Consider the following 57,231-nt stretch of genomic DNA (forward strand, 5'->3'; position numbering starts at 1 on the left):
GCTCACTCTCCGACCGCACCCGCTTGTAATGGTTGTACACCGCCACCGACAACGCCTTCTTGGCCTGATCCTGACCGATCACATACGAGTCCAGGAACTCATAGATCTCCCGAGGCTTGGGAAGGGAGTCCCAAGTGAGCTCGGTGGCGTCAGCGAGTTCCTCTTCGATGATCTCGTTGCACAGATCGATGCACTCATCGCAGATGTACACGCCGGGGCCGGCGATGAGCTTCTTCACCTGCTTCTGGCTCTTACCGCAGAACGAGCATTTCAACAGGTCCCCGCCGTCGCCGATGCGTGCCACCCAGCCACTCCTCAAAACTAAGGCCGCCCCGTCGGTACCGCTCGTGTGCGGGGGCCGCTCGCGAACCTTCCGCGGCCGCCCGTGGTCACGGACGAGGCGATCTGTGTGTCGCTCTCCGTCAGACTAAGCGAAAAACCGGACCGGCTTCGCCACCAGGCTCCCCCGGGCGGGTCAGAAATCGGTCCGGTTCATGCTCGGGTCATGCCGGGGCCCCCACCGCGGCACCCCTTCGTACGGGAGTGCCCGGGTCCCCGACCCCTTCGCGCCCCTACTTCAAGGAAGCCTTGCGGTAGGGCAGCACGAAATCGATGATGCCGTACTCCTTGGCCTCCTCGGCCGTGAGGATCTTGTCCCGCTCGATGTCCTGGGAGACCTGCTCCAGCGAACGCCCGGTGTGGCGGGCCAGGGTGGTCTCCAACTGCGTACGGATACGGGTGATCTCGTTCGCCTGGATCTCGATGTCACTGGCCTGACCGTGCATACCCTCGGTCGCGGGCTGGTGGATCACGATACGGGAGTTGGGCAGCGCACCGCGCTTACCCTTGGTCCCGCCCGCGAGAAGGATCGCCGCGGCCGAGGCGGCCTGTCCGATGCACACCGTCTGGATGTCGGGACGGACGAACTGCATCGTGTCGTAGATCGCCATCAGGGAGGTGAACGAACCTCCCGGCGAGTTGATGTACATCTGGATGTCCCGCTCGGAGTCGAGTTGCTCCAGGGTGATGAGCTGGGCCATCAGGTCGTTGGCCGACGTGTCGTCGATCTGCACGCCGACGAAGATGATCCGCTCCTCGAAGAGCTTGTTGTACGGATTCATCTCCTTGACGCCATAGGACGTCCGCTCCACGTAGGAGGGCAGGATGTAGCGGCTCTGTGGAGCCATCGAGGCCGCGCCGCCGATGAGACTGGGGTTGAACTCGGTCATTTCACGCCTTCCACGCACTACGCCGTTCCTGGGACCAGGTCCGACGGGTCAACTCTGGCTCCGGCCCTGGGCCACGTCGAGGGTTCCCTCCAGGACCTCGTCGATGAAGCCGTACTCCTTGGCCTCCTGGGCGGTGAACCAGCGGTCGCGGTCGGCGTCCTTCTCGATCTGTTCGACCGCCTGGCCCGTGTGCTCGGAGATCTTCTCGATGAACATCTTCTTCACGTAGAGCAGTTGGTCCGCCAGAATACGAATGTCGGAGGCGGTGCCCCCGATACCACCGGACGGCTGGTGCATCATGACGCGGGTGTGCGGCAGCGCGTAGCGCTTGCCGGGGGCACCTGCGCACAGGAGCATCTGACCCATCGAGGCGGCCATGCCGATTCCCACGGTGCGCACGTCATTGGGGATGTACTGCATGACGTCGTAGATCGCCATACCCGCCGTCACGGACCCGCCGGGCGAGTTGATGTACATGGTGATGTCGCGCTGGCGGTCCTCGGCGGACAGCAACAGCAGCTCACCGACCAGGCGGTTGGCGATTTCGTCATCGACCTGCTGGCCGAGGAAAACGATTCGCTGACGCAACAGGCGCTGAGGCGTCTGCTCAAGCAAAGGGGAAAACAGCGGTTCCGACGAACGGGCGTCGAATCGCGAGGACTCTTCAAAGGTTGGCGGCACTCTCGTCACCTGCTCCGGAATCGAAACGGTTGCGATACTGCGACACTAACGCCGCTCGGCACTGCGCTCGTCCGGATCCCGTCCCTGTTCGCTTTGAGCGCAGGGTGACACGATCTCCGGACTGGACGTTCTTCCGCCGGCGAACACGAAGGGTCCCGCCCTACCTCGGCGGGTCGGGCGGGACCCTTGATCTCCGGGCACCGGACCTACTTGGTCTCCTCGGAGGCGGACTCGTCGGTGGCCTTCTCCTCGGCCTTGTCCTCGGCGCTCTCGCCGGCCTCGGTGTCCTCCTCCATGACCTCGAGGGTCTCTTCGGCGGCGACCGCGGCGGCGGCCTTGGCGGCCTTCTCCTCGGCACTCTCCTGCTCGATGACGTTGCCGTCCTCGTCGGTGATCCTGGCCTCGGACAGGACCAGGTCCATGGCCTTACCGCGAACGACCTCGGTGAAGGCGACACGGATCTGGTTGGACTCGACCAGGTGCTGGGCGAGCTGGTCGGGGCTCACGCCCATGCGCTGGGCCTGCTCGAACACGTACTGGCTGAGCTCGCCCTGGTCGGCGCTCAGGTCCTCCTGGATGGCCAGCTGGTCGAGGATGAACCCGGCCTTGACCGCGGAGCGGGCCCCGGTGGTCAGCTCCTCCTCGAACTCCTCCTCGGTCTTCTCCTGGGACTCGAGGTAGGCCTCCTTCGTGAGGCCGCTCTGGGCGAGCTGCTGCTCCAGGCTCTGGCGACGGCGGCTGATCTCCTCGTCGACCACCGCGTCGGGCAGCGGAATGTCGATGGAGTCGATCAGCTTCTCCAGGGCCTTGTCCCGGGCGGAGGAGATCTGCTGGATGCGACGGACCTCGACCATGCGCTTGCGCACGTCCTCGCGCAGTTCGTCGATGGTGTCGAACTCCGAGGCCAGCTGGGCGAACTCGTCGTCCAGCTCGGGCAGCTCCTTGACCTTCACGCTGTGCACGGTGACGGTGACGTCCGCCTCCTTGCCCTCGTGCTCACCGCCGACGAGGGTGGTGGAGAAGGTGGCCTCGCCACCGGCCTCCATACCGCGCAGGGTCTCGTCGAGGCCCTCCAGCATGGCGTTGGTACCGACCTCGTAGGAGTAGCCGCTGACCGCGACGTCCTCGAGCTTCTCACCGTCGATGGAGGCGGCCAGGTCGATGGACAGGTGGTCGCCGTCCTCGACGGGGCGGTCCACACCGGTGAGGGTGGAAAAACGCTCGCGCAGGATGTTGATCTGCTCGTCGACCTGCTCGTCACCGACCTCCGCGTTGTCGACGGTGACCTCGATGCCCTTGTAGTCCTCGACCTCGAACTTGGGGCGGACGTCGACCTCGGCGGTGAAGGCGAACTCCTCGTTGTCCTCCAGCTTGGTGACCTCCACCTCGGGCTGGCCGAGCGCGAAGATCTCCTCCTTCTGGATGGCTTCGTTGTAGAGCTCCGGAACGGCGTGGTTGACCGCTTCGCTGATCACCGCTCCACGGCCGACGTAGCGGTCGATCAGCCGCGCCGGTGCCTTGCCCGGGCGGAAGCCCTTGATCCGGACCTGCTTGGCGAGCGACTTGTAGGTCACGTCGAAAGCGTGATCGAGCTCCTCGAAAGGCACCTCGATGGTCAGCTTGACCCGGGTGGGGCTCAGCTCCTCGACATCGGTCTTCACGGGGCGGTACTCCTAGGTTTGCCGGCTGGTGTCCGCGTCGGCCCGCAGGCGCACCACACACAACGGCGAAATGCACGCACACCCCGCAGGTCTTGACGACCGTATCCAGCCGGGGTGCCCTGCGACGGGCTGGGACTTACAGTTTCCTGCTGATCGCACCAAGTCTAGGGCAGATACACAGGGGGCCACGGCGTGCGGCCGAAGCCGCTGCCACGGTGGTTTTCGTCGGGGTGGCGGGATTCGAACCCGCGGCCTCATGCTCCCAAAGCATGCGCGCTAACCAAGCTGCGCCACACCCCGTGGGCCGAGCCAAGGATCGCATCTTCGAGTCGAGTGTGCGAACACGGCTCCGGAGACTGTACTCTTGTCTCCGTCGGCTCCACGAGTCTAGAGGACTTCCGAAGTCTCTGGTGCCATGCGGGCGTAGTTCAATGGTAGAACCCCAGCCTTCCAAGCTGGTTGTGCGAGTTCGATTCTCGTCGCCCGCTCCACCCGGGGTGGACCGTGCACGTGAGTGCGTGGTCCACCCCGTCGTTTCCGTCGAGGGCAGGCTCTCCTTGCTCACACGGAAGACGGCCGCACCCCGGAGGAAGGGCGCTCCGGCCGAGTGAGTTCCCCCACATTCTCGGAGCCGGGGACCCCGCAGGGGGAGAACACCGTTCGGTTCCGCGGTCCCCGAGGCGGAATACCGCCTCGGGCCGGGTACGTTGACCATGCGGGCGGGCCCGTCGGCATGACGCGGACACGGGCGCCCTCGGGTCTTGCGGAACGGGGACTGATGACGGACACGGACGCGGCACACGAGCCGGAAACCGCTTTGCGCCTTCTCTGGTTCGAGCAGCCCGACGATCTGGTGCGGCCGGCCGTGGTCACGGGAGCCTTCGACGTCCTGCACGTCGGACACGTCCGTTTCCTCCGCGCCATCGCCGATCGTGGCCTCCCCCTCGTGGTGGGCATCGAGTCCGACGCGCGCGTGCACGCCTGGAAAGGCCCCGGTCGCCCGGTCAACCCCGCGGAGGAACGCGCCGAGACCGTCGCCGCACTGGCCTGCGTCACCGGCTCGTTCATCATCGAGGGACCCCCGGAGGTCGTCGACTGGACGGCCTACGCCGAGGTCCTTCGCCCCCTGGCCCCCGCCGCCCTGGCCTACACCGCCGGAGACCGCCACACCCAGGCCAAGATCCGCGGTGCCGACGCGCTCGACGCCCAGGCCTGGGAGCTCCCCTTCACCCCGGGTCGTTCCACCACCGCCGCGCTGGGCCGACTGGCCCACGCGCTGTAGCCCCCACCGCACCCCGCTCCACGCCCGGGGTGCCGGGAAGCCCCACGGGCGCACGGGTGTTGACATGCGTGTGCCGGCACGCGACGGTGCGCGTCGGCGGCGCATGGCGAACAGGCGAGCGGAACGAGGCTGTCCATGGCAATGATGTCCGGCAGGCCCTCCTACAGGGCCCTGGTCAACGACGGGAGCGCGAAGGGGCAGTCACTACCGCCCGGTATCACCCGCCGGATCGTCTCCTACGCCCGTCCGCACTGGCGGGCGATCCTGTGCTTCCTGCTGGTGACCGCGTTCGGTGCCGCGATCGTCATCGCCAACCCCCTGTTGCTCAGAGCCATCATCGACCACGGCATTCTGCGGGGGGACACCTCCCTGGTGGTGTGGCTGGCCCTCATCGCCGGTGGGCTGGCGGTGGTGGAGGGCGCTCTGACGCTCCTGGGCCGGTGGCTCTCCTCCCGGATCGGGGAGGGGGTCATCTACCAACTGCGCACAGAGGTCTTCACCCACGTACAGCGGATGCCCGTGGCCTTCTTCACGCGCACCCAGACGGGTTCGCTGATCAGCCGGTTGAACACCGACGTGGTGGGGGCGCAGCGGGCCATCACCTCCGTTCTCCAGTCGGTGGTGTCCAACCTGATCAGCGCGACCGCGGTGATCGTGACGATGCTCGCCCTGTCCTGGCAGGTGACGCTGATCGCGCTGGCGTTGGTCCCGCTGTTCGTGGTGCCCGCCAAGGTGATCGGGCGGCGGCTGGCGCACATCTCCCGAGCCGCGATGGACACCAACGCGGACATGAGCTCGCTGATGACCGAGCGCTTCAACGTCGGCGGCGCGATGCTGGTCAAGCTGTACGGGCGTCCCGAGGAGGAGTCGGCGGGCTTCGCGCGGCGCGCCGGAAGAGTGCGCGACCTGGGCGTGCGCCAGGCGGTGTTCGGCTCGCTGCTGTTCAGCATGTTGGGTCTGATCACGGCACTGGCCATGGCGATGGTCTACGGGGTCGGCGGTGTCCTGGCGATCGACGGTGCGTTCGAGGTCGGCACACTGGTGGCGTTGACCACCCTGCTGACCCGTCTGTACGGGCCGGTGACGACCCTGTCCAACGTGCATGTGGAGATCATGACCGCCCTGGTCTCCTTCGACCGGGTCTTCGAGGTGCTGGACCTGGAACCGGGCATCCAAGAGGGTCCGGACGCCGAGGACCTGCCGGCGGGGCCGTTGGGTGTGGAGTTCGACAACGTGTCGTTCCGCTACCCGGACGCGAAGGAGGCGTCGGTGGCCTCCCTGGAGCTGACGCCGCAGGCGGAGGTGGAGGCGGACACCCAGGTGCTGAGCGGAGTCTCGTTCCGCGCCGAGCCGGGGACCATGGTCGCCCTGGTGGGACCGTCGGGCGCGGGCAAGACCACGCTGACCCACCTGGTCTCGCGGCTGTACGACCCCACCGAGGGCGTGGTGCGCCTGGGCGGGACGGATCTGCGCCGGACGACCTTGGACTCCCTGCGGGAGACGGTGGGCGTGGTCACCCAGGACGCCCAGTTGTTCCACGACACGGTGGGCGCGAACCTGCGCTACGCCCGTCCGGAGGCGACCGACGCCGAACTGGAGGAGGCACTGCGGATGGCCCGGCTGGGGCCGCTCCTGGAGCAGTTGCCCAACGGCCTGGACACGATGGTCGGTGACCGGGGCTACCGGTTGTCCGGCGGTGAGAAGCAGAGGCTGGCGATCGCACGGCTCCTGTTGAAGGCGCCCTCGGTGGTGGTGCTGGACGAGGCGACCGCGCATCTGGACTCCGAGTCGGAGGCGGCCGTCCAGGAAGCCCTCGCCGTGGCGCTCCAGGGACGGACCTCCCTGGTGATCGCCCATCGGCTGGCGACCGTACGGGAGGCCGACCAGATCCTGGTCCTGGAGGACGGTCGGATCCTGGAGCGTGGCACGCACGACGAACTGTTGGGCCAGGGCGGCCTGTACACGGCTCTGTACCGGACCCAGTTCGCCTCTCAGGGCCGCTAGGCGTTCTCCCCCACCACATCCCCCCTCAGCGGTCCTGCCGTGACCGAGCAGGGTCTCCCACGGCGGCCCTCACGTGGCCTCAGGGGCCGAGGGAAGGGTGTCCTCCCCCCGGGGCGGGCGGGTGATCACCACGGGCCGCCAGGTCTCGGGAAGCCCCTCCTCCCCGGTCGTGGCGCTCCACCCCGCCGCCCACACGATCGGCAGCCCGGCGGCGAAGAGGGGGTTGGGATGGTCCATGAGCTGGAGGCGTACCTGGGGTTCGGTGCACGCACCCGAGTTCCCGCAGCGGGCCACCACCTGACCGGCGCGCACCCGGTCCCCCCGCCGGACCGTCAGGGAGCCCCGCCTCAGATGGCCCAGAAGCACGTGGCCACCGCCCACGTCGATCACCACGTGGTTGCCGAACACCCCCGCCGGACCGCGGAGTTCCCGTAGGGCGTTCTCCACCACGGAGCCGAACAACCACGGCCAGGAGTTGCGGCTGCGGTGGTCGCGCCGGCGATCGTGCGCGGTGACCACGATCCCGTCCGCGGGGGCGTGGACGGGCAGCCCGAAGGCCGGGAAGTCCTCCGGCGGACGGCTCAGGGGACGCCAGCCGATATCGGGACGGGCGCCCTGCCGGGGCTCGGCCACCAGGCCGAGTGCGTAGGTCTGGCCGTGCGCGTGGGTGCCCTGGCTGGGCACGTTGTCCACGGGACTGGTGAGTGCCGTCCACCTACCCCGCACCGGAGGTTCCAGCACCCGCGGTCGACGTCGTACGGTGCCAAGACGCAGGTACACCGCGAGCGCCACCCCGAGGAGCACACCGCCCACCCACCACGACAGGCCGAGGTGACCGGCGAGAAGGGCGAGCGTGGCCGTCCACATCAGCGGCATGCGGATCCTGGCCAGAAGGATCGGCAAGCGGGGGTCGACGGCCGTCGTAGAAGGGGTGGCGGCGGGTACCGGCTCATCGGGTGCGGGGGAGGCGGACCGGCGGGAACGGGCGGATGAGGGCATCCTCCCATTCTGTCCCCCTCCCTCAGTGGCGGGGGCGGCCCGCCACCGGTCCCGGTGGTCGGGGCGCCCACCCGCTCATCGGTGGGCGCCCCGACCGCTCGGACACGGGTCCCTACTCCCGGTTCTTCCGAGCACGCTTGCGCAGGTACTCGGTCGCGGCTCCGGCTCCTCGGTCGATCTTGTCGTCGTGGGCGCCCCCGGTGGCCTTCTTGGCCGCTTGGGCCGCCTTGGCGACCAGACCTCGTCCCTTGTCGGCGTTGTCGTCGACGGTCTTCTTCAGCCGTTTGAACGCATCTCCGGTACCGGACATGGAAGCCTCCCTGGATCCGTCCTGCTTCTGTCGCGATACCCGCTCCCGCAGCCGTTCATGCGGGAAGGAGCATGGGGAAAAGGGTCATGAAGGGGCGCCCACCAGGTCAAACACCCAGGATCAGGCGGGCGATGGAGAAGTAGATGAGCAGCCCGGTGGCGTCCACGAGCGTGGCCACCATGGGCGAGGACACCACCGCCGGGTCCACTCTCAGCTTGCGGGCCAACAGGGGCATGGAGGAGCCGATGATCGCCGCCCACGTGCACACCGCGATCACCGAGCAGGCCACCACCAGGGCGATGGTCGGCCCCACCAGCAGTGAACCGATGACCATGGCCAGACCGGCGAGCATGAGGCCCAGCAGGAGCCCGACCCGGGCCTCCTTCCAGATGACCGAAGGCAGGTCGCGTACCCGCACCTCTCCGACGGCCAGGGCGCGCACGATCGCGGTGGCCGACTGCGCTCCGACGTTGCCCCCGGTACCGATGAGCATCGGCACGAACACCGCCAGGGCCGTGACCTCTTCCAGGGTCGCCTCGAAGACCTGCATCACGTTGACCGTCAGCGTCGCCGCCACGATGAGCAGCATCAACCACACCGAGCGCGCCCCCACCAGACGCAGCACCCCGACGGACACGTAGTGATCGCTGAGCGGGCTGGCGCCCGACTGGCGGGCCATGTCCTCGGAGTCCGCGGCCTCGATGACCTCCAAGGCGTCGTCGAAGGTCAACAACCCGAGAAAACGCTCCTCGGAGTCCACCACCGGCAGGGAGACGAGGTTGGCCTCCTGCATCAGTCGGGCGGCGCCCTCGACCTGCTCGGTGGCGCGCGCGCGTGGAGCGAACACGTCCACGATGTCCTTGAGCAACCGGTCGTCATCGCTGACCACCAGGTCGCGCAGGCTCACCGTGCCGACCATGCGGCGGCCGTCGCTGACCACCGGAAGGGTGTAGATCGTCTCGGCGACGGCTCCTTTGGCGCGCACGACCTCCAGGGCGCGGCCCACCGTCAGGTCGCGGTGCAGGATGACCGTCTCGGGGGTCATGTACCTGCCGACGGAGTCCTCGGGGTAGCCCAGGAGGGCGGCGGTCATCTTGCGTTCGGAGGGGCTGAGACCCGCCAGCGCGCGGGTGGCGATCTTGGCGGGCGCCTCACCGATGAGACGGGCCCGGTCGTCGGGTTCCATCTCCTCCAGGAGTTCGTGGAAGGCGGTGTCGCGCAGACTCAGCAGGATGCTCTGCTGCTGGCTGGGATCGAGCTCTTCGAAGACCTCGAGTTCACGGTCCTTGTCCAAGAGGCGAAAGGGCACGATCGCTTCACGGCCGGTCATACGGGAGAGTTCGCCGGCGATCTCGTGAGGCCGATGCTCGGCCAACCAGAGCCTGATACCGGTCAGGTCGTTGGTCCCGACCAGGTCGATCAGTTCTTCAGCGCGCTCGCTTTCTGACATGCGAAGCACCCCCTCGCGTTCTCCTCCGCCCGTCGGGAGGCACCCACGGACGGCACCAGTTCTCGGCACAAGCGGTGGGCCGGAGATTCAGGCCCCGCTCCGGTCCCGCCGTCACTGGTGTGGTGGACCGTGTGGAGTCTGCGCCCGGGGCGGTGCAGGGCGTGTTCGGCGTTCCGGACGTGTACGGCTGATCGCTGTACGCGGGACGGGGAGCACACCGACCCTACCCCCAGGGGCGCCCCGGCACCGCATCGACGGACCACCGTCGTGAGGCGGTCCCCCACCCGTGCGGTGCGGAGTTCACGGCCCGGCTACGGGAGCGGCCCCGGAAGGGGGGAGAAGAACGCCTGGTCAACACCTCGAAGACGGCCTCGCGGGGTCAGTCACGCCACAGGACGACCAGGGCGCAGTCGTCGTTCTTGTCCTTGCTGAGAGTGTCCACTATCTCCCCGGCCCCGGTGTCGAAGCCGCGGGGCACGAGCCGTTCCGCGGTGCCCAACAGACGGTCGATCCCGGCGTCGAGGTCCTCCCCCGGGGTCTCGATGAGACCGTCGGTGCAGAGCATGATGGCGTCGCCGGGACGGAGCTTGCCCTCCACCGAGGTGTAGGTCATCTCGGGGATGACCCCCAGGACCACGCCTTTGGCCTCCGTGGTGCTCCACACACCGCTTCCGCTGTCGTAGTGCAGTGCGGGCGGGTGCCCGGCGGAGGCGATCTGGTACCGACCCGTGTCCAGGTCCACGCTCAGGTGCACGGCGGTCACGAAGCCCTCACCACCGCTGTTGCGCATGAGGTAGTCGTTGCAGTGGGCGAGGAAGTCGCGTGCGGGAACGGCCCCGATGAGTCCGCTGAACGCACCGGAGAGCAACAGGGCACGGGTCCCCGCGTCCACTCCTTTGCCCGAGACGTCCACGACGGCCACGTCCAGTTGGTCACCCCGACGGGTGGAGACGACGAAATCGCCTCCGAAGGAGGACCCGCCCGCCTGGCGCAGCACCGCGGCGCGCCCCCAGCCCTCGGGGAGCCGGGGCATCCTGCCCTGACGGCGAAGACGATCGCGCAGGTCCAGCAGCATCATCTCGCCGCTGAGCCCTTGCACCCCCAGCCGCTCGCGCACCCCTGACAACAGATAGGACAGGACCGCCGTGACGCCGATGGTGACCAGCAGACCGGGACCCACCTGCCCGAAGTCGAGCATGAAGGCGACGAAGAGCAGAACCGCCCCGACCACGGCCAGCAGGAAGGCCAGACTCTTGCGCTTGAGGAGCAGGCCGCCCGCCAGGACGGTGAGAATCGTGCTACTGGGGGGAAACCAGCCGGGAGGCCCCCACACGGCACCGACGCCGACACCGACGGCCAGGACGACGAGGGTGATGAGGACGAGCCGGTAGCGGAAGAGCACCTTGCGCCGGAGCACCGCGACGAGCCGCTGCGCGAAGGAGCGCAGCAGCCGGGTGGTCTTGGCGGTCGGTGTGGACTTCATGGATCCCCTACGTTGCACACCCGCTCACCAGCGGGAGTAGGTTCTTGGACGGCGGTCGGATGGGAACGGGGTCACGTCGCCGCCGGGCACGTGTACGGCGTGCGGGGCTGTGGGGCGCTCTGGGGACGCTGTGGCGAGGGACGCCGGCGGTGGGCGGCGACGCGGACGACGGCCCGCCACTGTGCACGAACTGTAGCGCGGGGGGTGTGGCCGTGGCACGTGCAAGCAGCGGTGTTCTCCCCCAAACCACGGATTTGGGTTCAGCCGATAACCGAGCGTACGGAGTCGTGCGTTACTCCGACACGGGGGAACGGCTCTCCACGCCGGGAGTATCCCGTGGGACACCGTTCGGCGACCGAACGCCTCCCACGGCCACCGCCGGTCCGATCCGCGCCCCGGCGGCGCGAACCGTTCGCCCCAGGGTCTCACAGGGGCCCGACCCTGACCAGGTCTCCGCATCCCCGCAAGTGGAATAAGGCACAAGGACCGGAGCCACAACAAAACCGACATCTCACTGAAATCGGAGTGGCTCCGAGAGAGCGGAAGGGACTCCGGCCCGACACGGCGACCGGTGAGCGCGGCTCGGTCACGGAGGAACGCGTGTCCGGACACGTCCATCCGCGTCCGGACGCCGGCCCCGACCGGGAGGCCTGTGAGGATGACCCCGGTCGGGTCCTCGTCGAACCGCCGGGGTCAGGGAAGCGGCGGGAGTTCGCGGGTCCGCTCGTAGGCCGTCAGCATCCCGATGCGGCGGGTGTGCCGCTCCTCGTCGCTGTAGGGAGTGGACAGGAAGACCTCCACGAACCTGGTGGCCTCCTCCGGAGAGTGCATCCGGGCACCGATACCGAGCACGTTCGCGTCGTTGTGCTCGCGCGCCAGACGGGCGGTGTCCTCACTCCAGGCCAGAGCGGCGCGAACGCCCCTGACCTTGTTCGCGGCGATCTGCTCGCCGTTACCCGAACCTCCGATGACGATGCCCAGGGAGCCCTCGTCCGAGGCCACCCCCTCGGCCGCACGCAGCACGAAGGGAGGGTAGTCGTCCACCGCGTCATAGACGAAGGGACCGGCGTCCACGACGTCGTGGCCGCGCTCCTTCAACCAGGAGACGAGGTGCTCTTTGAGCTCGTAGCCCGCATGATCTGATCCAAGGTAAACACGCACGGGACCAGTGTGGCAGGTCATCGCGGTGACGAGCACAGTGCCCCGCCCACGGACGTGGGCGGGGCACTGTCGTGTGCGGTCCCTCAGAGGGCGGTGGAAGCCGCGGAGGCGACGGCCAGGCCGAGAACGCCGGCCATCAGGACGGCGCCGATGACGACCAGGTTCCACAGGACGATCGTCTTGATGTCCTTGCTGATGGGGACTGCCTTGGAGACCTCGGGCTTGTTACTCAACTCACACCTCGTTCGGGGTTCGACCAGGGATATCCCGCCAGGATTTTTTCATACCGCATAACGCGATCGGCACCGGGGGCGATTCCTCCGCCGGGACCGGTGGGACGGTGAGTCCGCACACACCCCGATCCGGGCCTACATCTGCACGGCCTTGACCTCACAGAACTCCTCCAGGCCGGCCAACCCCCACTCGCGGCCGTTGCCCGAACGCTTGTAGCCGCCGAAGGGGGCGCGCGGGTTGAGCGCCCCGCCGTTGAACTCGATCTGTCCGGCCCGCAATCGTCGGGCCACGGCCATGCCCTGTTCGGGGTCGCCGGACCACACGGCCGCGTTGAGGCCGTACACGGTGTCGTTGGCGATCTCGACCGCCTCCTCCACCGTGTCGTAGGGGATCATGACCAGTACGGGACCGAAGATCTCCTCCTGGGCGATGCGCATGTCGTTGCGCACGTCGGCGAAGACGGTCGGCTCGACGTAGTAGCCGCTCTCCCGGCCCTCCACCGTCTCCGCCCCACCGGTGACCAGGCGGGCCCCCTCCTCCACACCGAGCGAGATGTAGCCGCGGACCTTCTCCAGTTGGGCCTGGGAGACCAGGGGACCCATCCGGGTGGCCTCGTCCGTGGGATCCCCGGGCACGTACTTGGCCGCGGACTCGGCGGCCAGGGAGACCGCCTCCTCATAGGAGTCACGGTGCACCAGCATGCGCGTGAGCGCGTTGCAGCTCTGACCGGTGTTGCGCATGACGTCGGCGACACCGCGCTTGACCGCCTTGACCAGGTCGGCTCCGGGCAGGATGACGTTGGGCGACTTACCGCCCAACTCCAGGGCGACCTTCTTGACGGTCTCCGCCGCGACCTGACTGACCCGGGTCCCGGCACGGGTGGAACCGGTGAAGGAGACCATGTCCACCCTCGGGTGGGCGGCGATGGCCTCACCGACGACCGGGCCGGTGCCCGAGACCAGGTTGAACACGCCCGCGGGCAGGCCCGCCTCGTCGAACACCTCGGTGAGGGCGTAGGCGCTGAGCGGAGCGATCTCGCTGGGCTTGAGGACGACCGTGTTGCCCGCGAGCAGGGCCGGCACCACCTTGAGCACGATCTGGTGCAGCGGGTAGTTCCAGGGGGTGATGGCGCCGACGACCCCGACCGGTTCGTGGACGATGAGCGAGTTGCCCTGGCGTTCGCCACCGAAGTAGCGCTCGCCGTGCTCCTCGACCAGGTCGATGTAGGTCTGGAACATCAGGGCGGGCAGACCCGCCTGGACCTTGCGGGAGAAGACGGCGGGCGCGCCCATGTCCCGGGTGAGCACCGCGGCGACGTCGTCGATGCGGGCGTTGAACAACTCCAAGGCCTTGGCCAGATGGGTGACGCGCTGCCCGTGGGTGAGCGCGGCCCAGCCGGGAAAGGCCGCGGCGGCGGCCTCCACCGCGGCGTCGACGTCCTCGGCGGCTCCGGCCGGCACGGTGTCTATGACCTGTTCGGTCGCCGGGTCGACCACGTCCAGGGCCTCGCTGGAGGCGGAGTCGCGCCAGGCGCCGTCAATGTAGAGGGATCGCATACCACCACTGTCGCAGAACGGGATTCGGGTTGACCAGTCCGGAATCCGGCTCCGGTGGTTTCCCCGATACCGAGGGTCGCACCTCCGCTCTTCTTCTCCGGACCGCTCCGGACGGCGTCGGGTCAGTCCCAGTGCGGCGGACGCTCGGCCAGCAGTCGCTCCGTCGAGTCCTCCTCGGCGTCCCCCCACCCCGGTCCGCTCTCGTCACCGGTGGTGTCGGGCAGGATGTCGAGGTCGTCGAAGAGGTCGACCCTGCGTTCGTCGTCAGGTCCGGACACGGTTCCTCCGTCTCGTGTTCGGGCGGAACGTCTCCGCCCTCGTCACCGTCGACCTCCAGTGTGCACCGTGCCCGAAGCCCCCATGGCGGCCCCGCCGCACCGGGCCGTACGGCGGGGCCGTGGGGTCGGAAGGTCGTGGATCAGTCGAAGATGGGGTCCCTGGTACGGGTCCGCTTGAGCTCGAAGAACCCATCGGTTCCGGCCACCAGCAGTACGCCGTCCCACAACTTCCCGGCCTCCTCACCGCGCGGAGCCGGTGTGACGACCGGCCCGAAGAAGGCCACGTCCGCCACCTGGACCACGGGAGTGCCCACGTCCTCACCGACCAGCTTCATCGCCTCGGCGTGCGAGGTCCGCAGTGCCTCGTCGTACTCGGTGGAGGCGCCCGCCTTCACCAGCTCCTCCGGCAGCCCCACGTCGGCCAGCGCGGCACGGACCGTGTCGGTGGTGCGCTCCTCGCCCTTGTCGTGGAAACGGGTGCCCAGGGCCGTGTACAGCCCTCCCAGGACCTCGGGGCCGAAGCGCTGTTCGGCCGCGACGCACACGCGCACGGCCTCCCAGGACCTGTCGACGCTCTCTCTGTACTCCTGGGGCAGATCCCGGCCTTCGTTGAGCACTCCCAGGCTCATCACGTGCCAGTGCACCGTGACCGGCCTGACCTTCTCCACCTCGACCAGCCAACGCGAGGTGATCCAGGCCCACGGGCACGCCGGGTCGAACCACATGTGGGCGACCTGCTGTTCACCACTGGGGTCCGGGCTCTGCGTCATCGATACTCCTTGTTCACGGGTTCGGGACCGCGGGATTCGGTCATAGCAGTGCAACCTCGCTCATCGGTTGCGCATTCCGGCCCCGCACGTGACAGGATCGTCCAGAGATCAAGACAATCCCCGGCCCGACGACGCCCCTCCCCAGGAGGCGGGGTCGCCGTGGCCGACGACGATCCGGCCGGCGACGACGGCGGCCGTGGAGGGAGCATGGCGTGGCAGGAAACCTGACACGGGACGAGGCTCGAGAGCGTGCGCGGATCCTCGGCGTCGACTCCTACACCGTGGAGCTGGACCTGACCACCGGCGCCGAGACCTTCCGGTCCACCACCGTGATCCGTTTCTCCAGTTCGGAGCCGGGAGCCCGGACCTTCGTCGAGCTGGTCGCCCCGAAGGTGCTCACCGCGACGCTGAACGGCGTCGAACTGGATCCGGCCGAGTTGTTCGACGGTCAGCGTCTGATCCTGCCCGAGGTGGCCGAACGCAACGAGCTGACCGTGGTCGCGGACGCCGCGTACATGCGCACCGGCGAGGGACTCCACCGCTTCGTGGACCCGGTCGACGACTCGGTGTACCTGTACAGCCAGTTCGAGACCGCCGACGCCCACCGCATGTTCGCGTGCTTCGACCAGCCCGACCTGAAGGCGACCTTCGAGCTGACCGTGTTCGCGCCCCCCTCCTGGGAGGTCGTGTCCAACAGCGCACCGGACGTGGAGCGCGAGCCCGCGGGCGAGGACCGGGTGCGCTGGCACTTCCCCGCCACCCCGGTGATGTCCACCTACATCACGGCCCTGATCGCGGGTCCCTACCACGTGGTGCGCGACGAGCACGACGGTATCCCGTTGGGGCTGTACTGCCGGGCCTCACTGGCCGAGCACCTGGACGCGGACGCCCTGTTCGACGTCACCAAGAGGGGTTTCGACTTCTTCCACGACCTGTTCGGCGTGCGGTACCCGTTCGGCAAGTACGACCAGCTCTTCGTCCCGGAGTTCAACGCGGGCGCCATGGAGAACGCGGGCGCGGTCACCTTCCTGGAGGACTACGTCTTCCGCTCCCGCGTCACCGACGCCCGTTACGAGCGCCGGGCCGAGACCCTCTTGCACGAGATGGCGCACATGTGGTTCGGCAACCTGGTCACCATGCGCTGGTGGGACGACCTGTGGCTGAACGAGTCGTTCGCGACCTACGCCAGCGTGTACTGCCAGGCCAACGCCACCAAGTGGACCGACGCCTGGACGACGTTCGCCAACGTGGAGAAGGCGTGGGCGCTGCGTCAGGACCAGCTGCCCTCCACCCACCCGGTCGCCGCCGACATGGTCGACATCCAGGCGGTCGAGGTCAACTTCGACGGCATCACCTACGCCAAGGGCGCCTCGGTCCTCAAGCAGCTCGCGGCCTACGTGGGGGTGGAGGCGTTCTTCGCCGGCGTACGCGCCTACTTCCAGGAGCACGCCTTCGGCAACACCGAGCTCAGGGACCTGTTCAGGCACCTGGAGGCCGCCTCCGGGCGGGACCTGTCGGGTTGGTCGCACGACTGGCTGGAGACCACCGGCGTCAACACGATGCGTCCGGAGTTCGAGGTGAACGACGAGGGCGCCTTCACCTCCTTCGCCGTACTCCAGGAGGCCGCCGCCGAGCATCCGACGTTGCGTTCGCACCGCCTCGCCATCGGCCTGTACGACCGCACCGACGAGGGCATCGTGCGCCGCGAGCGCGTGGAGCTCGACGTACGCGGTGAGCGCACCGAGGTGCCGGAACTGGTCGGCGTCGCACGGCCCGACCTGGTACTGATCAACGACGACGACCTCACCTTCACCAAGATCCGCCTGGACGAACGCTCCTTGCGCACCGTGGTGGAGGGCGCCGGCCGGATCCGCGAGTCCCTGCCGCGCGCGCTGGCCTTCGGCGCCGCCTGGGACATGACCCGCGACGGCGAGATGGCGGCGCGCGACTACGTCGCGCTGGTCATCTCCGGGATCAGCGGCGTGGACGACGTCATGGTCGCCCAGACCCTGCTGCGTCAGGCCACCTCGGCGCTGCACTCCTACGCCGACCCGGCCTGGCGCCCGTTCGGCTTCGAGCAGCTCTCCGACCGGCTGCGCGAACTGCTGACCACCGCGGAACCGGGCAGCGACCTGCAACTGGCCTACGTCAACGCGCTGGCCGCCACGGCGGTCAGCGACTCCCACCTGTCCCTGCTCCAGGGCCTGCTGGACGGTGCGATCACCGTCGACGGTCTGGTCGTGGACACCGAGCTGCGCTGGACCCTGCTGCGCCGCCTGGTCGCCGGCGGCAAGGCGGGCGAGGCGGAGATCTCCGCCGAGCTGGAGATGGACCCAACGGCGGCCGGCCGGCGGCACGCCGCCGGCACCCGGGCCGCGATCCCCACCTCCGAGGCCAAGGCCGCGGCGTGGGACAGGATCGTGGGCGAGGAGTTGGCCAACGCCGAGTTCCGCGCGGTTCTGCTGGGATTCACCGAGCCCGGCCAGTCCGATCTGTACCGGCCCTACGTCGACAGGTACTTCGCGCAGTTGGCCCCGGCCTGGGAGAAGTGGACCGGCGAGTTCGCGCAGACCTTCGCCGAGGTGCTGTACCCGCGTGACCTGGTGGAGGAGTCCACCCTGGAGCGCACCGACTCCTACATCGCCGAGGCCGACCCCGCCCCCGCCCTGCGTCGCCTCCTGATCGAGGGCCGGGCCGGTGTGGAACGCGCTCTGCGCGCCCGCGCCACCGACATCGCCGCGGGCCGGAGGCACACCTAGCCCCACGGACGGTGACGGCGGTCCCGGAACTCCCGGGACCGCCGGACCGCATCGACAGGCCGAGGTTCCACGCGCCCCGGCGGACGGGCGCACGCCCCTTCGGGCAGCGTCACGGACGCCGGACGGCCCCTTCGTCGGCCCCCGCCTTGCGTGACCGTGGGGTGGAAGAACGGCGGAACACCGTGCTAGAGGACGCTCCCCCCGGTTCCTCCGACCGGGCCGAGGGTACGTCGGATGTGCGCCACCATCCGGGGGTCGGCGAGCAGTTCGTCCACGAGCACCGGTTCGCCCTCTCCGTTGGTCAGGGGGATACGCCAATTCGGATACTCGTCACTGGTGCCGGGCTGGTTCTGCATCCTCCGGTCGCCCACCACGTCGGTGAGCGCCACTCCGATCATCCGGGCGGGGGTCGACATCAGGTAGGCGTGCATGGCCGCCACCACGGCACCGGGGTCGGCCACCGGATCGACCTCCTCATCGAGCAGACCCAGTTCCACCAACAGCTCCCGCCACCGCTCCACACGGTCCTCGGCGTCGGCGCGTTCCTGTTCGACCGGCCGGTTGAGCAGGCCCAGTCGGTCGCGTAGTTCCACATGCTCCGCGGACAGGTACGAGGCCACCGGCGGCAGGTCGTGCGTGGCGACCGTGGCCAGGCAGTCCGTGCGCCACTGGTCGGGGGTGCGCGGTTCGCCGTTCGCGTCCTGCTCGAACCACAGTACGGACGTGCCCAGGATGCCGCGGGCGGCGAGGTGTTCGCGCACCCACGGTTCCACCGTGCCCAGGTCCTCGCCGATGACGACGGAGTCCGTCTGATGGGCGGCCAGGGCCAGCGCGCCCACCATGCCTTCGTGGTCGAACCTGACGTAGGTGCCCTCCGCCGGGGAGGCCCCCTCCGGCACGCACCACAGTCGGAACAGTCCCATGACGTGGTCGATCCGGACCCCGCCGGCGTGACGCATGCTCTGGGCCAGGATCTGTCGGAAGGGCTCGTAGCCGAGCCCCGCCAGTCTCCGGGGGTGCCAGGGCGGCTGTCCCCACTCCTGGCCCTGCTGGTTGAACTCGTCGGGTGGTGCGCCCACCCGCAGACCGGACACGAGGGCATCGCCGTACATCCACGCGTCCGCGCCCCCGGCCTGTACCCCGATGGCCAGGTCGTGCATGATCCCGATGCCCATCCCCCCGGCCCGGGCGGTGATCTGGGCCTGGGCGAGCTGCTCGTCGAGGATCCACTGGAGCCAACGGTGGAACTCCACCCTCGGCCACCGACGTAGCGCCTCGGCTCGGACGGCGCCGGAGTCGACCTGGCGCAGCCGTTCGGGCCAGGCCCGGTAGTCGGTGCCGTACTCCTCGGCCAACGCCGACCAGGTGGCGAAGTCCACCAGTGACCGACCCTCGCCCTCCAGGTAGGCGCGCAGCGACGCCTCCCGCGCGGGTGTTCTGGGGACCGCGAAAAGGACCTCCAGCGCTGCTCGTTTGGCTTCCCAGACCGCGTCACGATCGAGCAGGTCGGCGGTGCGCCCACGTTCGCGCAGCGGCCTGGCCAGGCGCTGGATGCCCTCACGCTCGGTGGGGTCGAGCCGGGCGTACTCGGGCACGTCCTCGATACGGACGTAGAGCGGGCTGGCGTAGCGGCGGCTGACCGGCAGATACGGCGAGGGTTCCACCGGGGTCGACGGCTCGGTGGCGTGCACCGGGTTGATCAGGGCGAAGTCGGCGCCCAGGTCACGCGAACTCCAGTCGGCGAGTTCGGCGAGGTCGCGGAGGTCGCCGGTGCCCCAGGAAGCGCGTGAGCGCACACTGTAGACCTGGGTCATGATGCCCCACAGGCGACGGTCGCGTCGCAGTGCGCTGGGCTCGACACGCTCGGGGACCACCAGCAGGGGGGCCTCGTGCTCGGTGCCGTTGTCGGTGACGCGCAGCGTGTGCACGCCCAACGGCAGGCCCGGGTCGAAGGGCAGCAGGGAGCCGTCGGAGGTCTCCACGACACTGCGCGCTCCCCCGGGGAGCACGGGATCGGGGGCCTTGCCCTCACGAACGACGACGGCCGGGGGCAACGGGCCCCGGTCCACCGCGCCGGACGCGTCGGGATCCACTCCCAGAGCGCCCAGGACATGGCGGATGGTGTCGGGGGCGACCGCGACCCGCCTTCCCCGCCAGTCCTCGTAGGTGGTTGCGACTCCGTACTGCTCGGCCACACGTGCCAGCTGAACGTCCCTCACAGGATCCGATCATGCCCTACCAGGAGCGTCATACACCGGAGGCCGTACCGGCGTGGGGTCAGAACGTGTCCGGCGCGGTGGCCGATGACCGTCGACGGAGCGGTTCGGCCGCACTCCACGGAACGTACGCGCGGGCCCTCCGCGCTCCCTGTCAATACGATCGCCGCTTCCGTTCCCGGACCACATAATCGATGTGTGCTCACCAACTACCGACGTCTCTTCGCCGTCCCTCATGTGTTCTCTCTTCTGGCCTGGTCCCTGACCGCGCGTTTCTACACCCCGGGCCTGATGATCGCGGTGACCTTCCTGGTGGTGGACTGGACCGGGTCCTACAGTCTGGCCGGACTGGTCGCGGGCGCCTTCACCCTGGGCATGGCCTTGGTGGGACCGCTTCGAGGCCGGATGGCCGACCGGGGTGGCACCGACCGTCTGGTGCTGGTGTGCGGCCTGGTGTTCAGCACGGGGTTACTGGGGCTGCTCCTGCTTCCCGCCTCACTGTGGTGGCTGTCGGTCCCCTTGGCCCTGGGCACAGGCCTGTTCGGCACCCCCGCCAACCAGATCGTGCGCGCCCTGTGGCCGAGGCTGACGCGTGGGCCGGAGCGGCAGGCGATCTACGCGGCCGAGGCCACCACCCAGGAGTTGCTGTTCGTCTTCTCCCCCATCCTGTCCGCCGGTGTGGTGGCCTTCGCCGGCGCCCGTTGGGCACTGGCGATGTTGTCGGTGCTGGCGCTGCTGGGCGCCCTCGGCTTCGCCTTCGCCCTGCGGCGGGCCGGGGTGACCGGCCCCGCACCGATCGAGGACGGGGAGCACGGCGACGACGCGCCCCGAGGTCGGGAACGGAGCCTGCTGCGTCACCCCACGCTGGTGGCGATGTTCCTCATGTGCCTGCTGATGGTCGGCGGGATCATGGGGGTGGACCTGGTCATCGTGGCGTGGGCCAACGAGTTGGACGCCCCGCAGTACGTGATGGTGCTGGCCTCGGTGTGGGCGTTGGGGTCGCTGGTGGGAGGGGCGATCGCGGGCGGACTGCGCGGCCGTCCCCACCTGGTACGTCGCTGTTTCGCCTCGGTGCTGGGCGTGGCGGTCCTGACGCCGTTCGTACCGCCCATCACCCACCTGCCGACGCCCCTGTTGATCACGCCGCTGCTGTTCCTGTCGGGGATGACGTTGGCGCCGACCCTGGCCGCGGTGACGGGTCGCCTGGGCGATCTGGCCCCCGCACGACGGCGGGCCGAGGCGTTCGGGTGGATGGCCACCGCGATGAGCACCGGTGGCGCGGTCGCGGGGCCGTTGGCCGGCGCGCTGGTCGACCTCCATGGGATCGCGGGCGGCGTGCTGGGCTCCACCGTCCTGCTGCTGTCGGCGGCCCTGCTGAGCCTGCTCGTCTCCGGACCGCGGCCTGGATCGGACCGGGCCCGGCGGGGACGCGACGTCTCCGGGCGGGAGGCCTCGGGCGGGGAGGAGGGCGCGGGTGTGCCGGCCGCGTCACCGGTGCACGGGACCGCCTCGGGCGCGGAGACCGCGGCCGGCACGAACGACGGACAACGGTAGGCCCCGTCCGGGGACTTTGCCTCTCACGGATCCACCGGGGCCCCTCTCCCGCCCTTGGAGACGGGCGGCCCTGGTCGGTCGTCCAGGCCGGGCGGCACCCGGTCGGCCCAGGGACGAGCGCGTTCCAGTTGGGCCGACAGCGACAGCAGGAGGCCCTCGCCCCCCATGCGTCCGGTGAGCATGACGCCGATCGGCAGCCCGTCGGGCGACCAGTGCAGGGGAACACTGGCCGACGGTTGCCCGGAGACGTTGTAGACCGAGGTGAAGGGCGTGAACTCGTTCATCCTCGCGAACTCCTCCTGGGGCCCGCCACCGGTGAAGTGACCGATCGGCACCGGCGGCATGGCCAGTGTGGGCGAGAGCACGGCGTCGAACGGTTCGGTGGCGGCGACCAGGGAGCGCACGCCCTGTTGGAGGCGGACGCAGGCGGCGATGTAGTCGGGGACGGGGGTGGCGGCCGCGCGTTCACGCAGCCATCGGTTGAGCAGGCTCTGTTCGCCTTCACGGGAGGGGTCCACGGGGGCGGCCGAGGCCATCGCGGCCCAGACGACCTGGAAGTCCTCCATGAAGGCCCCGCCGAAGTGGGCGTCCACGGGGTTGGGGATCTCCTCCACGTCGTGTCCGAGCTCCTCCAGCAGACGGACGGCCTCCTCGTGCGCGGCCAGGACGTCGGGGTGGACCGGGATCCCGACGGACCCGGTGGTGGCGTAGTACCCGACGCGCAGGCGACCCGGTTCGCGGTCCACGTGATCGACGAAGGTCTCACCCGGGGGAAGGGGCGGGGCCGTGAAGTAGTCGCCCGGCCGGGACAGGGTCATGACGTCCAGGAGCAGGGCCGCGTCGCGGACGTCCCTGGTGAGGGGGCCGGCGGTGGACAGGCCGACGAGGTCGGGCTTGGTCGGGGCGCCGGAGATCCGGCCGCGGGTGGGTTTGAGACCGAAGAGTCCGCACGCGCCGGCGGGGATGCGGATCGATCCGCCTCCGTCGCTCCCCTGGGCGGCCGGGGCCAGTCTCGCGGCGACGGCCGCCGCGGCTCCCCCACTGGAGCCTCCCGGGGACAGGTCGGTGTTCCAGGGGTTGCGGGTGGGAGGGGCGATGGCGTTCTCGGTGTAGCAGGCGGACCCGAACTCGGGGGTGTTGGTCTTGCCCGGCAGGACCGCGCCGGCCTTCCGCAGTCGGGCGACCATGTCGGAGTCGGCCGAGGCCACGGCGTCGCGGAAGAGCGTCGAGCCATGGGTGAGGCGGACCCCCGCGACGGCGTCGAGGTCCTTGATCGGCAGAGGAAGACCGAGCAGGGGAGGAAGGTTCTCCGGCGTGTCTCTCATCACGCGTTTTCGCGCATGACGGGCTTGTTCCAACGCCTTTTCTGGAGTGACCGTAATGTACGCACCATAGTGGCGGTCATACCGCTCGATCCGGTCCAGAAAGTGCTCGGTGATCTCCGTGGGAGACAGTTCACGACGACGGACCATCGCCAGGAGACGGTGGGCCGGAAGGTCATGGATCCGGGTCATGAGGACTCAGGTTAGCGGGCACGGAAGCGGGCACCACGATGATGGGACGCGCCTGCTCGGTGAAGCCGACCAAAAGGCCATCCTTCCCTGTCCTCAGGGCGGGAACACGCATGCGGGCCAGGGAACAAGGGAAGAAAAGTGTGAGAAGGAATGCACTAGGACTCGGATATGGATCGAACTAACCTGTCCGACGTGGATTCGGCAACCAAAGTGAACGGCCAGGCCCCGGCGTCCGCGAACGCGGACCGGACGAGCCCCGAGGCTCTCTTTTTCCCCAACCAACGCAAGGACAAGGGCGCTTCGGGAGGAAAGGCCGTCTACGGAGCCCTCCGGGACAGCCAGACCGCCCGCAAGTGGATCCCACGCGGCGGCGCCGCGGTCGTGGTCGCCGTCGTGATCGGTGCCCTCACCTCCGACTGGCGGATCGGCGTCACCTTCGGGATCGCCACCCTGGTCGGGCTGATGGTGTACTTCTCCCGACGCGAGTCGGAGATCCCCCGCTGGCGCAAGCCCTCGGCCGCCCAGCGCAAGACCGAGGCGCAACTGAAGGTGATGAAGCAACTCGGCTACCGCGTGCTGCACGCCCGTGCCGTGCCCGGTGGCAACGGTCAGATCGACCACTTCATCGTGGGGCGACGCGGCGCGTTCGCGATCGACTCCGAGTCCTGGGACAAACGTCTTCCCCTGCGCAACAAGCTGGAGCAGCTCTACCACGGGCGGTTCAGCAAGAACGAGCGCATCGACGAGGCCCTGGAGGAGGCCAAACGGGCCGAGGAGCTCATCAGCGCCGAACTCGGCCGTGAGATCAAGGTGCGGGCCTCGTTGGCCATCTACGGTCCCGGCATGCCCTGGGACAGCCACCGGCTGCGGGGTGTGGACATCATCACCGGGACCAAGGTCCGCAAGTGGCTGCGCACCGGCCGCGACCGCCTCACCGAGACCGAGATCGAGGAGATCCATCGGGCGGCGGAGAAGGTCCTTCCTCCCCGATACTGACCCCTGCCGAGGACCCCTGACAGCGCACGGGCCCGGGTGGCGCGCCACCCGGGCCCTTTGCACGCCCAGAAGGTCCGGTTCCTCCCCGTACGCGCTCCGACCTGCTCGGAAGAGGGAGGGCGCGAGCGCCGGGACCGCCGTCCATGTCTCACGATCCGGATGCCCTGTCTTTCACTGCGAGACCGCATGTTTGCCGGGACGGACTACCATCGAGGGGAAACACCCGTAACGATGGGAGTCCGCCCCATGCCAGCCCTACGCTCACGCACCGTCACACATGGCAGGAACATGGCAGGTGCCCGCGCTCTCATGCGCGCAACCGGTGTCGAGCGCGAGGACTTCGGTAAGCCCATCGTGGCCGTGGCCAACAGCTTCACCGAGTTCGTCCCCGGTCACGTGCACCTGCGCGAGGTGGCCGAGGTCGTCGCCGACGCGATCCGCCAGGCCGGTGGTGTCCCCCGCGAGTTCAACTCCATCGCCGTGGACGACGGCATCGCCATGGGCCACGGCGGCATGCTCTACTCCCTGCCCAGCCGCGAGCTCATCGCCGACTCGGTGGAGTACATGGTCAACGCGCACTGCGCCGACGCCCTGGTGTGCGTGTCCAACTGCGACAAGATCACGCCCGGCATGCTGCTGGCCGCGCTGCGCCTGAACATCCCCACGGTGTTCGTCTCGGGCGGTCCCATGGAGGCGGGCAAGGTCACGGTGGTCGACGGCACCGCCACCACCGTCCGCAAACTGGACCTGATCAACCCGATGATCGCCTCGGCCGACGAGAGCGTCTCCCAGGCCGAACTGGACGAGCTGGAGGAGGCCGCCTGCCCCACGTGCGGCTCCTGTTCGGGCATGTTCACCGCCAACTCCATGAACTGCCTCACCGAGGCGATGGGGCTGGCCCTGCCCGGTAACGGCACGGTGCTGGCCACCCACACCGCTCGCCGTGCCCTGTACGAGGACGCCGGTCGCCTGGTCGTGGAGGCGGCCAAGCGTTACTACGACGAGGACGACGAGTCGGTCCTGCCCCTGTCCATCGCCACCCCGGCGGCCTTCGGCAACGCGATGGCCCTGGACGTGGCCATGGGCGGTTCCACCAACACCATCCTGCACCTGCTGGCGGCCGCCACCGAGGCGGGCGTCGACTTCGGCCTGCCCGACATCGACGAGGTCTCCCGCAGGGTTCCGTGTCTGTGCAAGGTCGCCCCGAACACCGACAAGTACCACATCGAGGACGTGCACCGCGCCGGCGGCATCCCCGCCATCCTGGGGGAGCTGGCCCGCGGCGGACTACTGGACACCTCACTGCCCACGGTGCACGGCAAGACGGTCGGTGAGTTCATCGCCGCATGGGACATCTCCTCCGAGACGGTCCTGCCGGAGGCGTTGGAACTGTTCCACGCGGCCCCCGGTGGCAGGCGCACCACCAAGGCGTACTCGCAGAGCACGCGTTGGGACAGCCTGGACACCGACCGGGAGGAGGGATGCATCCGCTCGGTCTCCCACGCCTACACCAAGGACGGCGGCCTGGCGGTGCTCTTCGGCAACCTCGCACCCGACGGCGCGATCGTCAAGACCGCCGGTGTGGAGGAGGAGCTGTGGACCTTCTCCGGCCCCGCCAAGGTCTTCGAATCGCAGGACGACGCGGTCGAGGGCATCCTCAACAAGAAGATCGAACCGGGCGACGTGGTGGTCATCCGCTACGAGGGCCCCAAGGGCGGCCCCGGCATGCAGGAGATGCTGTACCCGACGAGCTTCCTCAAGGGCCGTGGCCTGGGCAAGGCGTGCGCGCTCATCACCGACGGCCGTTTCTCCGGAGGCACGTCGGGACTGTCCATCGGCCACGCCTCACCCGAGGCCGCCGCGGGCGGTGACATCGCCCTGGTGGAGGACGGGGACGTCATCAGCATCGACATCCCCAACCGGAGCATCGCGCTGGAGGTCCCCGAGGACGAACTGGGCACGCGCCGTGAGCGCCTGCTCAAGGAACTGGGCCGGTTCCAGCCGCGTGACCGTCAGCGCCCGGTGACGGCGGCGCTGCGCGCCTACGCCGCCATGGCGACCTCGGCCTCGACGGGCGCGGCCCGCGACGTGTCGCAGATCGAGAAGTAGACCGCGCCCCTCAGGAACAGCATCCGCCCCCGCAGCACCCTCCTCCCGAGGGCGCGGGGGCGGACGCCCTCCCTCCCACCGCCACCGTGGACAGCAGTCGTACGGTGTCGTCGTGCCCCTGCGGGCAGGTCGCCGGATCTCCGGCACGGGCCATCGGACGGGAGAGTTCGAAGGTGTCGCCGCACTCACGGCAGCGGAAGTCGTATCTGGGCATGGGGACAGGATACGTCCCCCCTCCTGGGACGAGGAGTCCTCGAAGGGCCCCTCGTGCGCGGCGGGATCGGGGACGTCCCCGATCCATGTGCCCGACAGGACGAAGGCGGGACCGGGCGGGACGCCCGGTCCCGGTCCCGCCGCCTCAGGCGGCCAGGTGGGCCATGTACGGCTCCCATTGGGGGTCGCCGTGGAGATCGCCGTTGATCAGACGCCAGTGGGGCCCCTTGGGCACCTTGGGGGTGATGCGCAGTTCCCAGCCCAGCTCGTCCAGGAACTTGTCGGCCTTGCGGTGGTTGCATGGTTTGCAGGCCGCCACCACGTTCTCCCACACGTGCGCACCACCACGGCTGCGCGGGATGACGTGGTCGATGGTCTCGGCCTTCTTCCCGCAGTACCCGCAGGTGTTCCTGTCCCGGCGCATGAGCGCCACCCGGGTGAGCGGCACTCTGCGGCTGTACGGGACGCTGATGTAGCGGCGGAGCCTGATGACCGACGGCACGTCGTAGGAACGTGTCGCCGAGTGCAGCAGCGCCCCCGCCTCGTCCTGGTGGATGATCTCCGCCTTCTCCCGCAGAACGAGCAGGATCGCTCTGCGCAGAGGCAGTGTCGTCAATGGTTCGAAGCTGGCGTTGAGCAGCAGCACATGGCGGCGGGCGGTGCCTGGACCACCCTCCCGGCTGCGTCGGGCGCTCATTGTGTCGCCCCAACCGTCGTCTGTGACGGCCGTGTCTCCTCCCCGGCCAGCCGATCGGCCAGCCAGGAGACCTCCCTGTGCACCGATCCGAGGATCGGTGGTTCCGTACGCCTTGCCACACGGACCTCCCGGTGGTCCCGCCGAGTTGCGTCCCGCATCAAGTGTGCGTGGTCGGACCGTCCCGGCGCCACCCCAATTTCCGTCCGGCCGCCGGGAGCCTCCTCCACCACCCCGCGATGCGCCTATTGTGCGCCGACCACCGCCTGTTCCAGGTTGCCGCCGCGCCGGGAACACCGTGTCCAACAGCGGTGGATAGAGTGCGGAACATGCGTGAACTCCGCTATCCCCCGGCCGCACGGCTGGACATCATCGAGAATCTGCACGGCCACATGGTCGATGACCCCTACCGGTGGTTGGAGGAGGAGTCGGCGGAGACCAAGGAGTGGGCGACCGCGCAGGACAGCCTGTACGCCGAGGTCCGCTCGCGCTTCACCACACGTGAGTGGTTCGCCGACCGGATACGTTCCCTGCTGGGCGCCGGGAGCGTGGGGGCACCCGTGTGGCGGGGCGACCGCCGATTCTTCGTCCGCCGCACCGCCGAACAGGAGCACGGTGTGCTCTATGTCCAGGACGGCGACGGCCCCGAACGTGCCCTGGTGGACCCCGGCGCGCTCGATCCCGAGGGCCTGACCACCCTGGACGCCTGGAAGCCCGACCACTCCGGACGCCTGCTCGCCTACCAGCTCTCCGAGGGCGGTGACGAGGAGTCCGTGCTCAGGGTCATGGACGTCGACAGCGGTGACCTGGTGGACGGTCCCATCAGCAGGGTCCGGTACAGCCCGATCGCGTGGTCGCCCGACTCCTCCGCCTTCTACTACGTGCGACGTCTGCCTCCCGAGCAGGTCCCCGAGGGGGAGGAGAGCTACCACCGTCGGGTCTACCTGCACAGACTGGGCGCTCCCACCTCACAGGACGTCATGGTCTTCGGCGAGGGCCGCGACAAGACCGAGTACTTCACCCCGATCATGAGCCGGGACGGACGCTGGTTCGTCCTGCTCTCCAACCGCGGGACCTCGGCGGCCACCGACGCCTGGATCGCCGACCTCTCCGACGGGGACCTGGACCGACCCCGCCTGAGGACGATCCAGGAGAACGTGGACGCCTCCCTGTACCCGTACGTGGAACGCGACGGACGCCTGTACCTTTTCACCGACCGGGAGGCCCCCCGCGGTCGCCTGTGCGTGGCCGACCCCTCCGACCCCGCCTACGAGAACTGGACCACCCTGGTCCCGGAGGAGCCCGACGCGGTCTTGGAGGGGTACGCGATCCTGGACGGGATGGACCGTCCCGAACTACTGGTCTCCCACAGTCGTCACGCGATCAGCGGGATCACCCGACACGACCTGTCCACCGGCGAACGTCTGGGCGAACTCACCATGCCCGGTCTGGGCACCATCGGCGGGGTCGTCGAACGTCCCGAGGGCGGGCACGAGGCCTGGTTCGGCTACACCGACAGCACCCACCCCTCGTCGGTGTACCGTTACGACGCGCTCACGGGCGAGGTGTCGTTGTGGGCCGACGCCCCCGGTGAGATCGACCTGCCGGAGGTGAAGGTGGAACAGGTCGCCTACACCTCCAAGGACGGCACGACCGTGCGCATGCTGGTGGTGTCGCCCCAGGCCCCGGCGGAGGGGCCCCGGCCGACCATCCTGTACGGGTACGGCGGTTTCCGGATCTCCCTGACCCCCGCCTACTCGGCGGTGGCCCTGGCCTGGGTGCGCGCGGGCGGCGTGTACGCCGTCGCCAACCTGCGCGGTGGTCTGGAGGAGGGCGAGGAGTGGCACCAGGCGGGGATGCTCGCCGACAAGCAGAACGTCTTCGACGACTGCGCGGCGGCGGCCGAGCACCTGATCGCCACCGGCGTCACCGACCCCGAGCACCTGTCCGTCATGGGCGGCAGCAACGGCGGGCTGCTGGTGGGCGCCATGGTGACCCAACGTCCGGACCTGTTCACCGCCGCCATCTGTTCGGCCCCGTTGTTGGACATGGTCCGTTACGAGCGGTTCGGGCTGGGCCAGTTGTGGAACGTCGAGTACGGCACCGCTGACGACCCCGAACAGCTGGGGTGGCTCCTGGGCTACTCCCCGTACCACAACGTGCGTGAGGGCACCCGCTACCCGGCGATCCTGTTCAGCGTGTTCGACAACGACACCCGTGTGGACCCGTTGCACGCGCGCAAGCTGTGCGCGCGGATGCAGCACGCCACGTCGGCCCCTGTGGAGGAGAGGCCGATCCTGCTGCGCAGGGAGTCCGACGTCGGCCACAGTTCACGTTCGGTGAGCCGCAGTGTGGCGCTCAACGCCGAACAGCTGGCCTTCCTCGCCCACCACCTGGGGCTCCAGGCGGACTGACGTCCTCGGCCTCCCGGTGCCCGGTCCTCCGGGCACCGGGAGAGCAACGACACAGGGACGACAGCGTGTTCGACCTGCGGGTGTTGAGACAATCGAGGATGTCCCACCCCCCAGGAGAGCAGCGCGAGAGGATTCCGGAGTGACACAGACCGAGGCCGGACCCGTCGGTACCGGTGCGGAGCCCCGACGTCACGTGCACCTGGCCCAGGTCCGCTATGCCGACCTCGACCCGCAGCACCACGTCAACAACGTGCGGATGCTGACCTACCTGGAGGACGCTAGGATCTCGTTCCTGCGCTACGCGGGGGTCTACGACGGCGAGGAGGTCTTCGGAGCCACGGTCGTGGCCCGTCAGGAGGCCGACTACGTGGCGCCCCTGCTGCCCAGATCGGAGCCCGTGCGCGTGGAACTGTGGGTGACCGAGGTGCGCAACGCCAGCTTCACCCTGGCCTACGAGATCCTCGACGACACCAAGGTGTACCTGCGGGCCAGGACGGTGATGGTCGGCTTCGACGTGCCGACGCAGAGCGCCCGGCGGCTCAACGCCGCCGAGCGCGCACTGCTCGCCGAGTACTCCTGAGTTCCCCCCGGCCCGCGGAACGGTTCCGCCCCGTCATCTCAGGGAGATGGTGACGCTCTCGCCGTCGTCGTCCTCGTCCTTGGAGGAGGAGACCGACACCCGTGTCGGGTTCGACACCCGGGGGGCCTGCGCCTCCTCCGGGACGTTCACCATGCTGTGCGCGGCCATGACCATGTACTCCCACAGCGGCCGCTCCAGTTCCTCGGGCAGTGCGAGGGAGTCCACCGCGTCGCGCATGTGCTTGAGCCACAGGTCGCGCTCGTCGGCGCCGATGCGGAAGGGGACGTGCCGCATCCGCAGTCGGGGGTGTCCCCTGGTCTCGTTGTAGGTGCGCGGGCCGCCCCAGTACTGGATGAGGAACAGGCGCAGGCGCTCCTCGGCGGGACCGAGGTCCTCCTCGGGATACATCGGCCGCAGGACGGGGTCCTCGGCCACCCCCTCGTAGAAACGGCGGGTCAGGCGGACGAAGGCCTCCTCACCGCCCACGGCCTCATAGAACGTCTTCTTGCGCACGGGCTCATCACCCGCGCTCGGCTGGGAATCACGCTCGGCAGTCATCGCCCCCAGGGTATGCCACGTCCCCGAACTCACAAGTGGACCGCGCGACCAGGGGTGCCCGGTCCCCGCCCCCGCACCGGAGCGGGTCTCGTGGCGGCCGTGAGGGTCCGTCGTTCCCAGAGAGCGGCGAAGCCCGTGGTCGGAACGGAGTTCCGACCACGGGCTCGGCACACCGGACGGGACCGGTCGGACCGGTCCCGTCCGGTGCCGCTCAGTCGCGGGTGAGCTTGCGGTAGGTGACCGCGTGCGGACGCGCGGCCTCAGGTCCCAGACGCTCGATCTTGTTCTGCTCGTAGGCGTCGAAGTTGCCCTCGAACCAGTACCAGGAGGCGTCGCCCTCCCACGCGAGGATGTGCGTGGCGACGCGGTCCAGGAACCAGCGGTCGTGGGAGGTGATCACGGCGCAGCCGGGGAAGTCCAGGAGCGCGTTCTCCAGGGAGCCGAGGGTCTCCACGTCCAGGTCGTTGGTGGGCTCGTCCAGCAACAGCAGGTTGCCGCCCTGCTTGAGAGTCAGCGCCAGGTTCACCCGGTTGCGCTCTCCACCGGAGAGCACGCCGGAGGGCTTCTGCTGGTCCGACCCCTTGAAGCCGAACGCCGCGACGTAGGCACGGCTGGGGATCTCGACCTTGCCGACCTCGATGAAGTTCTCGCCGTCGGAGATCGTCTCCCACACGTTCTTGCTGTCGTCGATGCGTCCCCGGTACTGGTCGACGTAGGAGATCTTGACGGTGTCACCGATACGGATGTCCCCCTTGTCGGGGGTCTCCTCACCGACGATCATCTTGAACAGCGTCGTCTTACCGACACCGTTGGGACCGATGACACCGACGATGCCGTTGGGCGGGAGCGAGAAGCTGAGGTCCTCGATGAGCACGCGGTCACCGAAGCCCTTGGTGAGGTTCTTGACCTCCACCACGGTGCCTCCCAGGCGCGGACCCGGCGGGATCTGGATCTCCTCGAAGTCCAGCTTGCGGGTCTTGTCCGCCTCGGCGGCCATCTCCTCGTAACGCTGGAGGCGGGCCTTGCTCTTGGTCTGACGGGCCTTGGCGTTGGAGCGGACCCATTCCAACTCTTCCTTGATCCGCTTGGCGCGCTTGGCGTCCTTTTGCCCCTCGACCTTCAGACGGGCCTGCTTGGTCTCCAGGTAGGTGCTGTAGTTGCCCTCGTAGGGGTAGAACTGTCCCCGGTCCAGCTCCAGGATCCACGTGGCCACGTGGTCGAGGAAGTACCTGTCGTGTGTGATCGCGACGATGGTGCCGGGGTACTTGGCCAGATGCTGCTCCAGCCAGTTCACGCTCTCGGCGTCCAGGTGGTTGGTGGGCTCGTCGAGCAGCAGCAGGTCGGGCTGTTCCAGCAGCAGCCTGCACAGGGCGACGCGGCGCTTCTCACCACCGGAGAGCTGGGTGACGGAGGCGTCGCCGGGAGGGCAGCGCAAGGCGTCCATCGCCTGTTCCAGCTGACTGTCCAGGTCCCAGGCGTTGCGGTGGTCGAGCTGCTCCTGAAGTTTGCCCATCTCCTCGAGCAGGTCGTCGGAGTAGTCCGTCGCCATCTGCTCGGCGATCTGGTTGAAGCGGTCGAGCATCGCCTTGGTCTCGGCGACGCCCTCCTGCACGTTCTCCAGAACGGTCTTGTCCGGATCGAGCTGGGGTTCCTGCGCGAGCAGCCCGACGGTGAAACCGGGCATGAGCCGCGCTTCGCCGTTGGACGGCTGCTCGATGCCGGCCATGATCTTGAGAAGCGTCGACTTACCCGCACCGTTGGGGCCCACGACGCCGATCTTGGCTCCGGGCAGGAACGACCCCGAAACGTTGTCCAGGACGACTTTGTCACCGTGCGCCTTGCGCACGTTGTTCATGGTGTAGATGTACTCCGGCATGTCTCCCAGCCTAGGCCGTCGGGGGGCGTGCCCCCGCCACGAGTGGACACTCTCCGTACCCGCGGACCGGGAACGTCCGGGCCCGCCGGCGGCACCCCGGCGGGCCCGGCGAGACGGCGGGCGGCGACCCTCGGTGCCGTGACCGCCGTCCCACCCTCACGCCTGGGGATACCTGCTCCTCTCCCTCAGCCATCGGGGGGTGAACTCTCGCCACCGCTCCACCGGCAGCCCCCAGGCCAGGGCCCTGCTCATCAGCACCGCCATGGAGTACCCCGGATCGGCGGTCAGGGCGACGTCCAAAGCCGCGGCGGCGAGGGGCTCGTCACCACGTTGCCAGGCCGCGACCGCCAACAGGGAGGCCGGCGCCGCCCGTTGGTGTCGGGGCAGGTGGCGGGTGAGGCGCCCCCACAGTCGATGGTGCACGGGTGCGTCCTCCGCGGTGATGCGCGCCCACATCTCGTCGCGCACACGGGTCTGGGTGAGGTACGTGCCCAACCAGGCCAACTCCTGGTGGTCGGTGATCACCCGGCCCGCCCGTTCGGCCCGTACCGCGCCCAGGGCCGCGGTCAGGCCCCGGTCGACGAGGGCTCCCCCCATCCCCTGCTCCAGCAGTTCCCGGGCGCGCGCCTCCGCCCTTTGCGCGGCCGTGTCCATGGCCGCGCGCTCGTCGCCTTCCACGGGGCGAAGGACTGCCCGTACCCGCGCGAGGTCGGACTCGGCCGTAGGGAGGGGCCGGATGGGAGCGATCCCGTTCAGGACCGCTTTGGCCGGGACGGTGGAGCTGTCGACGTTGATCACGGTCCCCTCGACCGGGCAGCAGTCGGGCCTTCGACAGGTGTAGGACCAGTACCGACCGTCGGTGACGCGCAGGGCGTCGATGACGTTCAGATCGCGCTCACGGGCGGCGGACAGGATCCGGTCGACGTGGGGGGTGACCTGTGCGGGCGGGCCATAGGCGACGACCACCACCGCGGTGCAGCCCTCGTCCGCGGCCATGTCGATGGGAACGAGGGTGGGGCGGGACCGATCCCCTGCCGCGTTCAGTCGGTCGAGGTCACCGCGGAACGCGGAGTGCACCCCCTTGCCTCGCACGGAGAGGACCACGATCCCGGGGTCGGGGGGTTCGCCCACGAGGTAGGGCAGAGTGGCGATGACGTCGGTGGGGTCGGTGAGGGTGAGGGCGGGGACCGTCGCGGGCGCGTGCTCCACGGCCGGGGGGCCGGAGGCTCGGGGGGCGGGGACGGCGGGAGCGGGTCCGCTGTCCGGGGCCTGCGCTGTGGAGGGGTCGTCGGGGGTCGGATCGCGGGGGGTGTCGTCGGGGGTGGAGGCGGAGCGATGCGGCTGGTCGAAGTGCATGTCTTCACGGTGGGTGATGCGCCGGTCTCGCGCAATGGTCACCGTGGAGCTGTGGAAAACCGGACCGGGTCGTGGGTCCGCGGTCAGGGGATCTGGTCGCGGGGGTTCCTGGGACCGACACGGTCGGGGGACGTTCCCTCTCGTGCCTCGGGGATCTTTCCCTCCGTACCGGGTCGTCCGGCGGGCAGACACACACGATTGCGGCCCGTCTCCTTGGCCCGGTACAGCGCCAGGTCGGCGGCGGTGAGCAGTTCCACCAGGTCGTTGCCGTGCTCGCCGATGACGGCCACCCCGACCGAGACGGTGATGGACACCGGTACGTCGCCCACCGCGATCTCCATGTCGCCCACCTGGGAGCGCAGACGTTCGGCGGCCCGCCAGGCCTCCGTGGTGTCGGAGCCTGGAAGCAGGACCACGAACTCCTCGCCGCCGAAGCGACCGAGCAGGTCGGACTGGCGCAACTGCTGGGCGATGGTGGTGGCCACCCCCAGCAGCACCTGGTCTCCGAACAGGTGCCCGTGGTTGTCGTTGACCCGCTTGAAGTGGTCGATGTCGAGGATCAGCACCGCCGCCTGTCCCCGCTCGGAGCGGGCCCTGGCGACCTCCACCGCCGCCTCCTGCTCCCAGGTGGAGGCGTTGAGCAGCCCCGTCTTGGGGTCCGTGCGCGCCGCCGCCTGCAACTGGTTGTACAGCAGGCTGCGCTGCAACAACAGCACAGGGGGGACCGCGATGACCAGCAGGAGGAGCGAGATGTTGGCGAGCACCGCGACGGTGACGCCCACACATAATTCGACGGCGTCCAGCATGAAGGCCTCCCGATCCCACATGGGACGGAAGCTCTCTCCCGGACCGTTGCTCATCCGTGCGGCCAGCACGACGAAGAGGGTGTTGAGGACCGTGAACCCCGAGCAGCACAGCAGCGCCCCGAGCACCCCCGAGACGGTGGTCAGGCTCTCGTGGGCGCCGGAGGTCCCGGCCAGTCCCGCCACCAGGCCGTCGCCCCGGACCCCGTGCCAGGCCACCGAGGCGAGGAAACCCGACAGCGCGACGGCGATCGTGTTGAACACCCTCCGATGCACCAACGCCCGGCGGGAACGCAGCTGCATCATCATGAAGACGGGGACCGGAAGCAGCAGGGCGTACACGGGCGGCAGCAGGAGTATGGCGGGGAACCACCAGGCGCCCAGCAGGTCGCGGGACACCCCGGCGGGAAGGCCCAGTCGTCGGATCGCCTCGACACCGCAGGCTGCGCACAGTACGAGGGCCGCGAAGGTGCCGGCGTCCCGCCAGGTGGGGGTGTACAGGGCGACGGCCATCCCGAACAGGAACAACGTGAGGGCCAGCAGCAGGCCCATGTAGACGATCAGACGACGAGGTTGCTGTAGGAAGGGCCAACGCACCTGTTCCTCGTCAGGTGGTGGCCCCCCGACCCTCGCCGGCTTCTCCGAGATGCTCACTGCCCCGCCCTCCCTCCTTGCTCGGCCTTGGCCACCGGGTCCCTCCACCCACCCGTGGCGGGTCCGGTCCCCGATGGTCCTCCATTTCGACGGCCCGCGTTCGCCCCGCGTTCCCTTACGGTGCCACTCGGTCACGACGATTGGGTACCTGTGACTCCGAAAAGTTGTTCGGTGCGTGGCACCATCGTTACCGGAGTGAGTTTACCTTACGTTGAGTAATAAATTAATTGCTTAATGTACATAACACGTGAGCAACATCCGCGTGGTCCGGAAGGTCGGTTCTGCGAGGGTTGGCCTCCACAACGTTTTGGTGCATCCTTCCGTAGGGGCCTACGACGGTAGCCACTCAGTGGCACAGGGTGTCGACCGCCTGACCTCCTGGCCGTCCCGGTGCCCGGCAGCACTCAACACGAAGGAGCACGACATGTCCATGCCCATCCAGTGGATCTAAACCCGACAGAGCCCGGGGGCGGGCGGCGCAGCGCCGCCCGCCCCCGGGTGGTCGGACGGGGGACCTCCGGCATCGCGTCCGCCGTCGTCCCCCACCGCCGGACATCGTCCGCTCACTCCTTCGCCCTGGCGACCTCGTAGGCCACCCGGAAAGCCCGGTACCTGGCCAGTTCCGCCTCCATCGGCTCCACCACGCGCAGACCGGCGATCTCACGGACCCGGGCCTGGGCCGTTCTCTCCACGTCCTCACGGCGTTGGACCGCCGCGACCTCCACAAGGTTTCCGCACCCCACCCCCGTCAGCCACCCCACCAGCAGGGCCGCGGCCACCACGGCCCCGGAGTAGAGGGCGAACATCGGGTCGTCGAAGGCGCGCATTCCGGTGATGCCGCCGCCGAGCCAGCTCACCAGGGACACGACCGTCCAGGCCAGGCCCACACCCGCGACCGTGAGCAGGGCGTACTGCGCGGCGCGGGCGACCCGCCACCACGACGGACTCAGATCGGGATCCCCGACCGCCGCGGTGACGGCCTCCCCCAGCTCGGCGGGGAGTTCGGGCACCGCACCACGCGCCGCGGCACGCAGCCGTCGGCGCCAGGGCGTCGGCATCCCCTCCGAGACCGCGTCGGCGGCCTCGCCCAGAGCGGTCTCCAGTTCGGCCTCGTGCGCGTCCACCGGACCGCTCACGCCGTCCTCCCCCGCCCGATGCAGGAAGTCGAGCTGGACCGCCGCGAGCGGGTCCTTGCGCAACCGCACCGCCCGACGCGCCACCGGCCAGCCGACCTGGCGTTTGCCCCTCCGGACGTCGTTGGTCTCGGTGACGTCGGCGACCGCGGAGACCCCGGCGGCGCCGGCCAGGCCCTCCTGGATACGGGTACGCACCTCGGCGGGGACCGTCGCGGGGATCTCGCCCTCCCCGTAGAACTCGCCGAAGGGCTCGATCACCTGCTCCAGGTCAGCGGCCAGCCGGTCCACCAGGGCGCGTCGCTCACGCACCGTCTCGGCGAGGAACCCGCGCAGCTCGGCGATGCCCTGGCCGGTGACCGTGGAGGTGGTGAGCACCCGCGGATGGACGCCCGACTCCGACTCCAACAGGCGACGCAGGTCGGTGAGCAACTCCTCCAGCTCGTCGGGTTCGACCTTGTCGACCTGGTTGAGGACGGCGACCGTGACCGCGCCGTGCCCGGCCATCTGGGCGAGGTAGCGGTGGTGCACCGCGGCGTCGGCGTACTTTTGCGGGTCGAGCACCCACACGAGCAGGTCGACCGAACCGATGAGGCGGTCCGCCTCGGCGGTGTGCATGCTGCGGACGGAGTCGTGGTCGGGCAGGTCGAGCAGGACCAGACCGGTCAGCTCCGAGTCGCTCGTGTCCAGGACGCTGGTGCGTGAGTGCCGGTAGCGGGTGGGGACCCCGAGCCATCCCAACAGGGCGTCGGCCCCCTCGTGCCCCCAGACGCAGGCGTGCGCCTTGGAGGTGGTGGGTCGGGTGACGCCCGTCTGGGACAGCTGTAGGCCGCACAAGGCGTTGAACAGCGAGGACTTTCCGCTTCCGGTGCCTCCGGCCAGGGCGACCACGGTGTGCTCGCCGGACAGGCGCAACCGCGCGCCCGCGTGGTCGAGCAGCTGCGCGGCCCGGGCGGTGAGCTCTTCGGGCAGGTCCTCCCGACCCAGCTCGGTGAGGGTGGCCAGCGAATCGAGGCGCTCGATCAGCTCGGCACGGGTGATGGTCCGCGTGGGTCGCCAGTCGTCGTGGGTGGTGGGGCGGTACTCCTCGTCCTCCCCGAGGTCGCTCGCGACCGTGTCCGAGCCCACCGCCCGGAAGGCCCCCGAGACGGCGGAGGGGCCGGGGACACGGCGGGGCAGCGGTTCGGGCTCCTCCCGCTCCTCGCCGGGCCTTCCGGCGTCGGCTTCGGCGGAAGCGGGCGAGGAGTCCTGCCTGTGGCGTCCGGTGTCCGGCGCCGGTCGACCGGGGGCCTGCCGGTCGACCGGCTTCTCGTCGGAGGTCGTGTCGGCCGCGGGCTCCTGCGACCGGGCCACGGCCGGAAAGGCGCCGGTGCTGCGCCCGGCGATCCGGGCGTCGTCGGCGGCCTCGGTGAGGCTGCCCACCCATCCGGCGAGACCGTCGGGGTCCTCCTGGTCGGTGCCACCGGCACGGCGGAGGCCTTCTCTCTCCGTGTTGGAGGGACGTGCGTGACGTCCGGAGCGCCGTGAGGGCGCGGGAGGGACGCCCCTGCCACCGGGAGCGGCGGCGCCGGACGGGTCCGGGTAGCTCGCTATGCCGTCGTAGGCGGGTTCCTCGGTGTCCGCCGCGGACACGGTGTGCTCGGGGTGCTCGGGGACCGGCATGGTGTACCCACGCCACGGCCCGCCCTCGGGACGCGTACGGCCACGGGTGTGCTCGTCGTTCCGGACGCCGGACTCCGGCTGTCCGCTCTCGCGGTCCACGCCGTCGGCGCCGGGGGGCGCGCCGGACTCCCCATGCGCCTGCGCGGGGTTCCACTGAGTCGTCATCGGGTGTGCGGGGCGCACGCCCCCCGCCTTCACGCGGGAGGGAAGGCCCCTGCCTCCTTCTGCATGCTGTAGCCATGGCCGTCCGCCCGCTGCGGCAGGCGCGGATTCTTCCCTGAGGCCCCGACCGGGCGGTACGAGGTGTGGCGTGGTGAGTCCCGACCCCGCACGTGTCGCCGGGCGGCGCGTCGACGCGTCCCGGTGACGGCCCGGCCGTCCCCGCGGTCGGCCTGGAGGATGTGGCGGCCCCCGCGTCTCACCGCGCGGCCGGTGGACATCGTCGCAACGGTGCTCCCCGACCAGGGGGGACGCGTGTGCCGCAGTGCGGCGCCGTGGGCGTTCGGGGACGCACACGGGCACCGCGACAGGCGCGGGCGGTCCTCGCCCTTCACGGCGGACGCCGTCGACACGGGTTCGGGGACGGAGCGCCGGGAGGGCACGCCCTGGTGGGCCGTCGGTCCCCTGTGGAGCGTAGCCAACGGGTCACCTCCCCTGGACGTCGACTGGTATCGGTAACGGCGGGCCCCGCCACGGGGGACGAGGCCCCGGCCCACGTACGGAGGAGCCGTTACTTCGCGATCTCAAGGTTGTACGTGGCCTGGTAGAGCTGGACCGCGCTGTCCTCGGACGGGATCCCGGCGGCGGCCAGGGCGCTGTCGAAGGGCACGCGCTCACGCTCGAGCAGCCCCAGGATGCGCTTGCCCAGATCGTCCCGCGCGGCCCCGCCGATACTACGCAGTGACTGGGCACCGAACAGTCCCTTGAGCAGGCGTTGGGGCGAGGGACCGGAGCTCTCGGCCGCGTGGGCGCCGCCTCCCGAACGGGACCGTTCGTATCCGAGCAGGTCGATGATCAGGACGAGGGCGACCACGTCGTGGTCGAAGGTGACGAAGCGTGCCACGGAGCGTTTGGTGGCCCCGCTGGCGGTGGTCATCTCGGCGACCCCACGCTGCCACTCGGCGATCTCCTGGCGGATCTGCTGCGCCAGCAGGCCGGTACCGGGCTGGTTGAGGGCCTTGGCCGCCAGTTCGCCCGCCCCCGGGATCTCCCTCCACCTCTGTTCGACCTCGTCGCCGGCGCGCTCGCAACTGGAGACCACCAGGGCCTCCAGGGCCTCGCGGATGGCGCGCTCCAGCGCACCGACCCGCTGGCTGCGCTCGGCCTGTTCCACACGTCCACCCCTGCGGGCCCGCCTACCGCGCATGCGCAGGCTCTTGGCCAGTTCTCCCCCGGCCGTCACCTCCTGCCATCGCGCCAGCAGCGATCCACGCAGCAGGGAGCCGTCGCCCAGACCGGTCTCGATGCGGTGACGGGCGGTGGCGTAGGCGTCGTCCACCGCGGTGGCCAGGATGCGGCCGGTCTCGATCTGCGATTCCACCTGGCGGGCCAGTTCGGGCACCCGGGTACGGAAGCTCTCGATGACACCGACGAAGGTCCGGCGAGAGACGCGGTCGCGTTGCTCGCTCTCGCCCGCGACCTCGGCCAGGTAGTCGCGGACGTGGTCGGCGACGTTGGAGGTGAAGCGCCCTCCCCGGATCTGGTCGGTCTCGGGGATGGCGAAGCGGGCGGCCGTCCCCAGCCCGTTGGCCTCCAACATGGCCCCGAAGTGGTCCAGCAGCTGACGCCGTCCCCGCCGTGGCACCCGGGAGAGCACCACGGCCAGGGAGGTGTCGCGGTCGCGGGCGACCTGGAGGAACTCCCACACGCGCGCGTCGGCGTAACGGGTGCTGGTGGTGACGAACACCCACAGGTCGGCGGCGTCGAGGAACTTGGCCGCGAACTCGTGGTGGGCCGCGACGGCGGAGTCGACGTCGGGTGTGTCGAGCAGGGCCACGCCCTGGGGCATGGCCTCGGTGGCGGCCAGCACCAGCATGCCGTCCTTGCCGGGCATCGCCAGTCCCTGCTGACGCACACGGGGCAGGGACGGGATGAACGACGACTCACCGAACCAGTCGACGTCGGCGGGGTTGCAGGCCAGCACGGGACTGTTGGTGGTGGGACGACGCACGCCCGTGGTGGTGACCTGCTCCCCGACCAGGCTGTTGACCAGGGTGGACTTACCCGCCCCGGTGGACCCGGCGACCGCGATGAGCAGCGGGATGTCGGGGCGGCGCACACGAGGAAGGACGTAGTCGGAGAGCTGGGCGAGCACGTCGGCCTGGAGGGTGCGTCCCTCCTCCGCGCCGGGCAGGGCTTCGGCGAACTCCAGATCCCGGATCTGCCTGCGCAGCGTCTCCAGAACCTGTTCGAAACGGTTGTCGTCGGGGACGGGCGCCCGGTCCTCGGTCGGGCTCGCCGGGGTCGGCGCCAGGGGCCCTTGGAGGAAATCGGATCCCGATCGGGACGCGGTCCCCGGATCTTGGGCGGGCTGGTCGGAGGTGGCGGCCGGTCCGGTTCCGAACCGGTCCCGGGCACCGGAACCTGTGGTTCCCGGTACTGCCGACGGCCGGGTCATGATCGGTGTGCCCTCCTCATCGGTGCTGACGGTCGCCCGCCGCGTGAACGACGTGTGCCGCGGGCGGCCGGCTCATTGGAGATCGCGCCCGGTCACCAGTCGACGGGTCTCGAACTGGGTTCCCGTGTGCAGTATGTCAAGCTCCCGCGCTGTTTTGACCACTTCTCCGATGATCACCACCGCAGGGGGCCGCACTTCGGCCGACCGGGCCGACGCGGCGATGGTGGACAGCGTACCCGTGACCGTCCGCTGCCCCGGCAGTGTGGCCTCCTGCACCACCGCGACGGGGGTGTCGGCGGAGCGTCCGTGGGAGACGAGGGCGTCGGCGACGGCCTCGAGGTGCCCCACTCCCATGAGGACAACGACGGTACCTCCCGCGCGGGCCAGTCCCGCCCAGTCGACCGTGGAACGCTCGTCCCCCGGCGGAACGTGCGCGGACACGATGTGCACGTCCTGGGCCACGCCTCGGTGCGTGGCGGGGATGCCCGCGCCGGCGGGAGCGGCCAGCGCGCTGGTCACGCCGGGGACGGCGATGACGGGGACCCCGGCGGCGACGCAGGCCGCCGCCTCCTCCCCACCGCGACCGAACAGGAAGGAGTCTCCGCCCTTGAGGCGCACGACGAACCTGCCCCGGCGGGCCCGGTCGATCAGGACGGCGTTGATGTCCTCCTGGCTCATGGAGCGGCCGTGGGGGATCTTGGCCGCGTCGATGATCTCGACGTCGGGGGGAAGCCCGTCCAACAGGGAGGTGGGGGCGAGGCGGTCGACCACCACCACGTCGGCCTGGGAGAGCAGCTGCCGCCCCCGGACGGTGATCAGCCCCGGATCGCCGGGCCCGCCCCCGACCAGGGCGACACCGTTGAGACGTTCGCGCCCACGACGGGCGTCGAGCGTTCCGTCGGCGAGCCCGTCGACGACGGCGTCGCGCAGCCCCGCGGCGCGCCGGGGATCGCCCGAGGCGACGACCCCCACCGTGATCCCGCCCGCCGTGCCGCTGGCGGGCGTCCAGGCGGAGGAGGCGTGTCTGTCGTCGGCGCGCACACACCACACGCGTGCGCCCTCGGCCTCCTCGGCGACGGCGGCGTTGACCTCCGGGTCGTCGGTGGCGGTGTGCACGAGCCAGTAGGCGGGGGCCTGGGATCCGGCCACGTCACCGGGCGCGTAGGGACGCCGATGCCAGGTCAAACGCCCGGCCGAGGCGAGGTCCTCCAGCGCCGCGGACACCGTGGGAGAGACGAGGGTGACCCGTGCGCCGGCGTCGAGCAGGACGGGGATCCGGCGTTGGGCGACCCTGCCCCCGCCGACGACGAGAACATCACGGTCCTGCATGCGCAGACCAAGGAGATAGGTCACGGGCGCACCCCTTCGGTCGTCCGTAGCGTCCCCGGCGGCGGTGGCGGGGTGAGGGTGTCAAGGCATGCCGACGTCCGGTGGTGTCGGCGGTCGCTCCAGAGTACGCCGTCGGGCGGGTGTCGCCGTACGGTGGCCCGGCCCACGCCGGGACCGGTGACGCTCAGGGCCGGTCCACGTGGACCGGAGAGGTCGTCAGCGTGCGGTGGACACCCCCGCGTCGTCGAAGGTGGCGACGTCGCGCAGGACACGGGCCGCGCCCTGGAGCAGGGGCAGCGCCAGCAGCGCCCCGGTCCCCTCTCCCAGTCGCATCTCCAGGTCGACCAGGGGACGCAGACCCAGGTGCTCCAGGACCAGGCCGTGTCCGGGTTCGCTGGAGCGGTGCCCCGCGAAGCAGGCACCGACGGACTCCGGGGAGATCGCGGCCGCGACCAGGGCGGCCGCCCCCGCGGTGACCCCGTCCAGCAGGACGGGTACCCGCAGCGCGGCACCGCCGAGGACGAATCCGACCAGGGCGGCGTGTTCCAGCCCTCCCAGAGCGGCCAGGGTCCCGATCGGGTCGTCCGGATCGACCGGGTTCGCCGCCAGGGCCCTTCGCACCACGTCGACCTTGTGCGCGTACATGTCGTCGTCCACACCGGTGCCCCGGCCGGTCGCGTGAGCGGGGTCGGCTCCGGTGAAGGCGCACACCAGCGCGGCCGCCGGGGTGGTGTTGGCGATGCCCATGTCCCCGGTGACCAGGCAGCGGTTCCCCGCCGCGACCAGGTCGCGGGCGACCTCGATACCGCCTTCCAACGCCTGGAGTGCCTGTTCGCGGCCGAGTGCGGGGCCCTGTGTGAAGTCGGCGGTGCCGCGCGCGACCTTGCGGCCCACCAGGCCCGGGGCCGGGGGCAGGTCACCGGCCACGCCGACGTCGACCACGGTGACCTCGGCACCGACCTGGGCGGCGAAGGCGTTGACGACCGCGCCGCCCGACAGGAAGTTGCGCACCATCTGCGCGGTGACCTCCTGGGGCCAGGCCGTCACACCTTGGGCGTGGACCCCGTGGTCGCCGGCGAACACCGCGACGGCGGCGGGTTCGGGCATGGGCGGGGGACACTCACCGGCGAGTCCGGCGAGCCGGGCCGAGACCTCCTCCAGGACTCCGAGGGAGCCGGGGGGTTTGGTCATCCGGTCCTGCCGGGCCCTGGCCTGTTCCACCGCGCGGGTGTCCAGCGCTCCGATGGCGGTGATGGTCTCCTCCAGCAGACTCGTGGGCTCCTGGCCGGGCAGTCCTCGGCGACCGTAGCGGTCATGGTGCACCGTCCAGGACAGGGGGCGTTCCCGGGCCCGGGCGGAGAGGCCGGGTTCGGGGTCGGCGGGGAACTCCTCGACGTGACCGACGCACAGGTAGGCGACCACGTCCAGGTGGGAGGGGAGTTCGAGGGCGTCGGCGAGATCGCGCCCGTCGACGGAGGTGATCCGGCCCACGCCCAGGCCCTCGGCGCGCGCGGCGAGCCAGAGGTTCTCCACCGCGAGCGCCGCGGAGTGGGACGCGGCGGCGGGTCCGGCGTGGCGACCCGGGGTGCTCCACCCCCCGCGGGTGGGATCGACGGTGACGACGATGTTGAGCGGCGCCTCGAGGATCGCCCGGACCTCGAAGGCCGGGTCGAGGGGACCTCCTCCGGACGGGGCCCGGACGCGGTCCTGGAGGCCGCCTCCGACGAGGTCGCCGACGCGTGCGCGCACCCGGGGATCGTTGACCACGAGGAAGTCCCAGGGCTGGGAGCGCCCGGCCCTGGGCGCCTGGTGGGCGGCCTCCAGGACGCGGGTGAGCACGTCGTGGGGGACCTCCTCGGAGCGGAAACCCGTCAGGACGTCGCGACTTTCACGCATGGCCCGGTAGACGGCGGCGCGTTCGGCCTCGCCGTAGGAGTGGTCGGGCCGGATCCCGCCCCCGAGGGGGGAGGCCGCGGACGCGGCCTCGGAGCCCGCGCCGGGTGGCACCGGCGCCCCCCGGTCAGCGGAGCGCGGTTCGGCGCGAGGCGCCGCTGCGTGGTGTGCGTGCATGTCCTGCTCTGCTCCGGCGGTCGCGGAACGGGGATCCGCGCCTCTGTGGTCGGTGCCCGCCGACGCCGCGTCGGGAGCGGTCCCCGGCGCCTCGGGGACGTCCTCGGCGGGCGCGTCATGGGCGGAGGGGGGCCCGGGTTCCACCGGGGAGGGGTCTTGCCCCGGCGTGGGGTCACCCGGGGGCGGGGAGTCGGTCCGTCTCCGGAACGGGTTGGCCGACGTGTCCTGCGCACGAGGCTGCCTGACCTCGGTACCGCGTCCGCTCTCGGGCAGGCCGTCGAGCAGACCTCCGAGGTAGGGCTGCTCGCCGGGGACGGTGCCGTCGTCGTGCCCACGGAAGGGTCGGTGTCCGTTCCCCTCGGCACGCCGGACGTCCTCGCGGTCATCCTTGCTCATGCTCACTCTCCCGAAAGAGGTGTCTGGACAGGCCCGTGTGGTCTGGTTCGCCTGGTCAAGCGTAGTCCGTGGTCCTCATGAGGTTCACACGGCTCCCGCGACTGCGGGGCCCGGCCCTTCCGAGGACGCCCCTCATTCCCTTCGCCCGTCCTCCACCGTGCCGGCGGCCGAACGGGTCCGGGGAAGGCCGGTGAGGGTCCGTCGCCCCGCGTCCGGGGGGCCCATCGACCGGGTCGTCGGAAAGGCGGGCGCCCGACCGGAGAGCGGACGTATCGTGAGCGCAACCGGCCCGAGGGGGAAGGCGTGACCAGCATCCAGGGCAGACCGATCCTGCCGTCCGTGATCCTACAGACCGAGCGCCTGCGGCTGCGCGCGTTCGTCGAGGGCGACATCGACGACGTGTACGCCTCCTGTACCGACGCCGAACTCCAGCGTTGGATCCCCCTCCCCTCTCCGGGCGCGGTCTACACCCGTGAGGACGCCCGTATGTGGTGCCGCGAACTCGCTCCGGGCATACGCATCGGCGGCGAGGGACAGCAGTGGGCCATGGTGAAGCGCGGCAGCGGACGACTCGTGGGTTCGGTGGGGCTGGTCCGCATCGTGTGGCCGGCGATGACGACCGAGATCGGCTACTGGGTCTCACCGTGGGGCCGCGGCCACGGGTACGCGACCGAGGCCGCCATCGCGGTCTCCCGCTGGGCGATCGAGTACGGCTTCCTGCGGGTGGAGCTCAAGGCGGCCACGGGCAACACCGGGTCGCGTCGGGTCGCGGAGCGGGCCGGGTTCACCTTCGAGGGCGTCGAACGCAGCGCGATGCCGCTGCACGAGGGTCGGGCCGACCTGGCCGTCTACAGCCTTCTGCCCGGTGACCTGGCCTGATCCGACGTCCCGCTCCCTCAGCCCCCGACCCGGGAGAGCATCCACGTGCCGGTCGCCGTGTCGTGGCGCAGTTCGTAGACCCCCTGCGAACGCGCCGTACCGGCCTCCACCCTCCAGTGCCGACGTTCGGGCGCCTGGGACTCGCGCGCGGGCGACCAGTCCATGCGCAAAGTGACCCAGTGTTCGAGGATCCTGCGCACCCCGTACACCCTGCCCTCCCACGTGAACCGGGTCGGCCGCCCGTCGTCCTCCACGACGGTGACCTGCACCCCGTAATCCCGCCCCACGACACTTCCCCTCAGCATCATCCGCCTCCTGAACAGTCCGGTACACACCGGCGGGACGCCCACCCGCGGGGAAGAAGCGAACAGGCGTTCGAACTCCGGTCTCACTCTAGCGAAGAAAAGCACCTCGGGGGAACCGTTTCGGTACCGAGGGCATCACCCCCGATGACCAGGGATCGCCCCATGCCACGTGTTCACCGGTATGAGTACGCTGAGGGGCGAATTCCACGATCTCCTACGAGGGACCCCCAACTGTGACGTCGAACGGCCATCAGAGCGGCAGACCCCTGCGTACGGGGGACCCGCGCGAACTCGACGGTTACCGCATCGTGAGTCGTCTGGGGCGGGGCGGCATGGGCACCGTCTACCTGGCCAAGGACGCCTCCGACCGATCCGTCGCGATCAAACTCATCCATCCCGACCTGGCCGATGACGAGTCCTTCCGGCTCCGCTTCGCCCGTGAGGTCGAGGCGGCCCGCCGGGTGGCCCGCTTCTCCACCGCCGGGGTGATCGACGCTCGACTGGAGGGCGAACCCCTCTTCATCGTCTCGGAGTACGTCCCCGGCCCGAATCTGCACGAGGCCGTCCGCGCGGGCGGCCCCATGGCGGGCGGCACCCTGGAAAGCCTGGCCATGGGCGTGGCCGCGGCCCTGACCGCCATCCACGGTTCCGGGGTGATCCACCGCGACCTCAAACCCGCCAACGTGCTGCTGTCCCCGGTCGGCCCCAAGGTCATCGACTTCGGTATCGCCCGGGCCCTGGACGACCCCGGCGGCGCCGCCACCCGCTCCAGCCAGATCCTGGGCACCCCCTCCTACATGGCCCCGGAGCTGATCCTGGGTCGGCAGGCCACCGCCGCGGCCGACATCTTCGCCTGGGGTTGTCTGGTCGCCTTCGCCGGAACCGGCACGGCCCCCTTCGACGCCCCCACGGTGCCCGCCGTGCTGCACAACATCTCCTCGGCGCCACCGCGCCTGGACGGCCTGGACCCGAGCCTGTACGACCTGGTGTCCTCGGCCCTGGACAAGAACCCCGAGAACCGTCCCACCTCCCAGCGACTCCTGGCCCGTCTGACCGGCCAGGAGGAACCGCAGGAGGCCGAGGTGCGCCGCACCATCAGCACCTCGTGGGCCCCGCCGAGCAGCGCCCCGGTCCCCGGCACGCCCCCGCAGGAGGCCCCGGCGCAGCCGCCGCCCACCGACGCACGAACCCGGCCGACCCCCGCCGAGCAGGGGGCGGGGCCCCACGGCCTTCCTCCCTCCGGTCCCCCGCAGGCGAGCACGCGGGGCGAGCACGCGGGCACGGACCGGTGGACCCCCGCCCACCACGCGCCTTCGGGGGGCCACGCTCCCGCGGGGCCGCAGGCGTACGGCCACCCGTCGCCTCCTGGGGGCCGACCCGCCTTCGCCTCCCACTCGGGGCCCACCGGACCGGGAGGGCCGGGAGGGCCGGGAGGGCCGGGGCATCCGTCCGGCCTCCCCGACGCGACCCCTCCCAGAGCAGGGCGTGGACGCATGATGGTGATCGGCGCCGCCGCGGGAACGGTGGTGCTGGTGGCCGCGGGCACCGTCGCGGCCCTGATGAGCGGCGGACAACAGATCCCCGAGAACACCGTCTCCGTCTACGGCACCGACTTCGGCACCGACCCGGGCTGGGTCGGCAGAACCTTCGAGGCCGGGGACTCCGACGGCTACTGGGCCGAGCAGCGGGGCGTCATGCTCCAGCTCGACCCCGAGGCCCGACGTCAGTCCAGCCGTGGTGAGACGTTGCAGCTGGAACGGGACGACCTCCTGCCCGACAGCGTCCTGGTGAGCACCACCGCGTACGTGGCCGAGGGCCCCGAACAGGCGACCTTCGGCCTGCGCTGCTGGGACACCGAGGGCGAGGAGCACCGCACCCAGTACGAGGGCCTGCTGCGCTACGACGGTCAGCGCGCGGAGATCCGCCGCATGAGCGAGGCCGAGGGCGACATCACCCTCGCCGAGACCACCGACGTAGGCGGCTACGAGCCCTATCCGCTCTTCGAGGACTCCGCCCGCCCCGCAGACCACGACCCGAACTCCCCCTACGACTTCGACGTCGAGGACGTCCCCCTCAACACCCTCACGATGTCCTGTTCGTTCCGCGAGGACGAGGACGGCGCCCCGTCCATGGAACTGTCCCTATGGGTCAACGGGGAACACGCCCTGACCACGGTGGACGAGGACCCCCTCCCCGGGGGCGACGCCGAGGACGTGGAGGACTCCCGTCGGGTCGGCATCGTGACCCGGCAGGGCCCGGGCAACGACCCGCTCGGTGTGCTCTTCACCCGCTTCTCCCTCCACGAGATCCTCGCCGAGGAGTGAGGAGTCACGGCGGGGAACCGCCGCGAGGCGCGGTAGGGCCGGGCGGGGCGGAGCCCCCGGCCGGGGGCGGGGACCCCGCCCCCGTCCTCGGCCATCGGCGCCGACGGCGACGGACGCGTACGGCGGCCACCCCGCGCCCTCATGGCGACCCCCGCCCTTGGCTGACATGATGCCTGGGACGGACCCGAAAGGAGCTGTGGACCCATGCGCGCCATCGTCATCGAGGAACAGGGCGGACCCGAGGTACTGCGACTGTCGGAGAGGCCCGATCCCGTACCCGGCCGCGGCGAGGTCCTCGTCGACGTGCAGGCCCGCGGGGTCAACTTCATCGACATCTACCAGCGCAGCGGCCTGTACGACGTTCCGCTGCCCTTCGTCCCCGGCATGGAGGCCGCCGGTGTGATCACCGCGGTCGGGGAGGGCGCCACCGACCTCTCCGTGGGCGCCCGCGTCGGCTGGGCCATGGCGCCCGGCGCCTACGCCGACCGGGCCGTGGTCAAGGCCTCCCTGGTCGTCCCCGTTCCCGAGCAGGTGTCCGCGGAACAGGCCGCCGCCCTGCTCCTTCAGGGCATGACCGCCCACTACCTCGTTCACTCGGTGTACCCGGTGGCCGAGGGGGACACCGTGCTGGTGCACGCGGCGGCCGGAGGAACCGGGCTGCTCATCACCCAGCTGGCCAAGGAACGCGGCGCGCGGGTGATCGGCACCGTGTCCACCGAGGCCAAGGAGCGCATCGCGCGTGAGGCGGGTGTGGACGAGGTCGTCCGCTACACCGAGACCCCCGTGGCCGAGGCCGTGCGCGAGCTGACCGACGGCCGAGGCGTGGCCGTGGTCTACGACGGTGTGGGACGGGACACCTTCGACGCGAGCCTGGACTCACTGCGTCCGCGCGGCGTGCTGGCCCTGTTCGGACAGTCCTCCGGGGCGGTGGCGCCGGTGGACCCACAGCGGCTCAACTCGGCCGGTTCGGTGTACCTGACCCGGCCCTCCCTGGCCCACTTCACGGCCGACCGGGAGGAGCTGCTCGGCCGCGCCCGAGAGCTGTTCGCGCTGGTGGGGGCGGGCCGCTTGAACGTGCGCGTGGGAGGCCGCTACCCGTTGGAGGAGGCGGGCCGGGCCCAAAGCGAACTGGCCTCACGCAGAACCACCGGCAAGCTCCTGCTGGTCTGAGTCGAGAACGCCCTCGGGCGAGGTGGGAGACGAAAGGGGGGAGGGCGTCGCCCTCCCCCCTTTCACGCTCCGTCTTGGCGGGGCCGGTTCGCCTCACTCCTCCCCGCGCGGTTCCGGCATGGTCCCGCCGACACCGGCCCCCGCCCTTCGCACATCGTCGCGCGCGTCGGCGACCGCCTGTTCCGCGGCGTGGGCGGCGTCCTCCGCGGCCCGAACCGAGGAGGACTGGGCGGGGTCGGGGCCGGCGATCTGCGCCGGACCGGAGGGCCCGCCGTCCGTCTCCTTCTCCGTCGAGGGCCCCGATCGCGTGGCCTCGCCCGAGAAGGCGTGCGTGACGTTCTTGACCGCCTCGGTGAGCTCACCCGGGATGACCCAGAACGTGTTGCCCTCGCCGGCGGCCAGGCTGGGCAGGGTCTCCAGGTACTTGTAGGCGAGCACCTTGGCGTCGGCGTTGTTGGCGTGCACCGCCTGGAAGACGCGCTCGACCGCCTTGGCCTCACCGTCGGCCCTCAGGATGGCCGCCTGCTGGTCGCCCTGGGCCTCCAGGATGGCCTGCTGCCGGGCGCCCTCGGCCTTCAGGATGCGCGACTGCCGCTCACCCTCGGCGTGCAGGATGGCCGCGCGCTTGTCGCGGTCGGCCCGCATCTGCTTCTCCATCGCCTCCTTGATGGTGGGCGGCGGGTCGATGGCCTTGATCTCGACCCGGTTGATGCGGATGCCCCACTTGCCGGTGGTCTCGTCCAGGACGCCGCGCAGCCGCGTGTTGATCTCCTCGCGGGAGGTGAGGGTGCGCTCCAGGTCCATGGAGCCTATGACGTTGCGCAGGGTGGTGACGGTGAGCTGGTCGATGGCCTGGATGTAGTTGGCGACCTCGTAGGCCGCGGCCTTGGGCGCGGTGACCTGGTAGTAGAGGACGGTGTCGATGTTGACGACGAGGTTGTCCTCGGTGATCACCGGTTGCGGGCGCGAACTGAAGACCTGTTCCCGCAGGTCGAACTTGGTGTTGACCCGGTCGACACCGGGGATGATGAAGTTCAGCCCCGGATCGAGCGTACGGATGTAACGACCGAAGCGCTCGATGTTGTAGGCCCTCGCTTGAGGGACGATGCGGATCGCCGACAGGGCGGCGGCCACGACGATGACCGCGAGGATGATGAGGGCGATGGTCGGTTCCATGTTCTGGCACCTGGCCTAGGTCTGGGGACATGGCTGGAGCTGTTGTCAGGGCAGTGCTTCACGCGGATAGACCACGGCTGTCGCTCCGTCGATCTCCACGACGTCGACGCGCGTACCCACCGGGATCACCAGGTCTTCGTCCACGCAGCGTGCGGACCACTCCTCTCCGGAGAGTTTGACCCTCCCCCTCTCCCCGTCGACCTCTTGCATGACGACGGCGGAACGGCCGACGAGGGCCTCCGCGCCCGACTTGGTACCCGGGCCGCTCCTCATCTGGCGCTGCATGAGCGGTCGCACGAGGTAGATTCCGGCCGCCGCGGTCGCTATGAAACCGATGATCTGGACGGCCACCGGCACTCCGATGGCTCCGAGGAGGGCCGCGACCAGCGCCGCGACCGCCAGCAGTCCCAGCACGAACGTGAGGGTGAAGACCTCCGCGATTCCCAGGCCGATGGCGAGGATGAGCCAGATCAACCAGGCGTTCATGTTCCTGCGACCCTCCCGCTACGTTCTGGGTGTTCCCTTACGTACCCACACGAGTCCGACGGGGCACGCGATCGGGCACGACGTTCTTCCGACGTGACACACGGACGCGGCTCCCGGTGATACCCACTGAGGGCCACCGCGAACCGCGTCCGCCTCCGTCCGCTCTACCGCCCGCCGGAGAACTGGTAGACGAGTTGGTAGGTGGGCCGGTTCTGCCAGGCGATCGGCCACATGCCGATGCCTCCCACCGCCTGGTGGATCACCGTGTCGGCGCACAGCTGGTCGCCCACGGCGCAGTGGTCGTCCCCGGGGTAGACCTCCCCCGCCGGTGTGTCGGCGGCCTGGGCCAGGGTGTCCAGCAGGACGGTACGACAGGAGTCCAGTTCACCACCGCCGCAGTGGGCCTCGCCCAGCGGTCCGTCGACCGGTCGTCCGAGCACCATGCGCAGGTCCTTGTCCACGTACGACCACCAGCCGTACTGGAAGGCCGACCCCCGGTGGGGCTGCCCCTGGTTCACGCTGCCGGGTTCGCCGCCGCCGGTGGCCCCCGAGGGCGACTCGTCCGTCTGCGCGGCGCGGGTGAGGGCGGTGTAGAGGTCACCGCCCAGTTCCGGTTCGAACTGGGCCTGGACGAGCAGCGGCCACCAGGCGTCCAGGGTGCGGATGGCGTTGGCGTAGGAGTAGTACCCGGCGTCGCGGAAGGGCTCGCGGCGCAGGGAACCGGCCTCGTTCCACAGCCTCAGTTCCTCCACCACCGACGCCAGTGCGGGGTCGTCCACGGGTCGGGTGTCGATGACCTCCAACAGGAGCGGGAGGACCTCCTGGGCGCGCAGGTCGGCGGCACCGGCCTCCATCATCACCTGGGTGAGGCTCGCGGTGGTGAACCGGTGTCCGCCGTCGATGAGCGCGGACACCCGGCCGTCGAGCAGGTCGCCGCGGTGCACCGAGCCGGTCGACCAGCCGGAGGTGTAGCCCTGGGCGGGCTTGTTGTTCCAGTTGACGATGTAGTCGGGGTCGACGGCCTGGGGGTGGTCCTCCAACGGGTGGTGGTCGGCGGCGTTGGTCTCGGGGTCCCAGCCGGACCACCCCGAACCGGAGTAGGCGTCGATGGGCAGGTTGGGGTTGGTGCCCTCGACACGGATCGGGTTGTCGCCGGAGTTGACGAAGGCGATGTCGGTGTCGTCGACGTAGTGCCAGTTGAAGGCGTAGCCGATGTCCTCCGAGGCTCGGATGAAGTCCTGGGCCGAGGTGATCTCGTCGGGGTCGTTGAAGCGCTGGAACCCGATGATGGAGTCGACCTCGCGCATGTAGGTCGAACGCAGCGTCGTGAACGCGACAGGATCGCCGTCCACGGTCGCGAACGAGTGCACCAGACCGAACTCCGAGCGCAGGGAGGTCAACGTGTAACCGCCCGCGGGCGTGCCGTCGGCGACCGTGGGCGACCACGCGTTGGCGACCTTCAGCTCCTCGAAGGGCACGCAGTCGCCGGAACCGTCCACGTAGGCGCGCGAGGCGGTGGTGGGCGCCGAACCGTCGGTCTCGCACAAACGGACCGCGAAGGTGTCGGTGACGTCCTGTCCGGCCGAGGTCGCGCTCCAGGCGTAGTCCACGCCACGACCCATCTGGACGTAGAAGCTCACCCCCGCGAAGGAGGCGCCGCGGGCGCTGATACCGGGCCCCTGGAGTTCCTGGAGCATGAGCAGTTGGGGGGAGAAGTAGCCGGTCTGGGGTCCCATCACGGCGACGGGGGAACCGCTCTCGGTGTGTTCCCCGGAGACCAGCAGGGCGTTGGACATGCCACGGGGGTCCATGAAGCCCTCGGGCAGGACGCCGTCGTCGAACACGCCCTCGACCGCGGACAGGTCGCCTTCGTCGACCATTCTCTGTAGTTCGTCCTGTTGTTCCTGTGGCAGGTCCTCGACGGTGAGGGCCTCCGCCCCCTCCTCCGGTTCCGCCATGGTGGACGCCCGCGGTGCGGGCGTGTCGGCGGTCGCACCGGTGAGCGCGGAGCCGTGCTCGTCCTGGACGATGTCGTGGGGCTGGAGCGAACCGGGGTCGGGCAGGACCTCACCGACCGGGTCCTCGGGTGTCCCACTGTAGGGAAACTCTCCTTCGACGCTGACCACGGCCTCGGGATCGTTCTCCATCCGCCAGGCGTCGTAGAGTTCGGCTCCCCTCTCCGCGCCGTAACGGTCCTGGAAGCCCGCCAGGACGAGGGCGGCCTGGACCTCGCCGCCTCCGCCTCCACCGAAGATGCCGCCGACCATGGAGGCGATGCCCACCACGTCGGTCGGGGTGAAGTGCTCGATCCTGCCGGAGTTGGTGATGGCGTTCTTGTGCCCGGTCAGGACGTACTCGCCGGGGTAGTAGCGGCCTCTGTCCGCCTGGTCGATGTAGGTGTTGACGCCCTCCAGGTAGGCCTCGACGTCGGCCATGGCCCGCGCACCGCGTTCACCGCTCGACGCCACACGGTCGATCTGGGCCTGCTTGTCCTCCTCGGTGTAGGGGGCGTTGCGCCACAGGTCCTGTTCGAGCCCACGGTTGCCCTCGGCACCGCCGGCGAAGGAGGTGAGTTCGCCCCGGCCGACCCTGCGCAGCACGTCCATGAGGAAGAGGCGATCCTCGGCCGCGGCGTACCCGGCGCCGAACATGGTGCCCTCGCGGGTGCTGCCGTGGATGTGCGGGATGCCGTGGTCGGCGTCCCTGGTGATGGTGACGTCCGCGCGCGGCCGGTATCGGCGGCCCACGTCACCGGGGTCGACACCGAACGAGGCGTCGAGGAAGAAGTCGTCCAGTCCCTCGGTGGTGAGGCCGTCGTAGTGGTGGACGAGGTTGTCGTACATGTCCAACTGGCTGGAGGAGTGGCGCGGCCGGGTTCCGAAGACCTGGTGGCCGAGGATCTCGACCAGAGTGGCGTTGCCGTTCTGCCCTGGGGCGAGGATGTCCATGCACCCGGCGGGCGCACAGTGGTCGGCCAGGGGTGCGGGCGCGGCCGGAGGAGGAGGGAAGGCCTTGGCCGGGGAGGCGGGGAGGACCGCGACGGTGGTCGCGACCACCCCCAGCGCGGCTCCTGCGGCGCCTGTGCGTAGCCATCGGGTGAGGGAGGGGAACACGAGCTGTCACCACCTGGGGGCGCGGGCGATGGATCAGCGGCATGCTATGCGCGGCCGATGGATTGTGAAAGAGTTTCATGTTCTCCGGGGAAACCGAGGCCGCACCGACGAATCCGCAGGTTTGAAGTGATACGCATCACACGCAGCCCGGATGTCGGGACACCACGCGCGACAGGAGCGGAGAAGGGGGCCCCGCGTGGCCACATCCGGCCAGATTCGCCGATCCACGCCCCTCCACCTGGGAGGGAGCACCACGGCCGCGGAAACGGAATGGACACAGGTACGGGGGAGTCGCCCCTGGTCCTCCCGGTGCTTTGACACAATCACGGCATGAACCAGTACCCGAATCCCCACCCGGGCCAGGGCGAACCGTGGCACCAGCCCAGCGGCCAGAACCCCGGCTGGGGCGTTCCTCCCGAGCAGCATCACGGCGGTGCGATCGAACCCTACGGCGGCTACCAGCCCGCGGTACCCCCTCCCCCGCCCGGCGAGGACGTGCCTCTCGGCACCATCGGCGAGATCGCGTTCTCCCAGCACACGGTGATCACGCCGGTCGGACGCTTTCCCATCAGGGGAACCGTGTGGACGGTCAACGACATGAGCCGGACCGACCGGGCGACCCCCACCTGGGCGGTGATCGTGGCCATCCTGGTCTTCTGGTGGACCTGCCTGCTGGGGCTGCTCTTCCTCCTGGTCAAGGAGGAGAAGACCACCGGGCACGTACAGGTCAGCGTGCAGGGCCACGACAAGCACTACACCACGTCGATCATGGTGACCCACCCGAGCATGGTGGGGCAGATCCACCAGCAGGTGAACTACGCCCGCAACCTCGCCTGAGCTCCGACCGCGGCGCCCTGACCCCGCTCGCCCCGACCTCGGAGGACGCCTGGCAGACCCCTTCTCGCGAAGGGCCACGAAAGGCCGTGGAGGGTCGTGGAAAGCGGTGGAAGGCCGTGGCCCAGGGATGGTTCGTCCTTCGTCCGGCCGTCGATCCCGCCTCGACCGCGGCCTGCGGTCGAGGCGACGCCGACCCTCGATCCGGTCCTCCTCGGAACAACGGGACCACCGGACGTGCGACTCCGCCACCGTGTCCGGTCGCGCTGGGCGACGGTCTCGCACCGCCCCCGGCCCGTCTCCAGGGGCGAAGCCGTACCGGGGAAAGCGGGGTCCTGCCCCGAGGCTTCCTACTTCCACCCGCGTCAACAAAGCCCCAAACCCCCGACCGACCAGGTTTACTACCCTCCGTAACAACAAATACAGAGGGTAACTAACGCTGGTCTCGGGGAGCCCGCATGCTGGTCGCCATGGTCGCGCTGATGATCTTCGCAGGTCAGTGGTGGGCCTTCTGAACTCGTACATCAGAACATCGCGAAACGCCGGCGACACAGCGTCACACCAGGAGTTAATCACCGGTAACGTGGTGCCCGAGGCCCATAGCGACCGATTTGGTGGAACGCGCGTGGTAACGAGAGACAACTACGAAACACCGTAGTTGGCGAGGCTTTGCCCTCCCGTGAGCGACATCTGACGAATACCCTAGAATGTCTGCCCGGGACGCCACCGGCGTCACCACAGGAACCATCCGACCGTAGGCATCGCCACCCAGCCCTGCCTCCGGCCCGCAGCACTCTCCTGTGACCAGCGGTGGCAACGCGGCCATGTCACGCCACGGCACGCGACAATTGAATCAGGCACCCGTAGCTCAGTGGATAGAGCACCGGACTTCTAATCCGACGGTCGCAGGTTCGAATCCTGCCGGGTGCGCCACAAAACCCCAGGTCAGACGGGGTACGCGAGTCGAACAGGCGAGGCGCCGGGCCTGGTTCGGGGCCTGAAATGCTCCGTGTGTGCTCCGCAGTACAAGGTCCAGTACAGGTGGAGGAGCACCTCGCGGAGCATTTTGCCGTTTCGTGACCTTGACAGCCCGGGCAAAGGGCAGCCCGGTGTGCGCCCACCAGCGCCCCACAGCCGCCCCGTCATACGTAGTTGACATGGCTAGGCCCATGACGCGTGCTGTCGCCCCACCGGCCGCATACGGCCGATACAGCCGAAACGCCATACCCAGCAGGGGGTCGCGCGCCACAATCGGTGACATGACCACGACAAGGTGGATCTGGGTGACAACGGCGACCGTCCCGATCTGACCTTGCGACGCGCAGGACTGCGGTTCAGAGGAGGCCCACCACGAGAAGGGTGGGAATCCACCTCGTGGGCGGCGGCCATCACCGCTACACCTGCTTTGATCGTCACCACTGATACCTGGGCGATCACCTCCAAGTCTTCTCCCCACTACCTCCAGTTTCGGAGGATAGAAGCGGAGTGCGGTGGGTGCTGATCCACTACAAGTGCACCAGCGCCGAGCTAGCGTAGTTCTGGTGCTATGCCCCTCGAACCGGTACCGCTGTCGCGGCTGGTGGCAGTGGCAAAGCGCAGGTGGCGGGTGAAGGGGGGTGATGTCATATCGTCGTAGCAACATCGCAGGTCCCAAGGGTTGCTCATGGGAACACTACGGATGCTCACTCTCGCTGAACACGAGGAGATCGCGCTCGCCCACACACGCGGGGAAGGTGTACGCGCCATCGCCCGCCTGATCAGCCGGGACCAGTCGATCATCAGCCGCGAACTGGCCCGCACCACCTCCAAGTAGTACTTCGTTAGGTTGCTGCGTTCTCGTCGCGGTTGCGTGATCATGGACGTATGGATCTGGCCGCTGTAGAGGAACTCCGCGAGGACCTCGACGCGTTCTGCGCCGAGGTCTTCGCCTCCATCCCCCGCAAGGATTCCCGCGCCTGGGGCAACTGCTACCTGCGCGGTCTGATGCTGGACGGGCGGCGCAAGTCCATCCAACCCATGGCCGAACGCCTCCCGGACGGCAACATGCAGGCGTTGCAGCAGTTCGTGGGCCAGTCCCCCTGGGAGCACACCCCCGTCCAACGCCGCCTGGCCACCAAGGTCAGCCAGGCCATCGGCCCTGATGCGTGGGTGATCGACGACTCGGGCACCCCCAAGGCGGGCACCGAATCGGTGGGCGCGGCCCACCAGTGGTGCGGTGCCCTGGGCAAACAAGCGGTGTGCCAGAGCGCGGTGAGCCTGCACACGGTCTGCGACACCGCGTCGGTACCGCTGAACTGGCGGCTCTACCTGCCCAAGGACTGGGCCGACCCATCCGATCCGCGC

General features: G+C 69.8%; 42 protein-coding genes, 3 tRNA genes and 1 pseudogene. 16 read left to right on the forward strand and 30 right to left on the reverse strand.

Annotated elements, in window-relative coordinates; all coding sequences use genetic code 11:
- The 5 genes from PFX91_RS21445 to PFX91_RS21465 form a co-directional block, all read right to left on the reverse strand.
- The coding region (locus PFX91_RS21445; RefSeq protein WP_285734646.1) for a ClpX C4-type zinc finger protein at window positions 1–304 on the reverse strand (304 nt) is incomplete at its 3' end.
- 268 nt (window positions 305–572) lie between these two features.
- Window positions 573–1,229 carry an ATP-dependent Clp protease proteolytic subunit gene (locus tag PFX91_RS21450; protein WP_285734647.1) on the reverse strand — a complete coding sequence of 219 codons (657 nt, stop codon included), beginning with the start codon at window positions 1,227–1,229 and terminating at the stop codon, window positions 573–575.
- Between the two features lie 48 nt (window positions 1,230–1,277).
- Window positions 1,278–1,856: a ClpP family protease gene (locus PFX91_RS21455; RefSeq protein WP_285734716.1), complete on the reverse strand. Its 579-nt coding sequence runs from the start codon at window positions 1,854–1,856 to the stop codon at window positions 1,278–1,280.
- Between the two features lie 260 nt (window positions 1,857–2,116).
- Entirely contained in the window at window positions 2,117–3,571 is a 1,455-nt protein-coding gene (gene tig / locus PFX91_RS21460; protein WP_285734650.1) for a trigger factor, read from the reverse strand.
- Between the two features lie 225 nt (window positions 3,572–3,796).
- A tRNA-Pro gene (locus PFX91_RS21465) sits at window positions 3,797–3,871 on the reverse strand.
- A gap of 117 nt (window positions 3,872–3,988) precedes the next feature.
- Between PFX91_RS21465 and PFX91_RS21470 the strand changes: the two genes are divergently transcribed.
- From PFX91_RS21470 to PFX91_RS21480, 3 genes are all read left to right on the forward strand, one after another.
- Window positions 3,989–4,062: transfer RNA gene (locus tag PFX91_RS21470), tRNA-Gly, on the forward strand.
- Between the two features lie 287 nt (window positions 4,063–4,349).
- Window positions 4,350–4,853, forward strand: coding sequence for an adenylyltransferase/cytidyltransferase family protein (locus PFX91_RS21475; RefSeq protein WP_285734652.1), 504 nt, complete (start codon window positions 4,350–4,352; stop codon window positions 4,851–4,853).
- A 141-nt stretch (window positions 4,854–4,994) separates the two neighbouring features.
- A complete protein-coding gene (locus PFX91_RS21480; protein WP_285734718.1) occupies window positions 4,995–6,857 on the forward strand; it encodes an ABC transporter ATP-binding protein in 1,863 nt (620 codons plus the stop codon).
- Between the two features lie 69 nt (window positions 6,858–6,926).
- On the opposite strand, the gene PFX91_RS21485 is transcribed toward PFX91_RS21480, so the two are convergent.
- The 9 genes from PFX91_RS21485 to PFX91_RS21525 form a co-directional block, all read right to left on the reverse strand.
- Window positions 6,927–7,733, reverse strand: coding sequence for a M23 family metallopeptidase (locus PFX91_RS21485; RefSeq protein ID WP_285734720.1), 807 nt, complete (start codon window positions 7,731–7,733; stop codon window positions 6,927–6,929).
- Window positions 7,734–7,968: 235 nt separating this feature from the next.
- A complete protein-coding gene (locus PFX91_RS21490) occupies window positions 7,969–8,166 on the reverse strand; it encodes an Rv0909 family putative TA system antitoxin (RefSeq protein WP_285734653.1) in 198 nt (65 codons plus the stop codon).
- Window positions 8,167–8,272: 106 nt separating this feature from the next.
- Complete coding sequence (mgtE, locus tag PFX91_RS21495) at window positions 8,273–9,616, reverse strand: magnesium transporter (protein WP_285734655.1); 1,344 nt, start codon at window positions 9,614–9,616, stop codon at window positions 8,273–8,275.
- Between the two features lie 379 nt (window positions 9,617–9,995).
- On the reverse strand, window positions 9,996–11,099 hold the full coding sequence (locus tag PFX91_RS21500) for a PP2C family protein-serine/threonine phosphatase (protein ID WP_285734657.1): 1,104 nt from the start codon (window positions 11,097–11,099) through the stop codon (window positions 9,996–9,998).
- 693 nt (window positions 11,100–11,792) lie between these two features.
- The gene (locus PFX91_RS21505) at window positions 11,793–12,260 is read right to left on the reverse strand and encodes a ribose-5-phosphate isomerase (RefSeq protein WP_285734659.1); all 468 of its coding nucleotides are present in this window, start codon (window positions 12,258–12,260) and stop codon (window positions 11,793–11,795) included.
- 83 nt (window positions 12,261–12,343) lie between these two features.
- A complete protein-coding gene (locus tag PFX91_RS21510) occupies window positions 12,344–12,493 on the reverse strand; it encodes a hypothetical protein (RefSeq protein ID WP_285734661.1) in 150 nt (49 codons plus the stop codon).
- A 135-nt stretch (window positions 12,494–12,628) separates the two neighbouring features.
- The gene (locus tag PFX91_RS21515; RefSeq protein ID WP_285734663.1) at window positions 12,629–14,050 is read right to left on the reverse strand and encodes an aldehyde dehydrogenase family protein; all 1,422 of its coding nucleotides are present in this window, start codon (window positions 14,048–14,050) and stop codon (window positions 12,629–12,631) included.
- Window positions 14,051–14,172: 122 nt separating this feature from the next.
- Window positions 14,173–14,328 carry a hypothetical protein gene (locus PFX91_RS21520; RefSeq protein ID WP_285734665.1) on the reverse strand — a complete coding sequence of 52 codons (156 nt, stop codon included), beginning with the start codon at window positions 14,326–14,328 and terminating at the stop codon, window positions 14,173–14,175.
- Window positions 14,329–14,468: 140 nt separating this feature from the next.
- Window positions 14,469–15,098, reverse strand: coding sequence for a mycothiol-dependent nitroreductase Rv2466c family protein (locus PFX91_RS21525; protein WP_285734667.1), 630 nt, complete (start codon window positions 15,096–15,098; stop codon window positions 14,469–14,471).
- Window positions 15,099–15,310: 212 nt separating this feature from the next.
- Between PFX91_RS21525 and pepN the strand changes: the two genes are divergently transcribed.
- The gene (gene pepN / locus PFX91_RS21530; RefSeq protein WP_285734669.1) at window positions 15,311–17,857 is read left to right on the forward strand and encodes an aminopeptidase N; all 2,547 of its coding nucleotides are present in this window, start codon (window positions 15,311–15,313) and stop codon (window positions 17,855–17,857) included.
- Window positions 17,858–18,042: 185 nt separating this feature from the next.
- On the opposite strand, the gene malQ is transcribed toward pepN, so the two are convergent.
- On the reverse strand, window positions 18,043–20,076 hold the full coding sequence (gene malQ, locus PFX91_RS21535; protein WP_285734671.1) for a 4-alpha-glucanotransferase: 2,034 nt from the start codon (window positions 20,074–20,076) through the stop codon (window positions 18,043–18,045).
- A gap of 195 nt (window positions 20,077–20,271) precedes the next feature.
- On the opposite strand from malQ, the gene PFX91_RS21540 reads away from it, so the two are divergent.
- Window positions 20,272–21,627 (forward strand): MFS transporter, encoded by a 1,356-nt coding sequence (locus PFX91_RS21540; RefSeq protein WP_285734673.1) that lies wholly within the window; start codon window positions 20,272–20,274, stop codon window positions 21,625–21,627.
- A 23-nt stretch (window positions 21,628–21,650) separates the two neighbouring features.
- On the opposite strand, the gene PFX91_RS21545 is transcribed toward PFX91_RS21540, so the two are convergent.
- Window positions 21,651–23,141 (reverse strand): amidase, encoded by a 1,491-nt coding sequence (locus PFX91_RS21545; RefSeq protein WP_285734675.1) that lies wholly within the window; start codon window positions 23,139–23,141, stop codon window positions 21,651–21,653.
- 192 nt (window positions 23,142–23,333) lie between these two features.
- Between PFX91_RS21545 and PFX91_RS21550 the strand changes: the two genes are divergently transcribed.
- Window positions 23,334–24,137, forward strand: coding sequence for a nuclease-related domain-containing protein (locus PFX91_RS21550; RefSeq protein WP_502888351.1), 804 nt, complete (start codon window positions 23,334–23,336; stop codon window positions 24,135–24,137).
- Window positions 24,138–24,383: 246 nt separating this feature from the next.
- Complete coding sequence (gene ilvD / locus PFX91_RS21555) at window positions 24,384–26,246, forward strand: dihydroxy-acid dehydratase (protein ID WP_285734676.1); 1,863 nt, start codon at window positions 24,384–24,386, stop codon at window positions 26,244–26,246.
- Between the two features lie 10 nt (window positions 26,247–26,256).
- On the opposite strand, the gene PFX91_RS21560 is transcribed toward ilvD, so the two are convergent.
- A complete protein-coding gene (locus PFX91_RS21560) occupies window positions 26,257–26,460 on the reverse strand; it encodes an FmdB family zinc ribbon protein (RefSeq protein WP_285734678.1) in 204 nt (67 codons plus the stop codon).
- A gap of 144 nt (window positions 26,461–26,604) precedes the next feature.
- Window positions 26,605–27,105: an HNH endonuclease gene (locus PFX91_RS21565; protein ID WP_285734724.1), complete on the reverse strand. Its 501-nt coding sequence runs from the start codon at window positions 27,103–27,105 to the stop codon at window positions 26,605–26,607.
- A 377-nt stretch (window positions 27,106–27,482) separates the two neighbouring features.
- On the opposite strand from PFX91_RS21565, the gene PFX91_RS21570 reads away from it, so the two are divergent.
- Entirely contained in the window at window positions 27,483–29,567 is a 2,085-nt protein-coding gene (locus PFX91_RS21570; RefSeq protein WP_285734680.1) for a prolyl oligopeptidase family serine peptidase, read from the forward strand.
- Between the two features lie 139 nt (window positions 29,568–29,706).
- On the forward strand, window positions 29,707–30,147 hold the full coding sequence (locus PFX91_RS21575) for an acyl-CoA thioesterase (protein ID WP_285734681.1): 441 nt from the start codon (window positions 29,707–29,709) through the stop codon (window positions 30,145–30,147).
- Window positions 30,148–30,180: 33 nt separating this feature from the next.
- On the opposite strand, the gene PFX91_RS21580 is transcribed toward PFX91_RS21575, so the two are convergent.
- The 8 genes from PFX91_RS21580 to cobT form a co-directional block, all read right to left on the reverse strand.
- Window positions 30,181–30,705: a globin gene (locus PFX91_RS21580; protein WP_285734683.1), complete on the reverse strand. Its 525-nt coding sequence runs from the start codon at window positions 30,703–30,705 to the stop codon at window positions 30,181–30,183.
- A gap of 211 nt (window positions 30,706–30,916) precedes the next feature.
- The gene (gene ettA, locus PFX91_RS21585) at window positions 30,917–32,581 is read right to left on the reverse strand and encodes an energy-dependent translational throttle protein EttA (RefSeq protein ID WP_285734685.1); all 1,665 of its coding nucleotides are present in this window, start codon (window positions 32,579–32,581) and stop codon (window positions 30,917–30,919) included.
- A 156-nt stretch (window positions 32,582–32,737) separates the two neighbouring features.
- The gene (locus PFX91_RS21590) at window positions 32,738–33,937 is read right to left on the reverse strand and encodes a DUF4192 domain-containing protein (protein WP_285734687.1); all 1,200 of its coding nucleotides are present in this window, start codon (window positions 33,935–33,937) and stop codon (window positions 32,738–32,740) included.
- 83 nt (window positions 33,938–34,020) lie between these two features.
- Complete coding sequence (locus tag PFX91_RS21595) at window positions 34,021–35,394, reverse strand: sensor domain-containing diguanylate cyclase (protein WP_285734689.1); 1,374 nt, start codon at window positions 35,392–35,394, stop codon at window positions 34,021–34,023.
- Window positions 35,395–35,957: 563 nt separating this feature from the next.
- The gene (locus PFX91_RS21600) at window positions 35,958–38,354 is read right to left on the reverse strand and encodes a GTPase (RefSeq protein WP_285734690.1); all 2,397 of its coding nucleotides are present in this window, start codon (window positions 38,352–38,354) and stop codon (window positions 35,958–35,960) included.
- Window positions 38,355–38,919: 565 nt separating this feature from the next.
- Window positions 38,920–40,806 (reverse strand): GTPase, encoded by a 1,887-nt coding sequence (locus tag PFX91_RS21605; protein ID WP_285734693.1) that lies wholly within the window; start codon window positions 40,804–40,806, stop codon window positions 38,920–38,922.
- Between the two features lie 72 nt (window positions 40,807–40,878).
- A complete protein-coding gene (gene cobA / locus PFX91_RS21610; protein WP_285734695.1) occupies window positions 40,879–42,159 on the reverse strand; it encodes a uroporphyrinogen-III C-methyltransferase in 1,281 nt (426 codons plus the stop codon).
- A gap of 192 nt (window positions 42,160–42,351) precedes the next feature.
- Complete coding sequence (cobT, locus tag PFX91_RS21615; RefSeq protein WP_285734699.1) at window positions 42,352–44,601, reverse strand: nicotinate-nucleotide--dimethylbenzimidazole phosphoribosyltransferase; 2,250 nt, start codon at window positions 44,599–44,601, stop codon at window positions 42,352–42,354.
- Between the two features lie 303 nt (window positions 44,602–44,904).
- Here cobT and PFX91_RS21620 point away from each other — a divergent pair, with 303 nt between their 5' ends.
- Window positions 44,905–45,480, forward strand: a complete 576-nt coding sequence (locus PFX91_RS21620; RefSeq protein ID WP_285734701.1) for a GNAT family N-acetyltransferase — start codon at window positions 44,905–44,907, stop codon at window positions 45,478–45,480.
- 17 nt (window positions 45,481–45,497) lie between these two features.
- Here PFX91_RS21620 and PFX91_RS21625 read toward each other — a convergent pair whose 3' ends face one another.
- Entirely contained in the window at window positions 45,498–45,788 is a 291-nt protein-coding gene (locus tag PFX91_RS21625) for a DUF6504 family protein (protein ID WP_285734703.1), read from the reverse strand.
- A gap of 230 nt (window positions 45,789–46,018) precedes the next feature.
- Here PFX91_RS21625 and PFX91_RS21630 point away from each other — a divergent pair, with 230 nt between their 5' ends.
- On the forward strand, window positions 46,019–48,109 hold the full coding sequence (locus PFX91_RS21630) for a serine/threonine-protein kinase (protein WP_285734704.1): 2,091 nt from the start codon (window positions 46,019–46,021) through the stop codon (window positions 48,107–48,109).
- Between the two features lie 204 nt (window positions 48,110–48,313).
- Entirely contained in the window at window positions 48,314–49,279 is a 966-nt protein-coding gene (locus PFX91_RS21635; protein WP_285734705.1) for a quinone oxidoreductase family protein, read from the forward strand.
- A gap of 93 nt (window positions 49,280–49,372) precedes the next feature.
- Here the strand turns inward: PFX91_RS21635 and PFX91_RS21640 are convergent, their stop codons facing one another.
- The 3 genes from PFX91_RS21640 to PFX91_RS21650 all read right to left on the reverse strand — a co-directional run bounded on the left by PFX91_RS21640 (window position 49,373) and on the right by PFX91_RS21650 (window position 54,054).
- The gene (locus PFX91_RS21640) at window positions 49,373–50,455 is read right to left on the reverse strand and encodes an SPFH domain-containing protein (RefSeq protein ID WP_285734707.1); all 1,083 of its coding nucleotides are present in this window, start codon (window positions 50,453–50,455) and stop codon (window positions 49,373–49,375) included.
- Window positions 50,456–50,500: 45 nt separating this feature from the next.
- Complete coding sequence (locus tag PFX91_RS21645; protein WP_285734709.1) at window positions 50,501–50,941, reverse strand: NfeD family protein; 441 nt, start codon at window positions 50,939–50,941, stop codon at window positions 50,501–50,503.
- Window positions 50,942–51,105: 164 nt separating this feature from the next.
- Window positions 51,106–54,054: a penicillin acylase family protein gene (locus tag PFX91_RS21650; protein ID WP_285734711.1), complete on the reverse strand. Its 2,949-nt coding sequence runs from the start codon at window positions 54,052–54,054 to the stop codon at window positions 51,106–51,108.
- Window positions 54,055–54,384: 330 nt separating this feature from the next.
- Here PFX91_RS21650 and PFX91_RS21655 point away from each other — a divergent pair, with 330 nt between their 5' ends.
- The 4 genes and pseudogenes from PFX91_RS21655 to PFX91_RS21670 all read left to right on the forward strand — a co-directional run.
- A complete protein-coding gene (locus PFX91_RS21655) occupies window positions 54,385–54,891 on the forward strand; it encodes a hypothetical protein (protein ID WP_285734713.1) in 507 nt (168 codons plus the stop codon).
- Window positions 54,892–55,745: 854 nt separating this feature from the next.
- Window positions 55,746–55,821: transfer RNA gene (locus PFX91_RS21660), tRNA-Arg, on the forward strand.
- A gap of 730 nt (window positions 55,822–56,551) precedes the next feature.
- Window positions 56,552–56,698, forward strand: a pseudogene (locus PFX91_RS21665) (helix-turn-helix domain-containing protein); the annotation flags it as partial.
- 53 nt (window positions 56,699–56,751) lie between these two features.
- On the forward strand, window positions 56,752–57,231 hold a 480-nt coding region (locus tag PFX91_RS21670), incomplete at its 3' end, for an IS701 family transposase (protein ID WP_285734715.1).

The sequence above is a fragment of the Nocardiopsis sp. ATB16-24 genome (assembly GCF_030271535.1).
Classification (GTDB): domain Bacteria; phylum Actinomycetota; class Actinomycetes; order Streptosporangiales; family Streptosporangiaceae; genus Nocardiopsis.

Bases quoted from the DNA above. Each gene is read 5' to 3' on its own strand.
- PFX91_RS21450 (WP_285734647.1), bottom strand. From the start codon at position 1,229: ATGACCGAGTTCAACCCCAGTCTCATCGGCGGCGCGGCCTCGATGGCT.
- PFX91_RS21475 (WP_285734652.1), top strand. From the start codon at position 4,350: ATGACGGACACGGACGCGGCACACGAGCCGGAAACCGCTTTGCGCCTT.
- PFX91_RS21480 (WP_285734718.1), top strand. From the start codon at position 4,995: ATGATGTCCGGCAGGCCCTCCTACAGGGCCCTGGTCAACGACGGGAGC.
- PFX91_RS21485 (WP_285734720.1), bottom strand. From the start codon at position 7,733: ATGCCGCTGATGTGGACGGCCACGCTCGCCCTTCTCGCCGGTCACCTC.
- PFX91_RS21490 (WP_285734653.1), bottom strand. From the start codon at position 8,166: ATGTCCGGTACCGGAGATGCGTTCAAACGGCTGAAGAAGACCGTCGAC.
- mgtE (WP_285734655.1), bottom strand. From the start codon at position 9,616: ATGTCAGAAAGCGAGCGCGCTGAAGAACTGATCGACCTGGTCGGGACC.
- PFX91_RS21500 (WP_285734657.1), bottom strand. From the start codon at position 11,099: ATGAAGTCCACACCGACCGCCAAGACCACCCGGCTGCTGCGCTCCTTC.
- PFX91_RS21515 (WP_285734663.1), bottom strand. From the start codon at position 14,050: ATGCGATCCCTCTACATTGACGGCGCCTGGCGCGACTCCGCCTCCAGC.
- PFX91_RS21525 (WP_285734667.1), bottom strand. From the start codon at position 15,098: ATGACGCAGAGCCCGGACCCCAGTGGTGAACAGCAGGTCGCCCACATG.
- PFX91_RS21545 (WP_285734675.1), bottom strand. From the start codon at position 23,141: ATGACCCGGATCCATGACCTTCCGGCCCACCGTCTCCTGGCGATGGTC.
- ilvD (WP_285734676.1), top strand. From the start codon at position 24,384: ATGCCAGCCCTACGCTCACGCACCGTCACACATGGCAGGAACATGGCA.
- PFX91_RS21560 (WP_285734678.1), bottom strand. From the start codon at position 26,460: ATGCCCAGATACGACTTCCGCTGCCGTGAGTGCGGCGACACCTTCGAA.
- PFX91_RS21570 (WP_285734680.1), top strand. From the start codon at position 27,483: ATGCGTGAACTCCGCTATCCCCCGGCCGCACGGCTGGACATCATCGAG.
- PFX91_RS21580 (WP_285734683.1), bottom strand. From the start codon at position 30,705: ATGACTGCCGAGCGTGATTCCCAGCCGAGCGCGGGTGATGAGCCCGTG.
- ettA (WP_285734685.1), bottom strand. From the start codon at position 32,581: ATGCCGGAGTACATCTACACCATGAACAACGTGCGCAAGGCGCACGGT.
- PFX91_RS21590 (WP_285734687.1), bottom strand. From the start codon at position 33,937: ATGCACTTCGACCAGCCGCATCGCTCCGCCTCCACCCCCGACGACACC.
- PFX91_RS21600 (WP_285734690.1), bottom strand. From the start codon at position 38,354: ATGACGACTCAGTGGAACCCCGCGCAGGCGCATGGGGAGTCCGGCGCG.
- PFX91_RS21605 (WP_285734693.1), bottom strand. From the start codon at position 40,806: ATGACCCGGCCGTCGGCAGTACCGGGAACCACAGGTTCCGGTGCCCGG.
- cobT (WP_285734699.1), bottom strand. From the start codon at position 44,601: ATGAGCAAGGATGACCGCGAGGACGTCCGGCGTGCCGAGGGGAACGGA.
- PFX91_RS21625 (WP_285734703.1), bottom strand. From the start codon at position 45,788: ATGATGCTGAGGGGAAGTGTCGTGGGGCGGGATTACGGGGTGCAGGTC.
- PFX91_RS21635 (WP_285734705.1), top strand. From the start codon at position 48,314: ATGCGCGCCATCGTCATCGAGGAACAGGGCGGACCCGAGGTACTGCGA.
- PFX91_RS21640 (WP_285734707.1), bottom strand. From the start codon at position 50,455: ATGGAACCGACCATCGCCCTCATCATCCTCGCGGTCATCGTCGTGGCC.
- PFX91_RS21645 (WP_285734709.1), bottom strand. From the start codon at position 50,941: ATGAACGCCTGGTTGATCTGGCTCATCCTCGCCATCGGCCTGGGAATC.
- PFX91_RS21655 (WP_285734713.1), top strand. From the start codon at position 54,385: ATGAACCAGTACCCGAATCCCCACCCGGGCCAGGGCGAACCGTGGCAC.